Below are 45,101 nucleotides of genomic sequence, written 5' to 3' on the forward strand. Positions count from 1 at the left end.
GCTGGAACAGGCACAGAAGGCGGTTTCTCTGGTTGCCATCGTTTCTGACCGCCGAAGTTTAACTTAAGGCTGGCGGGATACTTTTTACTATCAACGATAAGGTCAGGCTGAATTGGCGGGTTTTAACATCAAACATTGGTTTGCAGATGGCGCGTTTCGCACCATTATTCGCAATAGCGCCTGGTTAGGTTCCAGTAATGTCGTGAGCGCTTTGCTGGGTCTGTTGGCGCTCTCGTGTGCCGGTAAAGGGATGACGCCCGCCATGTTTGGCGTACTGGTGATTGTGCAATCGTACGCCAAGTCGATCAGCGATTTTATTAAGTTTCAGACATGGCAGTTGGTGGTGCAGTACGGAACGCCAGCCTTGACCAACAATAATCCGCAGCAATTTCGCAATGTCGTCTCATTTTCCTTCTCGCTGGATATCGTCAGCGGCGCGGTGGCGATTGTCGGCGGCATTGCCTTACTCCCTTTTCTTTCCCATTCATTAGGTCTGGATGACCAAAGCTTTTGGCTGGCCGCGCTGTATTGCACGCTCATTCCTTCAATGGCTTCCTCCACGCCGACCGGCATTCTGCGTGCGGTAGATCGCTTCGATCTAATTGCTGTACAGCAAGCGACGAAACCTTTTCTGCGCGCAGCGGGGAGCGTCGTAGCCTGGTATTTTGACTTTGGTTTTGCGGGTTTTGTTATTGCCTGGTACGTGTCGAATCTGGTTGGCGGCACCATGTACTGGTGGTTTGCCGCGCGCGAATTACGCCGCAGAAATATCCATAACGCCTTCAAATTGAATCTGTTTGAGTCTGCCCGACACATTAAAGGCGCGTGGAGTTTTGTCTGGTCAACCAACATTGCCCACTCCATCTGGTCGGCACGTAACTCGTGCAGCACAGTGTTGGTGGGGATCGTGTTAGGACCCGCTGCCGCCGGGTTATTTAAAATCGCCATGACATTCTTCGACGCCGCCGGAACGCCAGCGGGTTTACTGGGTAAAAGTTTTTACCCAGAGGTGATGCGTTTAGATCCGCGCACCACCAGACCGTGGTTGTTAGGCGTGAAGTCCGGTTTACTGGCGGGCGGAATCGGTATTCTGGTGGCGCTCGCGGTGTTGATCGTCGGCAAGCCGCTCATTTCGCTGGTGTTTGGCGTTAAGTATCTCGAAGCGTATGACCTGATTCAGGTGATGCTGGGCGCAATTGTGATTTCGATGCTGGGCTTCCCACAGGAGTCATTGCTATTGATGGCGGGAAAACAGCGTGCTTTTCTCGTGGCGCAAACCATCGCCTCAATCGGCTACATCGTATTGCTGTTCATGTTCTGTCATCTGTTTGGCGTGCTGGGGGCTGCATTTGCTTACTTCGCTGGGCAATGTCTGGATGTGGTGCTCTCGCTAATTCCAACCTTAAAGGCGTTTTTTCAGCGCCATTCCTTGCTTTATAACGCAGCCGGAGAGAAATCCTGATGATGAGAAAATATTTCCCGCTTGAGGCGAGCGAGCGTCTATTTGTTGCGATTGAAGAAGATGATGTCGTTGATGCACAGGTCAGTTTGCCGCCGACTATCGCACTAAGTTGTACCACCGAAATCATCCATGATAATTACGCGTTATGCCTGCAATTCTGGCTCAATGGCGTCAATCGCCAGGAGTTACTGCGTTTAATATGCAAACAGGCCAAAGGCGATGAGCTGACTGCTGATGAGCGCAAACAATTTAAATACATGCGAGCGCGCTACAAGCACCTGCGTTTTGCGCAACGGCCGTATTTAAAAAAGCATCAGGCCGGATTTTTATTCGGCAAAACGACCGTTTTTCTTGGGCATTTTCAGGATGGCTTTCGTAACGGTAAGAAAAATATTGTGTCGTTTTACGGTAACCTGTTACGTGTTTATTTGAGCTCCCCTGTCTGGTGGCTGGTGAACTATTCATTGCGCCATAGCCAGTTAGAAACCGTGAACGATTTTATCGCCTACCGCCAGAAGCAAATGTACATCCTGAAAGAGATTATTGCCAAACCGCAACTAACTGGCAGGGAATTTCATGATGTGCGAAAAATCATCAGCCAGCAGGTTTCTTATTACGACACCTTAAGATCGCTTGATCCTGAAAATAAAGAGGCGTTACTGATTTCCCGTTTTCTCGCCGCCATTAATGGTCTGATGGGGGATAAGCACGACGACATGGTGGCGGATGATATGGAGAACCGCCGGTCATATGATGCACCGGTGGCGCTGGATAGCGATATTCGCCTGCGTTTAGAACTGCTGATTTCGCGTTTCCCACTCTATCCGGAGCAATAATGCCATCTCGTTGGATTTTCGCTCTGATCATCGCACTCTTAGCGCCAGGCGCGGTGGCACACAATTTCGTCACTGGTAAAACGGTTACCCCTGTTTATATCCAGGAAGGCGGCGAGCTGCTTCTGAACAGCGACGACGAAATTCACTACCAAAAGTGGAACAGCACACAGCTGGCGGGAAAAGTCCGCATTATTCAGTATATCGCCGGGCGTAAGTCGGCGAAGAAAAAGAACTCACTGTTAATTAAAGCGGTTGAAGCGGCAAACTTTCCGCAGGATCGTTTTCAGCCCACCACCATTGTGAACACCGATGATGCCATCTTTGGTACTGGCTATTTTGTCGTTGGCAAAATCGAAAAAAATAAACGCCGCTATCCGTGGGCGCAATTCGTTATTGACGGCAATGGACTGGGACGCGTTGCCTGGCGGTTGCCGGAGCAGAGTTCAACCATTCTGGTGCTGAATAAAACCGGGCAAATTCAGTGGGCAAAGGACGGCAGCCTGACGCCGGAAGAGGTAGATCATGTCATTGCGCTGGCGCAGAAGCTGATCAATGAATAAAAAACTCAAAGGATTGAGGGCGTTAGTGAGATGAAGCTGGTTGAACACTACATCATGCGTGGTACGCGCCGTCTGGTGCTGATTATCGTCGGTTTTCTGATCTTTATTTTCGCCAGCTACTCCGCACAGCGTTATCTGACCGAAGCGGCAAATGGGACATTAGCTCTTGATGTTGTGCTGGATATCGTTTTCTACAAAGTGCTGATTGCACTGGAGATGTTGTTACCTGTTGGACTGTATGTGTCAGTTGGCGTGACGCTAGGGCAGATGTATACCGATTCGGAAATCACAGCTATCTCTGCGGCGGGGGGCAGTCCGGGACGCTTGTACAAAGCCGTTCTTTATCTGGCGATACCGCTAAGTATTTTTGTCACCCTTCTGTCGATGTATGGTCGTCCGTGGGCTTATGCGCAGATTTATCAACTGGAGCAACAGTCGCAGTCGGAGCTGGATGTTCGCCAGTTGCGGGCAAAGAAATTTAACACTAACGATAACGGACGAATGATCCTTTCGCAGACGGTTGATCAGGATAATAATCGCCTGACTGACGCGCTGATTTATACTTCTACTGCCAATCGAACCCGTATTTTCCGCGCCCGTTCGGTTGATGTGGTTGACCCATCACCCGAGAAACCGACCGTTATGTTGCACAACGGCACTGCCTATCTTCTCGATCATCAGGGGCGTGACGACAACGAACAGATCTACCGTAATCTGCAATTACATCTGAATCCGCTGGATCAAAGCCCGAACGTCAAACGCAAAGCGAAATCGGTCACGGAGCTGGCGCGCTCCGCCTTTCCTGCCGATCATGCCGAACTGCAATGGCGACAAAGCCGTGGCCTGACCGCATTGTTGATGGCGCTGCTGGCCATTTCATTAAGTCGGGTAAAACCGCGGCAAGGGCGATTTTCAACGTTATTGCCACTGACGTTGCTGTTTATTGCCATTTTTTATGGCGGCGACGTCTGCCGTACGCTGGTGGCTAACGGCGCGATTCCCCTCATTCCTGGTTTGTGGTTAGTGCCCGGACTCATGCTAATGGGCCTGCTGATACTGGTCGCACGTGACTTCTCTTTGCTGCAGAAATTTTCCCGATGAATGTTTTCAGTCGCTATTTAATCCATCATCTCTTTCTCGGTTTTGCCGCCGCTGCAGGGCTATTGCTGCCGCTTTTTACCACCTTCAACCTGATTAACGAACTGGATGGTGTCAGCCCGGGCGGTTATCGCTGGACTCAGGCGGTGCTGGTGGTGCTAATGACCTTACCGCGCACACTGGTCGAACTTTCGCCGTTTATCGCGTTATTGGGTGGTATTGTTGGACTGGGGCAGTTATCGAAAAACAGTGAGCTTACCGCCATTCGCAGCACGGGGTTTTCTATCTTCCGTATTGCACTGGTGGCGCTGGTTGCCGGGATATTGTGGACTGTTTCGTTAGGCGCGATAGATGAGTGGGTGGCGTCGCCATTGCAGCAACAGGCGTTGCAAATCAAATCGACCGCCACCGCGTTGGGGGAGGACGATGACATTACCGGCAATATGCTGTGGGCCAGGCGTGGTAATGAATTTGTGACGGTGAAATCGCTGAACGAGCAGGGCCAGCCGGTGGGCGTGGAGATATTTCATTACCGCGACGATCTCTCGCTCGAATCCTACATTTATGCACGCAGTGCCACCATTGAAGACGACAAAACGTGGGTCCTGCATGGTGTGAATCATAAAAAATGGCTGAATGGCAAAGAAACGCTGGAAACATTAGATAATCTTGCCTGGCAATCGGCCTTCACCAGTATGGATCTTGAAGAGCTATCGATGCCGGGGAATACTTTTTCTGTCCGTCAGCTTAATCATTACATCCATTATTTGCAGGAAACCGGGCAACCCAGCAGCGAATACCGCCTTGCACTGTGGGAAAAACTGGGGCAACCCATCCTGACCCTGGCGATGATTTTGCTGGCTGTGCCGTTTACCTTTAGTGCCCCGCGTTCGCCTGGGATGGGTAGCCGTCTCGCTGTAGGCGTCATCGTGGGCTTACTCACCTGGATCAGCTATCAAATCATGGTCAATCTGGGGTTGCTATTTGCGTTGAGCGCACCTGTTACCGCGCTCGGTTTACCGGTAGCGTTTGTGCTGATGGCGTTGAGCCTGGTGTATTGGTATGACAGACAACATTAAACCCGCCGTGGCGCAGCGCCACAGCGGGCTCACATTACTGCTTCAGAGTAGCGAACGCTTGAATGATGGCATCAATTTGCTCACGACTGTGGGCAGCGTTTACGCTACAGCGCAGCAGCGTGATGCCTGCAGGCGCGGCAGGTGGCAGGATAAGATTCACATAAACGCCCAGCGAAATAAGCTCGCGCCAGATGCGTAAACCTTCCTCTTTCGAACCGATTATTACTGGCACTACCGGGCTAATATGTGAACTTAACTCGTAACCCAGTTTTTGCAGACCGTCATACAGATGGTTGGCGTTATCCATCAGCTTTTGCCGCAACTCTGGTTGTGTAGCAATGGTTCTTAACGACGAGCGCACGGTCGCAATGCAGGACGGAGAAGGAGAGGCGGTAAAAATATACGGGCGGCTGCCGTAGCGCAGCACTTCCATCGCTTCCGAACCGACAGCAAAACCGCCAATCGAGGCCAGACTTTTACTGAAAGTACCAACGATAATATCCACATCATCTTCAACGCCAACGGCTTCAGCCAGTCCGCGCCCCGTTGCGCCTAACACGCCAAACGAATGCGCTTCATCGACAATCAAATAACCATCGAGACGACGTTTGATATCAACAATTTCCGCCAGCGGCGCAACGTCACCGAGCATACTGTAGATGCCTTCAACGATGATAATCGCCTCTTTTGCCCGTTCACCGAGGCGAACCATGCGCCGTTCCAGATCGTTGGCATCGTTATGGCGGAAACGAATAATTTCCGCGCCACCGAGAGAACAGGCGTCATAAATACTGGCGTGGCTGTCGGCATCCAGTAACACCACGGCGTTATGGTCGGCAAGTGCGCTGATGACGCCTAAATTAGCGGTATAACCGGTTGAAAAAACGATAGCGGTAGGGCGATTAAAAAACTCGGCGATCTCTTTCTCTAACGCCAGATGCGGCGCATAACTGCCGTTTGCCATACGAGAACCGGTGGTGCCGGTGCCTTGGGCCGCTAACGCTGCCTGACCTTCGGCGATGGCATCATGATTAAAGGTTAAACCGAGATAATTATTGGTCCCGGCCAGAATCACTTTTTTATTGCCGATCCGACCTTCGGTGGCGGAATACACTTCATCAATACAGGTGCCAAACGGTGTTAACCCGTTGTCACTAAATTGCAGTCGCTCGCCAGCAAGGCGCGCATATTTATCGTATAGCCCCATTATTTATTCTCCAGCCATGGAAGTAGTGTTTCCATTAATTGCGCAGGGGTTTTGACATCCAGCAGAATATTAATAGGAATGGAAATATCGAATCTGTCTTCCAGCATCATTAAGAGATCCATCACTTTGATCGACTCCAGGCCAAGATCGTTGACGAGATCGCTGTCGGGCTTAATTTCCACACCGTTTTCGACCAAATCCTGTAAACAGGAAAGGATGTAATCCATTACTATTTCACGATTTACCATAGAAACGTTAACACACCTTTAAACAAGACAATCAAAATAGCCCGTTGCGTAATGCGTGTTCCAGGCTAATCCCGGGAAACCAATTAATATCTTCAGAAATACGGTTATTACTTGCTGACCAGTCGGCGTGGGTTAATTCACGGATTTTCGAGCGGGTCAGCATAGGTTCTTTACCTGCCAGGCGACTCAACGCGGTACTGATATCCGCAAGGCAGGTGAGTACCGACAGAGGAATACCAACCATTCGAACGGAACCGCAACGGGCGTCGGCGGCAAGTTGCTGTACGCGTTGCCAGTCATAGCCGCCGGCGACGCCATCGCATAATTCATAGGTTTGCGTCTGTACAGTTTCGGCGCTTAACCACTGCCCCACGGCTTGCGCGAAATCGGTGACGTGCAGGAAAGACAGCTGTGTATCTGGCGCACCAAGTCGTGGCAGCAGGCCGCGCAGCATCCAGTCAAACAGCGGTTTTAACTCTTTATCGCCGGGACCATACACGGCTGTCGGGCGAAAAATGCCCAGCGTAATTTCGTCAGCCATTGCGGTCAGTCGTTGTTCGGCGACGTGTTTGGAATTTGCGTACCAGGAGAGTTCGGGATGACGCGCCGCCAGCGAAGAGATAAACAGAAAACGTTGGCAAAAGCCGCTCTCTTTTGCCGCTTGCATCAGGCGCAGGCTGCCGTCAACGTTACAGCGGGTAAAAATCTCTTCTTTGTGTCCGCGCACTTGTCCGGCGCAATGGACCACCGCGCTGGCTCCGGCAACCAGTTCGCTAAGCGAATGTGTATCTTCCAGCGAACCGCTCACCCAGATGAGATTATCATTGACGTGAGCGCGGGCAGTACGCGTCAATGCGCGAACGTGAAAGCCGCGGGCGAGCAGGTTATCGATAATATATTTACCGATAAACCCGGTAGCGCCCGTCACCGCGACAGTTTGATTCATGCCAGGGATTCCTGCACATGAAGGCTTGCAGCATAAGCCTTCTGATAACGTTTTTTCGCTTCCGCACGGGCAGGCTTGCCGGAGGACGTTCGGGGAATACTGTGGGGCGGCAACAGATCGATAGCCGCTGTTACGCCAAATTCGCTTTGGATCCGTGCTGCCAGTGCGTGGATAAGCTGCCCACGACGTTCTTCGTCGCTGATCCTACACTGGATCTGCAGAATGATTTTTTCCTGGGCGGTAACAAAAGCAATCGCATCGCCAGAATGAATTTCCGGTTCCTGTTCCGCAATATATTCAATATCCTGCGGCCAGATATTACGGCCACGAATAATAATCAGATCTTTAATGCGTCCGGTGACATACAGATAACCGTCCAGCAGATAACCGAGGTCGCCGGTATCTAACCAGCCCGTCGCGGCAATCTCGTCTTGCGAAACCTGGTCGCCAAAGTAACCGCTCATCAGGCTGGGGCCGGAGATGCAAATATGGCCTACCACACGTTCCGCGACCGGCATACCTGCTTCATTGCGGATTTCAATGCCATGTTCCGGCAACGCTTTACCGCAGTTGACGAAAGTCGATACGGCGCGTGTTTCAGCACCCGGCGCGACGGCTTTGCCCTGATATTCAAGGATGTCGCGATCCACTTCGTTAACCACAACCCCGGAAGCTTCATCAGAGAAGCTGACAGCCAGCGCATTTTCTGCCAGTCCGTAGCACGGCATGAAAGTTTTATCGTCAAAGTTGACCTGACGGAAACATTCAGCGAATTGATGGAGTTGTTCTGCGGAGATGGGTTCTGCACCAATACCAGCGACGCGCCAGCAGGAAAGATCCAGTTCAGCGAGATCTTTTTCATTCACGCGGCGCTGGCACAATTCATAGCCAAACGGCGGCGCAACGGAAACGGTGCCGCGATTTTTACTGATCAATTTAAGCCATTGCAGAGGACGCATGGCAAAATCCTGAGTGCGCAAATAATCTACTGAAAGCTGCGTGGCGACGGGGGTCAGGAGAAAGCCGACCAGTCCCATATCATGGTAGAAAGGCAGCCAGGAGACGCAGCGGTCGCCAGGGCGTAATTTAATGCCATCGTGGCTTATAGCACGTAGATTAGCCATCACTTCGCGATGGGTGATAATGACGCCACGGGGAAAACGGGTGCTGCCGGAGGTGTACTGGAGGTAGGCGATATCGTTCGGAACTGGATGCTGGAGTGCAACATCGGCTTCCGGTAATGCCTTAAACCAGGCGTGGCTTAAAACATGTAATTCGGGGTTGTTATGCGTAGCAGCATTGACCAGTGGCAACCACTCATCACCAGTGATAATGGCTGCGGGCTGGCAACTTGCCAGTAAACCCTGCAGTTTGGCGCTCCAGGAATCCCGCTGACCGACGCCCATTGGAATTGCCAACGGGACGGCGACTAAGCCGGCATACTGGCAGGAAAAAAAAGCCTCTACGAACCCGCTACTGGTTTCGGCAATCAGCGCCACGCGATCGCCTTTTTTCAGGTTCAGCGATAACAACCGCTTCGCACCAGCTTCGGCACGCGCTTTTAACGTCTGATATTCCAGTTGATCTTCAAGTTGGCAACGTCTGTCATAAAAATTCATTCCGGCGCTACTCAGAGCGGCATAGTCCAAAGCATCAACCAGCGTTGGAAAATCGGCATAGCGCATAGGTAGGGAATGCGTAAAGATTTTATTAGACATATACACCACGAAAAAATTGGATATCAAAAATAAAATGACAATAATGCGGTGGATTATATAGGCATAAAAGATAAATGAGATAGTATTTTCATCAGTGTGAAAATGAACATTGATTTAAATAATGAGTTTGAGTTTTTTTGTTTTTATTGTGAATGATATTTAATTTATGAATATATTAAGAAGAAGCCTTGTCCGGTCGCCTTAAATTGATAAAAGGCATTGTGGCGCTTCTGTGTAGTCTCTAACCTTATCGTAATCATTAATAAATACTATTTATTCGTCGTTTGTATTCATTGGGTTGATTATTAAGGTGCCGTTCGTTGCTGTTGCAACCTGTTTGTCACCGTTAATTATTTGTTACCCACAGAACTATGGAATGCGATCTGCTGATGATTAAAATTGAAAAAGTAATTAATAAAAATGACCTTAAGGCATTTATCGCTTTTCCGTCATCACTTTATCCCGACGATCCAAACTGGATACCCCCTTTATTCATTGAACGCAACGAGCATTTGTCTGCGAAAAATCCGGGGACGGACCATATCATCTGGCAGGCGTGGGTGGCAAAAAAAGCCGGGCAGATAGTTGGGCGTATTACCGCGCAAATAGATACCTTGCACCGCGAGCGTTACGGCAAAGATACCGGTCATTTCGGCATGATTGACGCCATTGATGATCCGCAGGTTTTTGCCGCGTTGTTTGGCGCAGCGGAAGCGTGGTTGAAGTCACAAGGTGCAAGTAAGATCAGCGGTCCTTTCAGCCTGAATATCAATCAGGAAAGCGGATTACTGATTGAAGGTTTCGATACACCACCCTGTGCGATGATGCCGCACGGTAAACCGTGGTATGCCGCGCATATTGAACAATTGGGTTATCACAAAGGCATTGATTTACTGGCGTGGTGGATGCAGCGAACCGATCTTACTTTCTCTCCGGCGCTAAAAAAACTGATGGATCAGGTGCGCAAAAAGGTGACCATTCGCTGCATCAATCGCCAGCGGTTTGCCGAAGAGATGCTGATCCTGCGTGAGATTTTCAACTCTGGCTGGCAGCATAACTGGGGATTTGTGCCGTTTACCGAACATGAGTTCGCGACCATGGGCGATCAACTTAAATATCTGGTGCCGGACGATATGATCTACATCGCTGAGATTGATTCTGCACCCTGCGCGTTTATTGTCGGCTTGCCGAACATCAACGAGGCGATTGCCGATCTGAACGGATCGCTCTTTCCCTTCGGCTGGGCAAAATTGCTGTGGCGTTTGAAAGTCAGCGGTGTGCGAACTGCGCGAGTACCGCTGATGGGCGTGCGGGGCGAGTATCAGTTCAGCCGCATCGGCCCGGTGATTGCGCTGTTATTGATTGAAGCCTTACGCGATCCGTTTGCCCGCTGGAAGATCGATGCGCTGGAGATGTCATGGATCCTCGAAACCAATACAGGCATGAATAACATGCTGGAACGCATTGGGGCGGAGCCGTACAAGCGTTACCGATTGTATGAAAAGCAGATTTAATACCAGCTAACTCTGGTTCATCTCCAGCGGCACCGCCGAGCGAATCAAATGGTGACCTTCCAGCTCGATATCGTGGAGATTCTTTTTCACGGTCCGCACATGATCACGTGCTGCGCGCTGGGCGACGTGCGGCAGACGCTGCAACACCGCGTTGTAGATCCGTGCATGCTGGCGATCGATCTGCTTTTTTTGCTGTGGTCGATGGTAGAGATTATTTACGCTGGCAAACACTGAATTAAACATCAGATCGGTCAATGATTGCAGTGTAAACACCAGCACCTGATTGTGAGAAGCCTGACAAATGGCGAGATGGAAAGCGTGATCCAACTGCGCATGTTCGATCAGCGAAATCTCTTTGTTGTTCTCACTGGCGGCGAGCATTTTTTCATAACAGCGGGTTATCACAACAAAATCAGCCTGGGTTCCCAGCGTTGCCGCCAGCCTTGCCGATTCGCCCTCCAGCAATGCGCGAACGTCGAGCAGATCGTACAGCGTTCGCGGCTGCGTACTGAACAGATGGATCAGCGGGCTGGTGTCCTGCACCCGATTAAGCCGTGCGACACGAGAATCGCGACCCTGCGCTGTTTCAATAATCCCGCGCCCGCGCAGCACGGTCAGCCCTTCACGCAGTGCGGAGCGTGAGAAGCCGAGCTTTTCACACAGTCGACGTTCCGAGGGAAGCGGCTGACCGACCTTCAGTACGCCGTCGATAATTAACCGTTCGATACTCTCTGCAACCACTTCGCAAATAGGGCGACGTTCATCTTTCATTCCCGGACCTCGTGCACAGGTAGGACCAATTTTTCTGTTCTTAACTCGCAAAACACGCACATCACGTAAGTGATTATGTTACATCAATTTAACATTAAGTTAACCAAGACAAGGTCACAGAGCTGGAAAAAAAATGGTCTGACCGGTAGCTAAAGAGATAGACGAAAACGAAAAGCCCGCTTAATAACTGTTCACAGAAGCAGCGCGCAAAAATCAGCTGCCACACAACACAACAAAGCGAAGCCTACTCATGAGCATCTTGTACGAAGAGCGTCTTGATGGCGCTTTACCCGATGTCGACCGCACATCGGTACTGATGGCACTGCGTGAGCATGTCCCTGGACTTGAGATCCTGCATACCGATGAGGAGATCATTCCTTATGAGTGTGACGGGTTGAGCGCGTATCGCACGCGTCCATTACTGGTTGTTCTGCCTAAGCAAATGGAACAGGTGACAGCGATTCTGGCTGTTTGTCACCGCCTGCGTGTATCGGTGGTGACCCGTGGTGCAGGCACTGGGCTTTCTGGTGGCGCGCTGCCGCTGGAAAAAGGTGTGTTGTTGGTGATGGCGCGCTTTAAAGAGATCCTCGACATTAACCCCGTTGGTCGCCGCGCGCGCGTGCAGCCGGGCGTGCGTAACCTGGCGATCTCCCAGGCCGTTGCGCCGCATAATCTCTATTACGCGCCGGATCCTTCCTCACAAATCGCCTGTTCAATTGGCGGCAATGTGGCGGAAAATGCCGGTGGCGTCCACTGCCTGAAATATGGTCTGACCGTACATAACTTGCTGAAAATTGAAGTGCAAACGCTGGACGGCGAGGCGCTGACGCTGGGATCGGACGCGCTGGATTCGCCTGGTTTTGACCTGCTGGCGCTGTTCACCGGATCGGAAGGTATGCTCGGCGTGACCACCGAAGTAACGGTGAAGCTGTTGCCGAAGCCGCCCGTGGCGCGGGTTCTGTTAGCCAGCTTTGACTCGGTAGAAAAAGCCGGACTTGCAGTTGGTGACATCATCGCCAATGGCATTATCCCCGGCGGGCTGGAGATGATGGATAACCTGTCGATCCGCGCAGCGGAAGATTTTATTCATGCCGGTTATCCCGTCGACGCCGAAGCGATTTTGTTATGCGAGCTGGACGGCGTGGAGTCTGACGTACAGGAAGACTGTGAGCGGGTTAACGACATCTTGTTGAAAGCGGGCGCGACTGACGTCCGTCTGGCACAGGACGAAGCAGAGCGCGTACGTTTCTGGGCCGGTCGTAAAAATGCGTTCCCTGCGGTAGGACGAATCTCCCCGGATTACTACTGCATGGATGGCACCATCCCGCGCCGCGCTCTGCCTGGCGTACTGGAAGGCATTGCCCGTTTATCGCAGCAATATGATTTACGTGTTGCTAACGTCTTTCATGCCGGAGATGGCAACATGCACCCGTTAATCCTTTTCGATGCCAACGAACCCGGTGAATTTGCCCGCGCGGAAGAGCTGGGCGGGAAGATCCTCGAACTCTGCGTTGAAGTTGGCGGCAGCATCAGTGGGGAACATGGCATCGGGCGAGAAAAAATCAATCAAATGTGCGCCCAGTTCAACAGCGATGAAATCACGACCTTCCATGCGGTCAAGGCGGCGTTTGACCCCGATGGTTTGCTGAACCCTGGGAAAAACATTCCCACGCTACACCGCTGTGCTGAATTTGGTGCCATGCATGTGCATCACGGTCATTTACCTTTCCCTGAACTGGAGCGTTTCTGATGCTACGCGAGTGTGATTACAGCCAGGCGCTGCTGGAGCAGGTGAATCAGGCGATTAGCGATAAAACGCCGCTGGTGATTCAGGGCAGCAATAGCAAAGCCTTTTTAGGTCGTCCTGTCACCGGGCAAACGCTGGATGTGCGTTGTCATCGCGGAATTGTTAATTACGACCCGACCGAGCTGGTGATAACCGCTCGTGCCGGAACGCCGCTGGTGGCGATTGAAGCGGCGCTGGAGAGCGCCGGGCAAATGCTCCCCTGCGAGCCGCCACATTATGGTGAAGAAGCCACCTGGGGCGGGATGGTCGCCTGCGGGCTGGCGGGGCCGCGTCGCCCGTGGAGCGGTTCGGTCCGCGATTTTGTCCTCGGCACGCGCATCATTACCGGCACTGGAAAACATCTGCGTTTTGGTGGCGAAGTGATGAAAAACGTTGCCGGATACGATCTCTCACGGTTAATGGCCGGAAGCTACGGTTGTCTTGGCGTACTTACCGAAATCTCGATGAAAGTGTTACCGCGACCGCGCGCCTCTCTGAGCCTGCGTCGGGAAATCAGCCTGCAAGAAGCCATGAATGAAATCGCCCAGTGGCAACTCCAGCCATTACCCATTAGTGGCTTATGTTACTTCGACAATGCGTTGTGGATCCGCCTTGAGGGCGGCGAAGGATCGGTAAAAGCAGCGCGTGAACTGCTGGGGGGCGAAGAGGTTGCGGGTCAGTTCTGGCAGCAATTGCGTGAACAACAACTGCCGTTCTTCTCGTTACCAGGTACCTTATGGCGCATTTCCTTACCCAGCGATGCGCCGATGATAGATTTACCCGGCGAGCAACTGATCGACTGGGGCGGGGCGCTACGCTGGCTGAAATCGACAGCCGAGGACAATCAAATCCATCGCATCGCCCGCAACGCTGGCGGTCATGCGACCCGCTTTAGTGCCGGAGATGGTGGTTTTGCCCCGCTACCGGCTCCTTTATTCCGCTATCACCAGCAGCTTAAACAGCAGCTCGACCCTTGCGGCGTGTTTAACCCCGGTCGCATGTACGCGGAACTTTGAGGAGCAGGCTATGCAAACCCGATTAACCGAAGAGATGCGGCAGAACGCGCGGGCGCTGGAAGCCGACAGCATCCTGCGTGCCTGTGTTCACTGCGGATTTTGTACCGCAACCTGCCCAACCTATCAGCTCCTGGGCGATGAACTGGACGGGCCGCGCGGGCGCATCTATCTGATTAAACAGGTGCTGGAAGGTAACGAAGTCACGCTTAAAACACAGGAGCATCTCGATCGCTGTCTCACTTGCCGCAATTGTGAAACCACCTGTCCTTCTGGTGTGCGCTATCACAATTTGCTGGATATCGGGCGTGATATTGTCGAGCAGAAAGTGAAACGCCCACTGCCGGAGCGAATGCTGCGCGAAGGATTGCGCCAGGTAGTGCCGCGTCCGGCGGTCTTCCGTGCGCTGACGCAGGTAGGGCTGGTGCTGCGACCGTTTTTACCGGAACAGGTCAGAGCAAAACTGCCTGCTGAAACCGTGAAAGCTAAACCGCGTCCACCGCTGCGCCATAAGCGTCGGGTTTTAATGCTGGAAGGCTGCGCCCAGCCTACGCTTTCGCCCAACACCAACGCGGCAACTGCGCGAGTGCTGGATCGTCTGGGGATCAGCGTCATGCCAGCTAACGAAGCAGGCTGTTGTGGCGCGGTGGACTATCATCTTAATGCGCAAGAGAAAGGGTTAGCGCGGGCGCGCAATAATATTGATGCCTGGTGGCCCGCGATTGAAGCAGGTGCCGAGGCAATTTTGCAAACCGCCAGCGGTTGCGGCGCGTTCGTTAAAGAGTATGGGCAGATGCTGAAAAACGATGCGTTGTATGCCGATAAAGCGCGTCAGGTCAGTGAACTGGCGGTCGATTTAGTCGAACTTCTGCGCAAGGAACCGCTGGAAAAACTGGCAATTCGCGGCGATAAAAAACTGGCCTTCCACTGCCCGTGTACCCTGCAACATGCGCAAAAGCTGAACGGCGAAGTGGAAAAAGTGTTACTTCGTCTTGGATTTACCTTAACGGACGTTCCCGACAGCCATCTGTGCTGCGGTTCAGCGGGAACATATGCGTTAACGCATCCCGATCTGGCACGCCAGCTGCGGGATAACAAAATGAATGCGCTGGAAAGCGGCAAACCGGAAATGATCGTCACCGCCAACATTGGTTGCCAGACGCATCTGGCGAGCGCCGGTCGTACCTCTGTGCGTCACTGGATTGAAATTGTAGAACAAGCCCTTGAAAAGGAATAACAAAATGAAAACTAAAGTCATTCTTAGCCAGCAAATGGCGAGTGCAATTATTGCCGCAGGTCAGGAAGAGGCGCAGAAAAATAACTGGTCTGTTTCCATTGCTGTTGCCGATGACGGCGGTCATCTGCTGGCGTTAAGTCGCATGGACGATTGCGCGCCGATTGCGGCTTACATCGCCCAGGAGAAAGCGCGTACCGCCGCGCTGGGGCGTCGTGAAACTAAGGGCTATGAAGAGATGGTGAACAACGGACGTACCGCGTTCGTGACTGCGCCGTTATTAACGTCGCTGGAAGGCGGCGTACCGGTTGTTGTTGATGGGCAAATTATTGGTGCCGTGGGCGTTTCTGGTTTAACCGGAGCACAGGATGCCCAGGTCGCGAAAGCGGCAGCAGCGGTGTTGGCGAAATAAGCGAAAACGAGGAGAGAAACAATGAGTCAAACCATAACCCAGGGCCGTTTACGCATTGACGCCAATTTTAAACGTTTTGTGGATGAAGAAGTTTTGCCGGGCGTGGAACTGGATGCTGCCGCGTTCTGGCGCAATGTTGATGAGATTGTTCACGATCTGGCACCAGAAAATCGTCAGTTGCTGGCAGAGCGCGATCGCATTCAGGCGGCGCTTGATGAGTGGCATCGCAGCAATCCGGGGTCGGTAAAAGATAAAGCGGCCTATAAATCTTTCCTGCGTGAACTGGGCTACCTGGTGCCGCAACCGGATCGCGTGACGGTGGAAACCACGGGCATTGACAGCGAAATCACCAGCCAGGCGGGGCCACAGCTGGTGGTTCCGGCAATGAACGCCCGCTACGCGCTGAACGCGGCGAACGCTCGCTGGGGCTCACTGTACGATGCGTTATACGGCAGCGACATCATCCCGCAGGAAGGAGCGATGGTCAGCGGCTACGATCCGCAGCGCGGTGAGCAGGTTATCGCCTGGGTTCGGCGTTTCCTCGATGAATCACTACCGCTGGAAAACGGCAGCTATCAGGATGTGGTGGCGTTTAAGGTGGTTGATAAACAATTACACATCCAGTTGAAAAATGGTAAAGAAACCACGTTACGCACCCCGGCGCAGTTTGTCGGTTACCGTGGCAATGCCGCTGCGCCGACCTGCATTTTGCTGAAAAATAACGGTCTGCATATTGAACTGCAAATTGATGCCAACGGGCGGATTGGCAAAGACGATCCGGCGCACATCAACGATGTTATCGTCGAAGCGGCCATCAGTACCATTCTCGACTGCGAAGATTCGGTCGCGGCGGTTGATGCGGAAGATAAAATCCTGCTGTACCGCAACCTGCTGGGCCTGATGCAGGGGACTCTGCAAGAGAAAATGGAAAAAAACGGTCGGAAAATCGTGCGTAAACTGAATGACGATCGTCATTACACCGCCGCCGATGGCTCTGAAATTTCTCTGCACGGACGCTCGCTGCTGTTTATCCGCAACGTGGGTCATTTGATGACCATTCCTGTGATTTGGGACAGCGAAGGCAATGAAATCCCGGAAGGCATTCTTGATGGCGTCATGACAGGCGCGATTGCCCTCTATGATTTAAAAGTGCAGAAAAACTCGCGCACTGGCAGCGTCTATATTGTGAAACCGAAAATGCACGGTCCGCAGGAAGTGGCGTTCGCCAACAAACTGTTTACCCGCGTTGAGACAATGCTCGGTATGGCACCGAATACCCTGAAAATGGGCATTATGGATGAAGAACGCCGAACCTCGCTGAACTTGCGTAGCTGTATCGCTCAGGCGCGCAACCGCGTGGCGTTCATCAATACCGGTTTCCTCGACCGTACCGGCGATGAAATGCATTCGGTGATGGAAGCTGGCCCGATGCTGCGTAAAAACCAGATGAAATCGACGCCGTGGATCAAAGCCTACGAGCGTAATAATGTGCTTTCCGGCCTGTTCTGTGGGCTGCGCGGTAAAGCGCAAATTGGTAAAGGCATGTGGGCAATGCCGGATCTGATGGCAGACATGTACAGCCAGAAGGGCGACCAACTGCGTGCCGGGGCAAACACGGCCTGGGTTCCGTCGCCAACTGCCGCTACGCTCCATGCGCTGCACTACCACCAAACCAACGTACAGAGCGTGCAAGCCAATATTGCCCAGACCGAGTTCAATGCTGAATTTGAACCGCTGCTGGATGATCTGCTGACTATTCCGGTTGCTGAAAACGCTAACTGGTCGGTGGAAGAGATCCAACAAGAGCTGGATAACAACGTGCAGGGGATTCTGGGGTATGTGGTGCGCTGGGTGGAGCAGGGGATTGGTTGTTCAAAAGTGCCGGATATTCACAACGTGGCGTTGATGGAAGACCGCGCAACGCTGCGCATCTCCAGCCAGCATATCGCCAACTGGTTACGTCACGGTATTCTGACCAAAGAACAGGTGCAGGCGTCGCTGGAGAATATGGCGAAAGTGGTGGATCAGCAAAATGCTGGCGATCCGGCGTATCGTCCGATGGCGGGGAATTTCGCTAACTCGTGTGCTTTTAAAGCTGCCAGCGATTTAATCTTCCTCGGCGTGAAACAGCCAAACGGTTATACCGAACCGTTATTACACGCCTGGCGTTTACGCGAAAAAGAAAGTCATTTATAGCGTCAAAAAAGCCCCGGCAAGTTTTATTGTCGGGGCTATGATAGTAACTGCGGTAGTACATTTATCCCGGAAATAACCGGAGCGATTATCAGGGTTTAACAATATTAAATACCCGTAGCGCATTACTAGCGGGATTAAAACAACAATATGGACATCTTAACGATACTCTGCGCCTGCGTGTGCGGAACAGAAACCCTTACCCGATATACTTGTTATGCCAGAGGTAGCAATTGCGTTAGCGGCGTACTGTTGCTGTAAAGTATAACGCCTATATTTTACAGTTCAGTCCTCTTTTGCTTATTACAACCTTAAGTATATCAAGCATATAAAGATAATAAGAGACTGAACAATATGGTTACCTGGACCCAAATGTATATGCCGATGGGAGGACTGGGGCTATCCGCTCTGGTCGCCCTGATCCCGATAATATTCTTCTTCGTTGCACTCGCGGTATTACGTCTGAAAGGACATGTTGCCGGAGCAATAACCCTTATATTATCTATCCTGATTGCGATATTCGCCTTTAAAATGCCGATTGATATGGCATTTGCTGCTGCGGGCTATGGCTTTATTTATGGTTTATGGCCTATTGCGTGGATTATTGTCGCGGCGGTATTCCTGTATAAATTAACCGTTGCCAGCGGCCAGTTCGATATTATCCGCAGCTCGGTTATCTCCATCACCGACGATCAGCGTTTGCAGGTGTTACTGATTGGTTTCTCCTTTGGCGCGTTGCTGGAAGGGGCGGCTGGCTTTGGTGCGCCGGTGGCGATTACCGGTGCGCTGCTGGTGGGCCTGGGCTTCAAACCGTTATACGCGGCGGGGCTGTGTCTGATTGCCAACACTGCGCCGGTGGCGTTTGGTGCGTTGGGCGTGCCGATTCTGGTCGCCGGTCAGGTAACGGGAATCGATCCGTTCCACATTGGCGCAATGGCGGGACGTCAGTTACCGTTCCTGTCGGTTCTTGTGCCGTTCTGGCTGGTAGCAATGATGGACGGCTGGAAAGGGGTGAAAGAGACGTGGCCAGCGGCGCTGGTTGCTGGGGGAAGCTTCGCTGTCACTCAGTTCTTTACCTCTAACTATATTGGTCCGGAACTGCCGGATATTACTTCGGCGCTGGTGAGTATCGTCTCACTCGCTTTATTCCTTAAAGTCTGGCGGCCGAAAAATACCGAAACGGCAATCAGCATGGGACAATCCGCAGGTGCGATGGTGGTGAATAAGCCATCTTCTGGCGGTCCCGTGCCTTCAGAATATAGTCTGGGGCAAATCATTCGTGCGTGGTCACCGTTTTTAATCTTAACGGTGCTGGTCACCATCTGGACGATGAAGCCATTTAAAGCGTTATTTGCTCCGGGCGGCGCGTTTTATTCGCTGGTGATTAATTTCCAGATCCCTCATTTGCATCAACAAGTGTTGAAAGCGGCACCCATTGTCGCCCAACCAACGCCAATGGATGCGGTGTTTAAATTCGACCCTCTCTCGGCTGGCGGCACCGCTATTTTTATTGCGGCGATTATCTCTATCTTCATCCTCGGCGTGGGCATCAAGAAAGGGATTGGCGTCTTTGCCGAAACGCTAATTAGTCTGAAGTGGCCGATATTGTCGATTGGCATGGTGCTGGCGTTCGCCTTCGTCACCAACTATTCCGGTATGTCCACCACGCTGGCGCTGGTACTGGCAGGTACAGGCGTGATGTTCCCGTTTTTCTCACCGTTTCTCGGCTGGCTGGGCGTATTCCTTACCGGCTCGGACACCTCCTCTAACGCCCTGTTTGGTTCACTGCAATCGACCACGGCGCAGCAAATCAACGTCTCTGACACTCTGCTGGTGGCAGCAAATACCAGCGGCGGCGTAACTGGCAAGATGATCTCCCCGCAATCTATCGCCGTGGCCTGCGCCGCGACGGGCATGGTGGGCCGAGAATCTGAACTGTTCCGCTACACCGTGAAGCACAGTCTGATTTTTGCCAGCGTTATCGGCATTATCACGCTGTTGCAGGCGTATGTGTTTACCGGGATGTTAGTTTCGTAAGTCAATAATGCCGGATGATCGTTAATATCATCCGGCTACATTTACATTATTCTGTCTTATTAATTGAAAATTATTTCCCTCTTTATTATCCATGCAGCAATAATGTTTTGCGTTCAGATAACCTGCTAAATAATTAAGAACGTGAGAATATCTATTTTTTTATCACGCAAAACAAGTTTGTACTAATTATGTTCGCTTGATGAGCAAACACCGTGCTATCTGTTGCTTTTGCAATCGCAATCGTTAAAACTATCAACAACTTGGGATAGTTACATTGTGAATAATTGTTACTTTTTTGTTTGTTGAATCTTTTTATAAATACCCCGTCTGACATCGAATAGGGGATATTCTTATAAATTTCACCTGTTTCGTTATCAATAATGCAGTTTTTTAAGAATGGAGGAAATTATTAGAGAAGATAAAGCATAAAACTATTTCTCCCAGTTACGAATTTTTTAACATTGTTTTGTCACTTGCGTTATTAATGAATAAGAAATTTAAATATAAGAAATCGCTTTTAGCGGCTATTTTGAGTGCAACCCTGTTAGCCGGTTGTGATGGCGGTGGCTCCGGATCTTCCTCCGATACGCCGCCTGTAGATTCTGGAACAGGGTCTTTGCCGGAAGTGAAACCTGATCCAACACCAAACCCGGAGCCGACGCCTGAGCCAACGCCGGACCCAGAACCTACGCCGGAACCGACACCTGATCCAGAGCCAGAACCGGAGCCAGAACCTGTTCCTACGAAAACGGGTTATCTGACCCTGGGCGGAAGCCAGCGGGTAACTGGTGCTACCTGTAATGGTGAATCCAGCGATGGCTTTACATTTACGCCAGGCGACAAAGTCACCTGTGTGGCAGGGAACAACACGACAATTGCTACCTTCGACACCCAGTCAGAAGCTGCGCGTAGCCTGCGTGCGGTTGAAAAAGTGTCGTTTAGTCTTGAGGACGCGCAAGAACTGGCGGCTTCCGATGACAAGAAAAGCAATGCGGTTTCGCTGGTAACGTCCAGTAACAGCTGTCCGGCGAATACAGAACAGGTTTGCCTGACGTTCTCCTCAGTGATCGAGAGTAAACGTTTCGACTCGCTGTATAAGCAAATCGATCTGGCACCGGAAGAGTTCAAAAAGCTGGTCAATGAAGAGGTGGAAAACAATGCCGCGACCGATAAAGCGCCATCCACTCATACTTCACCGGTCGTGCCTGTCACCACGCCGGGAACAAAACCGGATCTGAACGCTTCCTTCGTGTCGGCTAACGCGGAACAGTTTTATCAGTATCAACCTTCGGAAATCATTCTCTCCGAAGGTCGACTGGTAGATAGTCAGGGGGATGGTGTAGTTGGCGTCAACTATTACACCAATTCCGGCCGTGGTGTAACCGGAGAAAACGGGGAATTTTCCTTTAGTTGGGGGGAAACCATCTCCTTTGGCATCGACACTTTTGAGCTTGGTTCTGTGCGTGGTAACAAGTCGACTATTGCGCTGACGGAGCTGGGCGATGAAGTTCGCGGGGCAAATATCGATCAGCTTATTCATCGCTATTCGACGACCGGGCAAAATAATACCCGTGTTGTGCCGGACGATGTACGCAAGGTCTTTGCCGAATATCCCAACGTGATCAACGAGATTATCAATCTCTCGTTATCCAACGGTGCGACGCTGGATGAAGGTGAGCAAGTTGTTAATCTGCCAAACGAATTTATTGAGCAGTTTAAGACGGGTCAAGCCAAAGAGATCGATACCGCGATTTGTGCGAAAACCGACGGTTGTAACGAAGCTCGCTGGTTCTCGCTGACGACGCGCAATGTTAATGACGGCCAGATTCAGGGCGTTATCAACAAGCTGTGGGGTGTGGATACAAGTTACAAATCTGTCAGCAAGTTCCATGTATTCCATGACTCCACCAACTTCTATGGCAGCACCGGTAATGCGCGCGGTCAGGCGGTGGTGAATATCTCTAACGCGGCCTTCCCGATTCTGATGGCGCGTAATGATAAAAACTACTGGCTGGCCTTCGGCGAGAAACGCGCCTGGGATAAAAACGAGCTGGCGTACATTACGGAAGCGCCTTCTCTTGTTGAGCCGGAAAACGTTACGCGCGATACCGCCACCTTTAACCTGCCGTTTATTTCGCTGGGGCAAGTCGGTGAGGGCAAACTGATGGTTATCGGTAACCCGCACTACAACAGCATTTTGCGTTGTCCGAACGGTTACAGCTGGAACGGGGGCGTTAATAAAGACGGGCAGTGTACGCTCAGCGGTGATTCAGATGACATGAAGCACTTCATGCAGAACGTACTGCGCTATCTGTCCGACGATAAATGGACTCCGGACGCGAAAGCCAGCATGACCGTAGGCACCAACCTGGATACTGTCTATTTCAAACGTCATGGTCAGGTTACAGGAAACAGTGCTGCGTTCGACTTCCATCCGGATTTTGCGGGTATCTCGGTTGAGCATTTAAGTAGCTATGGCGATCTCGATCCGCAGGAAATGCCGCTGCTGATCCTTAACGGCTTTGAGTATGTGACTCAGGTGGGGGGCGATCCCTATGCAGTGCCTCTGCGTGCAGATACCAGCAAACCGAAGCTGAGCCAGCAGGATGTGACCGATCTGATCGCCTATCTGAACAAAGGCGGTTCGGTGCTGATCATGGAAAACGTGATGAGCAATCTTAAGGAAGAGAGCGCGTCTGGTTTTGTGCGTCTGTTGGATGCTGCAGGTCTGTCAATGGCACTGAACAAGTCGGTGGTGAATAACGATCCTCAAGGGTATCCGAACCGCGTTCGTCAGCAGCGCGCAACGGGCATTTGGGTCTATGAACGTTATCCTGCCGTAGACGGTGCGCTGCCGTACACCATCGATAGTAAGACAGGGGAAGTTAAGTGGAAATATCAGGTAGAAAACAAACCTGATGACAAACCGAAGCTGGAAGTTGCCAGCTGGCTGGAAGATGTAGATGGCAAACAGGAAACGCGTTATGCCTTTATTGATGAGGCCGATCATAAAACAGAGGATTCTCTGAAGGCTGCGAAGGAGAAAATTTTCGCCGCGTTCCCGGGGCTGAAAGAGTGTACTAATCAGGCATATCACTACGAGGTCAACTGTCTGGAATACCGTCCTGGCACGGGGGTTCCGGTTACTGGTGGCATGTATGTTCCACAGTATACGCAACTAAGCCTTAACGCCGACACGGCAAAAGCGATGGTGCAGGCTGCGGATTTAGGCACCAATATTCAGCGTCTTTATCAGCATGAGCTCTACTTCCGGACCAATGGTCGCAAAGGTGAGCGTCTGAGCAGCGTCGATCTGGAACGTCTGTACCAGAACATGTCGGTCTGGCTGTGGAATGAAATTGAATATAGCTATGACAGCAGCAAGGATGACGAGCTGGGCTTTAAAACGTTCACCGAGTTCCTGAACTGCTACGCCAACGATGCTTACACCAAAGGTACGCTGTGCTCCGCAGAGCTGAAACAATCGCTGATCGATAACAAGATGATCTACGGTGAAGGCAGCAAAGCGGGCATGATGAACCCGAGCTATCCGCTCAACTATATGGAAAAACCGCTGACGCGCCTGATGCTGGGTCGTTCCTGGTGGGATCTGAACATCAAAGTTGATGTCGAGAAGTATCCGGGAGCAGTATCGGAAGAGGGGCAGGAGGTTACTGAAAGCATCAGCCTGTACTCGAATCCGACCAAATGGTTTGCGGGTAACATGCAGTCTACTGGTCTGTGGGCTCCGGCTCAAAAAGAGGTCACCATTGAGTCTACTGCATCAGTTCCTGTGACTGTCACCGTGGCGCTGGCCGACGATCTGACCGGACGCGAGAAGCATGAAGTCGCGCTGAACCGTCCGCCAAAAGTGACGAAAACCTATGAGCTGAAAGCCAATGGTAAGGTGAAGTTTACGGTTCCTTACGGTGGCCTGATTTATATCAAAGGCAATAGCTCTACCAATGAATCTGCCAGCTTCACCTTTACTGGCGTGGTAAAAGCACCGTTCTATAAAGACGGCGCATGGAAAAACGATCTGAACTCTCCTGCCCCGCTGGGCGAACTGGAGTCTGCGTCGTTCGTCTATACCACACCGAAGAAGAACCTGAATGCCAGCAATTACACGGGCGGACTGGAGCAATTCGCTAAAGATCTGGATACCTTTGCCAGCTCTATGAATGATTTCTACGGTCGTAATGATGAAAACGGTAAGCACCGGATGTTTACCTATAAAAACTTGACGGGCCACAAGCATCGTTTCACTAACGATGTGCAGATCTCCATCGGTGATGCGCACTCGGGTTATCCGGTAATGAACAGCAGCTTCTCGACGAACAGCACCACGCTGCCGACGACGCCGCTGAACGACTGGCTGATTTGGCACGAAGTCGGTCATAACGCTGCAGAAACACCGCTGAACGTACCGGGTGCAACTGAAGTGGCGAACAACGTGCTGGCGCTGTACATGCAGGATCGCTATCTCGGTAAGATGAACCGTGTCGCTGACGATATTACCGTCGCACCGGAATATCTGGACGAGAGCAACGGTCAGGCATGGGCGCGCGGCGGTGCGGGTGACCGTCTGCTGATGTACGCGCAGCTGAAGGAATGGGCAGAGAAAAACTTTGATATCAAACAGTGGTATCCAGAAGGCTCTCTGCCAGAGTTCTACAGCGAGCGTGAAGGGATGAAAGGCTGGAACCTGTTCCAGTTGATGCACCGTAAAGCGCGCGGCGATGAGGTTGGCAATAACAAGTTCGGCAGTAAGAACTACTGTGCTGAATCTAACGGTAACGCTGCCGACACGCTGATGCTGTGTGCCTCCTGGGTCGCCCAGACTGATCTTTCGGAGTTCTTTAAGAAATGGAATCCGGGCGCGAATGCTTACCAGTTGCCGGGAGCGACGGAGATGAGCTTCGAAGGCGGTGTGAGCCAGTCGGCTTACAACACGCTCGCGTCACTCGATCTGCCGAAACCGAAGCAAGGGCCGGAAACCATTAATAAGGTTACCGAATATTCGATGCCTGCTGAATAACCCGGATAAGGCGCTCGCGCCGCATCCGGCATGAAATAAGGCGCATCGGGTCAACACATATGCCCGATGCGCCAGCTTATCGGGCCTGGAGGAAAGCCGTATGGCATACACCTGCAGGCCCGCATCCGGCAAGTTACAACAAATAACCTTTAACCATGTTTTTTGATGTTTTTCAGCAATACCCCGCGGCGATGCCCATACTGGCAACCGTCGGAGGATTGATTATCGGCAGTTTTTTGAATGTGGTGATTTGGCGTTACCCCATCATGCTGCGCCAACAAATGGCGGAGTTTCACGGTGAAATGCCGAGTACGCAGTCAAAAATAAGCCTGGCGCTGCCACGCTCGCACTGTCCGCATTGCCAGCAGACCATCCGGATACGTGACAATATACCGCTGCTCTCCTGGCTGATGCTCAAAGGGCGCTGCCGCGACTGTCAGGCGAAAATCAGCAAGCGTTATCCGCTGGTGGAGTTATTGACGGCACTCGCTTTTTTGCTGGCGAGTCTGGTGTGGCCAGAAAGTGGATGGGGGCTGGCGGTGATGATATTATCCGCCTGGCTGATTGCCGCGAGCATCATTGACCTCGATAACCAATGGCTGCCCGATGTTTTTACTCAGGGCGTATTGTGGACCGGGCTGATTGCGGCATGGGTCCAGCAGAGTCCGCTCACGCTACAAGACGCAGTTACCGGCGTACTGGTGGGATTTATCACTTTTTACTCCCTGCGCTGGATAGCCGGAATAGTTCTGCGTAAAGAAGCATTAGGCATGGGCGATGTATTATTGTTCGCTGCGTTAGGTAGTTGGGTGGGGGCGTTGTCGCTGCCCAATGTTGCTTTAATCGCCTCATGCTGCGGCCTGATATATGCCGTTATTACAAAAAGAGGATCAACCACACTGCCTTTTGGACCGTGTTTAAGTCTGGGCGGTATAGCAACACTTTATCTACAGGCATTGTTTTAATGATAACCACGTCATTATCGAAGTGACATTTTTACTCTTATTAATAACCTTAGAGATTATTTACCATGTCGATAAAACAAATGCCAGGGAGGGTATTAATATCGCTATTGTTGAGCGTTACAGGATTATTAAGTGGCTGTGCCAGCCATAATGAAAATGCCAGTTTACTGGCGAAAAAACAGGCGCAAAATATCAGCCAAAACCTGCCGATTAAATCTGCGGGATATACCTTAGTGCTGGCGCAAAGTAGCGGCACGACGGTAAAAATGACCATTATCAGCGAAGCGGGTGCTCAGACCACGCAGACGCCTGATGCCTTTTTAACCAGCTATCAACGACAAATGTGCGCTGACCCGACGGTGAAATTAATGATTACCGAGGGAATTAATTACAGCATAACGATTAATGATACACGTACAGGTAACCAGTATCAGCGGAAACTGGATCGTACCACCTGTGGAATAGTCAAAGCATAACGTCGGGTAGATATAAATTGGCGCGGGTTGTTTTTCGTGACGCACGAATTTATCTCATTCAATGGCTGACAAAAATTCGTCACACTCTTAACCAGAGACAATCTCTTAATACAGACAAAGAGCATCTGCGAAAAATTGTACGCGCGATGTTCTGGCTGATGCTGCTTATTATTTCTGCAAAAGTGGCGCATTCACTCTGGCGCTATTTCTCCTTTTCTGCGGAATATACGGCGGTTTCCCCATCGGCGAATAAACCGCCCCGTGCAGATGCAAAAACGTTCGATAAAAATGACGTGCAATTAATCAGCCAGCAAAACTGGTTTGGCAAATATCAGCCTGTCGCCGTGCCGGTAAAACAACCTGAACCTGCGCCTGTGGCAGAAACACGTCTTAATGTGGTGCTGCGCGGGATCGCCTTTGGTGCCAGACCCGGCGCGGTTATTGAAGAAGGCGGTAAACAGCAGGTCTATTTGCAGGGTGAAACGCTTGGCTCGCACAACGCAGTGATTGAGGAAATCAATCGCGACCATGTGATGCTGCGCTATCAGGGAAAAATAGAGCGCCTGAGCCTGGCAGAAGAGGAGCGTTCCACCGTAGCCGTGACCAACAAAAAAGCCATCAGTGACGAAGCAAAGCAAGCTGTTGCTGAGCCTGCTGCCAGTGCGCCAGTTGAGATCCCGACTGCTGTGCGTCAGGCACTGGCGAAAGATCCGCAGAAAATTTTTAACTATATCCAGCTTACGCCTGTGCGTAAGGAGGGGATTGTCGGTTATGCAGTGAAGCCGGGGGCAGATCGTTCTCTGTTCGATGCCAGCGGTTTTAAGGAAGGCGATATCGCCATTGCGCTAAATCAGCAGGATTTCACTGATCCACGAGCAATGATTGCTCTGATGCGGCAGTTACCTTCAATGGATTCCATTCAACTTACGGTTTTACGCAAGGGTGCGCGCTACGACATTTCCATCGCGCTGCGCTAACCGCATTTAATCCAGGAGAATCATTCATCGTGTTTTGGCGTGATATTACGTTGTCGGTCTGGCGTAAGAAGACAACTGGCCTCAAAACAAAAAAGCGTTTACTGCCGCTGGTGTTGGCAGCGGCATTATGCAGTTCACCGGTCTGGGCGGAAGAAGCCACTTTCACCGCTAATTTTAAAGATACCGACCTGAAATCGTTCATCGAAACCGTCGGCGCTAACCTTAATAAAACCATCATTATGGGGCCGGGCGTACAGGGGAAAGTGAGTATTCGTACCATGACTCCGCTCAATGAACGCCAGTATTACCAGCTATTCCTTAACCTGCTGGAAGCACAGGGGTATGCCGTCGTACCGATGGAAAACGACGTGCTGAAGGTGGTGAAATCCAGCGCCGCGAAAGTCGAGCCACTGCCGTTGGTCGGTGAAGGCAGCGACAACTACGCGGGCGATGAAATGGTCACCAAAGTAGTGCCGGTACGTAATGTGTCGGTCCGCGAACTGGCACCGATTTTGCGCCAGATGATCGACAGCGCAGGCTCAGGCAACGTTGTTAATTACGATCCCTCCAACGTAATTATGCTCACCGGACGCGCCTCCGTCGTGGAGCGGTTGACAGAAGTGATCCAGCGCGTGGATCACGCGGGTAATCGCACTGAAGAGGTGATCCCGCTGGATAACGCCTCGGCTTCGGAAATCGCCCGCGTGCTGGAAAGCCTGACCAAAAACAGCGGCGAGAACCAGCCAGCAACGCTGAAATCTCAAATTGTCGCCGATGAACGCACCAACAGTGTGATTGTCAGTGGTGACCCCGCCACGCGGGACAAAATGCGCCGTCTGATCCGTCGCCTGGACTCAGAAATGGAGCGCAGCGGCAACAGCCAGGTTTTCTATCTCAAATACAGCAAAGCCGAAGATCTGGTCGATGTACTGAAGCAGGTCAGCGGCACGCTCACGGCGGCTAAAGAAGAGGCGGAAGGCACGGTCGGTAGCGGGCGTGAGGTTGTCTCCATCGCCGCCAGCAAACACAGTAATGCCCTGATTGTTACCGCGCCGCAGGACATCATGCAGTCGCTGCAAAGCGTGATTGAACAACTGGATATTCGCCGTGCTCAGGTGCATGTCGAGGCGTTGATCGTGGAAGTTGCTGAAGGCAGCAATATCAACTTCGGCGTGCAGTGGGCGTCGAAAGATGCCGGATTAATGCAGTTTGCTAACGGTACGCAGATCCCTATCGGTACGCTGGGCGCAGCGATTTCTCAGGCAAAACCGCAGAAAGGCTCGACGGTGATCAGTGAAAACGGCGCTACCACCATAAATCCGGATACTAACGGCGATCTCTCCACGCTTGCTCAGCTTCTTTCTGGCTTTAGCGGTACGGCGGTTGGCGTGGTGAAAGGCGACTGGATGGCACTGGTACAGGCGGTCAAAAACGACTCCAGCTCGAACGTGCTCTCCACGCCGAGCATCACCACGCTGGACAACCAGGAAGCCTTCTTCATGGTGGGCCAGGACGTTCCGGTATTAACCGGCTCTACCGTTGGCTCCAATAACAGCAATCCTTTCAACACGGTAGAAAGGAAAAAAGTCGGCATCATGTTGAAAGTTACGCCGCAGATTAACGAAGGTAACGCGGTACAGATGGTGATTGAGCAGGAAGTGTCGAAGGTGGAAGGACAGACCAGCCTCGACGTGGTGTTTGGTGAGCGCAAACTGAAGACCACCGTGCTGGCTAACGATGGTGAACTGATCGTGCTTGGCGGTCTGATGGACGACCAGGCAGGAGAAAGCGTGGCGAAAGTGCCGCTGCTGGGCGATATCCCGTTGATTGGTAACCTGTTTAAATCGACGGCGGATAAAAAAGAAAAACGTAACCTGATGGTGTTTATCCGCCCGACCATTCTGCGTGACGGTATGGCGGCAGACGGCGTTTCGCAGCGCAAATATAACTATATGCGCGCCGAGCAGATCTATCGCGATGAGCAAGGCTTAAGCCTGATGCCGAACACTGCGCAGCCGGTACTACCAGCGCAAAACCAGGCCTTACCGCCGGAAGTTCGCGCGTTCCTCAATGCCGGGAGAACGCGTTAATGGTGCCTGTAGCACAGGAAACCTCCGCTAACACCGTGCGTCTGCCCTACAGTTTCAGCCGCCGGTTTAGCCTGGTGGCATGGTGCGAAGCGTCGCTGGAGATCCTCCATGTTCATCCGTTGTCGCTCTCTGTTTTGCAGGAGCTGCAACGGGGGCTGAACGCGCCCTTTACGCTGCGGCAAATCGACGAGGCCGAATTTGAACAGCGGCTGAATGCGGTCTGGCAGCGGGACTCTTCCGAAGCTCGCCAGTTGATGGAAGATCTCGGTTCCGCCGAGGACTTCTTTACCCTCGCAGAAGAGCTGCCAGAAACGGAAGATTTGCTGGAAAGTGACGACGATGCGCCGATCATCAAACTGATCAACGCCATGCTGGCAGAGGCAATTAAAGAAGGCGCTTCGGATATCCACATTGAGACGTTTGAAAAGAGTCTGGTGATCCGTTTTCGTGTAGACGGAACGCTACATGAAATGCTGCGTCCCGGGCGCAAACTAGCCTCGCTGCTGGTGTCGCGTATCAAGGTGATGGCGCGGCTGGACATTGCCGAAAAGCGCGTGCCGCAGGATGGACGTATTGCGCTGCTGCTGGGCGGTCGGGCGATTGACGTGCGTGTCTCCACCATGCCTTCTGCCTGGGGCGAGCGCGTGGTGCTGCGACTGCTGGACAAAAACCAGGCCCGCCTGACGCTGGAACGTCTGGGGTTGAGTCAGCAACTGACCGTGCAGTTGCGCCAGCTGTTACACAAACCGCACGGCATCTTTCTGGTGACGGGGCCGACGGGTTCAGGCAAAAGCACCACGCTGTACGCCGGATTGCAGGAGCTGAACAACCATTCGCGTAACATTCTCACGGTTGAAGACCCCATCGAATACATGATTGAAGGGATCGGTCAGACGCAGGTCAACACCCGCGTCGGCATGACCTTCGCCCGTGGCCTGCGCGCGATTTTGCGTCAGGACCCGGATGTGGTGATGGTCGGTGAAATCCGCGATACCGAAACCGCAGAAATCGCCGTCCAGGCTTCACTTACCGGACACCTGGTGCTTTCGACGCTGCATACCAACACGGCGGTGGGGGCGATCACGCGTTTGCAGGATATGGGCGTCGAGCCTTTCCTGCTCTCTTCCAGCCTGACGGGCGTGATGGCGCAGCGGCTGGTCCGCACGCTGTGCACCGACTGCCGCCAGCCCGCGCCTGCCACTGATGAAGAAAAACGCCTGCTGGGGATTACCGACGCGCGCACCGTCACGCTGTACCATCCGCAGGGCTGCCCCGCCTGTAATCACAAAGGTTTTCGCGGACGTACTGCCATCCATGAGCTGATCGTGGTGGATGCCACATTGCGTGATTTGATCCACCGTCAGGCCGGGGAGCTGGAGCTGGAACGTTATGTCCGGCAACACTCTGCGGGTATCCGCAGCAACGGCATTGAGAAAGTGCTCGCCGGAGAAACCTCTCTCGATGAAGTGCTGCGGGTCACGATGGAGGCGTAATGGCACTGTTTTACTATCAGGCGCTGGAGCGTAATGGTCGCAAAACCAAAGGCATGATTGAGGCGGATTCCGCGCGTCATGCCCGCCAGTTGTTGCGCGGTAAAGAGCTTATCCCCGTGCACATTGAAGCACGGATGAATGCTTCGGCAGGGGGAATGTTGCAGCGTCGGCGACACGCACATCGTCGCGTGGCGGCGGCAGATTTGGCGCTGTTCACGCGCCAACTGGCAACGCTGGTGCAGGCAGCAATGCCGCTGGAAACCTGCTTACAGGCGGTCAGTGAGCAAAGTGAAAAACTGCATGTAAAAAGTCTCGGAATGGCGCTGCGCAGCCGGATTCAGGAAGGTTATACCCTGTCGGACAGCCTGCGCGAACATCCCCGCATCTTTGATTCCCTGTTTTGTTCGATGGTAGCCGCCGGAGAAAAATCCGGGCATCTCGACGTGGTGCTCAATCGCCTGGCGGATTACACCGAACAGCGGCAGCGCCTGAAATCACGCCTGTTGCAGGCCATGCTCTACCCGCTGGTATTGCTGGTGGTGGCAACGGGCGTGGTCACTATTTTGCTGACGGCAGTAGTGCCGAAAATTATCGAACAGTTTGATCATCTCGGACACGCGCTACCCGCCTCCACCCGCGCGCTTATCGCCATGAGCGACGCGTTACAGGCCAGCGGCGTGTACTGGCTGGCGGGTTTTCTGGGGCTTCTGGTGCTGGGGCAACGGCTACTCAAAAATCCTGCGATGCGCCTGCGCTGGGATAAAACCTTGCTGCGTTTGCCCGTGACGGGGCGTGTTGCGCGCGGGCTGAATACGGCGCGTTTTTCCCGCACATTAAGCATCCTCACCGCCAGCAGTGTTCCGCTGCTGGAAGGCATTCAGACCGCCGCCGCCGTGTCGGCAAATCGTTATGTCGAGCAACAACTGCTGCTGGCGGCAGATCGCGTCCGCGAAGGAAGCAGCTTGCGCGCCGCGCTGGCGGAGTTGCGCCTGTTCCCGCCGATGATGCTGTACATGATCGCCTCCGGCGAACAGAGCGGTGAACTGGAAACCATGCTTGAACAGGCCGCAGTCAACCAGGAACGGGAATTTGATACCCGGGTGGGGCTGGCGTTAGGGCTGTTTGAGCCTGCTCTGGTGGTGATGATGGCGGGCGTGGTGCTGTTTATCGTCATCGCCATCCTCGAGCCGATGCTACAACTGAACAATATGGTTGGAATGTAATTTACGGAGTTATCACATGAATTCGTTATCCCGCACACAAAAACCACGGGCAGGTTTTACCCTGCTGGAAGTGATGGTGGTGATTGTTATTCTTGGCGTCCTGGCAAGTCTGGTGGTGCCTAACCTGTTGGGCAATAAAGAGAAAGCGGATCGGCAAAAAGCCATCAGCGATATCGTGGCGCTGGAGAATGCGCTGGATATGTACCGACTGGATAACGGGCGTTATCCGACCACAGAACAGGGGCTTGAGGCGCTGATCCAGCAACCGGCCAATATGGCGGATTCCCGTAACTACCGTACCGGTGGGTACATTAAACGACTGCCAAAAGATCCGTGGGGCAATGATTATCAGTATCTCAGCCCGGGTGAAAAAGGACTGTTTGATGTTTACACCCTGGGGGCGGATGGTCAGGAAAATGGGGAAGGCGCTGGCGCAGATATCGGTAACTGGAATTTGCAGGAGTTTCAGTAATCAGTGCCTGAACGCGGATTCACTCTTCTGGAAATCATGCTGGTGATTTTCCTTATCGGCCTTGCCAGTGCGGGCGTGGTGCAGACTTTTGCGACCGATTCTGAACCGCCTGCGAAAAAAGCAGCGCAGGATTTTCTGACTCGCTTTGCGCAGTTTAAGGACAGGGCAGTGATCGAAGGGCAGACACTCGGTGTGTTAATCGACCCGCCAGGCTATCAGTTTATGCAGCGTCGTCACGGGCAGTGGTTGCCTGTTTCTGCGACCCGGTTATCGGCACAGGTTACGGTGCCGAAACAGGTGCAGATGCTGTTACAACCCGGCAGTGATATCTGGCAGAAGGAGTATGCGCTGGAGCTGCAACGTCGTCGCCTGACGCTGCACGATATTGAACTGGAGTTGCAAAAAGAGGCGAAAAAGAAGACGCCACAGATCCGTTTTTCGCCTTTTGAACCCGCCACGCCGTTTACGCTGCGCTTCTACTCGGCGGCGCAAAACGCATGTTGGGCGGTAAAGCTGGCGCACAATGGCGTGTTATCCCTCAATCAATGTGATGAGAGGATGCCATGAAGCGCGGATTTACCTTGCTGGAAGTGATGCTCGCGCTGGCGATTTTTGCGTTGGCCGCCATGGCGGTGTTACAGATTGCCAGCGGTGCGCTGAGTAATCAGCAGATTCTTGAGGAGAAAACGGTAGCGGGCTGGGTAGCTGAAAACCAGACCGCGCTGCTTTACCTGATGACCCGTGAACAACGAGCGGTCAGGCACCAGGGCGAGAGTGATATGGCAGGAAGCCGCTGGTACTGGCGAACCACACCGCTGAGTACAGGCAACGCGCTGCTCCAGGCAGTGGATATTGAAGTCAGCCGTCACGAAGACTTTTCGTCGGTGATTCAGTCACGACGCGCCTGGTTTAGCGCCGTGGGAGGCCAACAGTGAGAAGGACTTGCGCTGGTTTCACGTTACTGGAAATGCTGGTGGCAATTGCCATTTTTGCCTCGCTGGCACTGATGGCGCAGCAGGTGACTAACGGCGTCACACGCGTGAATAGCGCCGTCGCCGGACACGATCAAAAACTAAACCTCATGCAGCAAACAATGAGTTTTCTGACCCACGATCTGACACAAATGATGCCGCGTCCGGTAAGAGGCGATCAGGGCCAGCGTGAACCAGCGTTACTGGCGGGCGCTGGCGTTCTGGCGTCTGAGAGTGGAGGAATGCGTTTTGTGCGCGGCGGTGTGGTTAACCCGTTGATGCGTCTGCCACGCAGCAATCTGCTCACCGTCGGTTACCGCATTCATGACGGTTATCTCGAACGGTTAGCCTGGCCGCTGACCGATGCCGCAGGCAGCGTGAAGCCGACAATGCAAAAGTTGATTCCGGCGGATTCGCTCCGCTTGCAGTTCTACGACGGCACGCGCTGGCAGGAGAGCTGGTCGTCAGTACAGGCGATCCCTGTGGCAGTGCGCATAACCCTGCATTCGCCGCAATGGGGCGAAATTGAACGCATCTGGTTGTTACGCGGGCCGCAATTATCATGATCACCTTACCACCAAAACGCGGAATGGCACTGGTCGTGGTGCTGGTATTGCTGGCGGTTATGATGCTGGTGACCATCACGCTTTCCGGGCGGATGCAGCAACAACTTGGGCGAACGCGCAGCCAGCAGGAATACCAGCAGGCGCTGTGGTACAGCGCCAGTGCAGAAAGCCTGGCGTTGAGCGCACTCAGTCTGAGCCTGAAAAATGAAAAGCGCGTGCATCTGGCGCAGCCGTGGGCTTCCGGCCCTCGTTTTTTCCCACTGCCGCAGGGGCAAATCGCCGTCACTCTGCGTGACGCACAGGCCTGCTTTAACCTGAATGCCCTCGCTCAGCCGACGACGGCGTCGCGTCCGCTCGCGGTACAACAACTGATTGCCCTGATCTCGCGCCTTGATGTACCTGCTTATCGGGCCGAACTGATAGCCGAAAGCCTGTGGGAGTTTATTGACGAAGACCGCAGCGTGCAGACGCGTCTGGGTCGTGAAGACAGCGAGTATCTCGCCCGCTCGGTGCCGTTCTACGCCGCTAATCAACCGCTGGCGGATATCAGCGAGATGCGCGTGGTGCAGGGAATGGACGCCGGGCTTTATCAAAAACTGAAACCGTTGGTCTGTGCGCTGCCGATGGCCCGCCAGCAAATCAACATCAATACCCTGGACGTCGCGCAAAGTGTGATTCTTGAGGCGCTGTTTGACCCGTGGTTAAGCCCTGTACAGGCGCGGGCGTTATTACAACAACGTCCGGCGAAGGGCTGGGAAGATGTCGATCAGTTTCTTGCTCAGCCGCTACTTGCAGACGTCGATGAGCGTACTAAAAAACAGCTAAAAACCGTCCTGAGCGTGGACAGCAATTACTTCTGGCTGCGTTCAGATATCACCGTGAATGAGATTGAACTGACGATGAATTCGTTAATTGTCCGCATGGGCCCACAACACTTTTCTGTTCTCTGGCATCAGACAGGAGAAAGTGAGTGAGTTCCATGCTTGAGATTTTTTTCCCGCTTTGCGCCGCTGATCCCATCCGCTGGCAGCGCCGTACACCCGACGTGGAGTGCGGCATCTGGCCTGACGTTGCTGATGAATGTCTCCAGCAATGGCTGCAAACTGATGCGATTCGACTCTATATTCCCGGCGAATGGATCAGCGTCTGGCAGGTTGAACTGCCTGATGTGCCCCGTAAGCAGATACCGACGATTCTGCCCGCCTTGCTGGAAGAAGAGCTGAACCAGGATATCGATGAACTGCATTTCGCCCCGTTGAAAATCGACCAGCAACTGGCAACCGTAGCTGTGATTCACCAGCAGCATATGCGCAACATTGCGCAATGGTTGCAGGCAAACGGCATCACCCGCGCTACCGTCGCGCCAGACTGGATGTCCATTCCTTGTGGGTTTATGGCTGGCGATGCGCAACGGGTTATCTGCCGCATCGATGAATGCCGGGGATGGAGCGCCGGGCGGGCGCTGGCTCCGGTCATGTTCCGTGCACAGCTCAATGAGCAGAATTTACCGCTTTCGCTAACCGTGGTCGGCATTGCACCGGAAGAACTATCTGCATGGGCTGGTGCGGACGCCGAACGCCTGACCGTTACGGCTCTGCCAGCCATTACCACTTATGGCGAACCGGAAGGGAACCTGCTAACAGGGCCGTGGCAGCCTCGTGTCAGCTACCGAAAACAGTGGGCGCGCTGGCGGGTGATGATTCTGCCGATATTGCTGATTCTGGTTGCGCTGGTAGTGGAACGGGGCGTGACGTTATGGAGCGTCAGCGAACAGGTGGCGCAAAGCCGCACCCAGGCGGAAAAAAAGTTCTTAACACTGTTCCCGGAGCAGAAGCGGATTGTGAATTTGCGTTCCCAGGTGACGATGGCGCTGAAAAAATATCGCCCGCAGGCCGACGATACCCGGCTGCTCGCAGAATTGTCAGCGATCGCCAGTACCCTGAAATCAGCGTCACTTACCGACATCGAAATGCGTGGTTTCACCTTTGATCAAAAACGCCAGACGCTTCACCTTCAGCTACGGGCTGCAAACTTTGCCAGCTTCGACAAACTGCGTAGCGCACTGGCGGCAGATTATGTTGTGCAACAGGACGCGTTACAGAAAGAGGGTGATGCGGTTTCCGGCGGCGTAACGTTGCGGAGGAAATAACATGTTACGCGATAAATTTATTCACTATTTTCAGCAATGGCGTGAACGCCAGTTAAGCCGTGGCGAACACTGGCTGACACAACACCTGGCGGGGCGTTCTCCGCGTGAAAAAGGCATGTTACTGGCAGCGGCGGTGTTCCTGTTTAGCGCCGGATATTACGTCCTCATCTGGCAGCCGTTGAGCGAACGGATAGAACAACAGGAGACGATGTTGCAGCAGCTGGTGGCAATGAACACCCGACTGAAGAGCGCCGCGCCGGATATTATTGCAGCGCGAAAATCTGCCACAACAACGCCTGCGCAGGTATCGCGGGTCATCAGTGACAGTGCTTCCGCGCACTCGGTGGTCATCAAGCGGATAGCCGAGCGTGGGGAGAATATTCAGGTCTGGATAGAACCTGTGGTGTTTAATGACCTTCTGATATGGTTAAACGCACTGGATGAAAAATATGCGCTGCGGGTGACACAAATTGATGTCAGTGCTGCTGAGAAGCCTGGGATGGTGAATGTGCAGCGGCTGGAGTTGATAAGAGGATAAGTGTTCCAGTAAATTCCTTACCTGTGAAATTCAGTCCGAAAGGTGAGTGTATAATCTTCTTATCCACTCACCGAGTTAAATATTTTTGCAATAAGAAATATCCCACTTCCGCCATCACTGAATGTTCTGCAAAACGACAGATACGAGTTCTCTCCTGAAACAGCCCTGCGTCCTATAAATATGCTTACGTGTGGCAATACATCATGATTATTAATAGATGCAATGAATCATTAGGTAGCAATTGATAGGTCAAAACATATAGGATAATTCTTGTGTGATCTGTATTTTGTGTAGCCTGGAAATTAGTAAAATTCCTGGAGATAATCAGAGAGGGAATTTCAAATAGTATAATAATTTCCCAAGAAACTATTCGTCGATTTTAGGAAAAGTCTGCTCAGGTATATCTACCGAGGGATAATGCTGGCTGTAACGCTGGTTAAAATAGATACACAAAATAATCAAGATGTATATTTTAATCGACGAAAATAATTACTTCCGGGATTATTGATGCGACTTAAATAACACCATTTAAATGTGATATAAATCACAAATATGGCTGTGAAGAGGGTGCTGTAGATATAAATAAGAAGTACATGAGTGAATTTTAAATAGGGGAATAGTTTCTCGCTAAACAATTTGTTGGTGATCAATCACATGCGTTCTGGTTTGAGGCAGATTGCAGGTGTTGTTACGCATAAAATTCATAGGTGGTATTATAATCAAGTAGTTAACAGTAATAGTAAAAAATAATTTCTTGCGAAATTAGCAGCCCATTTTGAATAAGTGTGTTCCGGAGTAATCCAGAGCGCATGCTGCTTTACGTCTTTTTCAAGCCATGTTGGTTAAGCAAAAAGAGGTAGAAATAATTTCCTGAGAAATTAACTCAACATTCTGAAATGGCCAGTTTTCTGAAATTACCAGAAGACCGAATACATTCATGCCTGAAGAATGGATTAGAAGAAACGAGACGGAAATAGATCTATTTATCCCTGCGGAAATAATTTCTGATGAAATTGTTTTCGGCTATTAAAAAGGTCAAACCGGCTGAGTGAATTTTATCCAGTTACAAACAAGTATTACCTCCAGTGTATTGGTAGCTGTTAAGCCAGGGGCGGTAGCATACCTGAAGAGAATAGGATCACATCACCAAATGGCAAGAAGTGGATTTGAAGTCCAGAAAGTCACCGTAGAGGCATTATTTCTACGAGAAATACGAACACGCTTTGGTAAGTTCCGTCTGGGATATCTGTGGGCGATTCTCGAACCCTCTGCGCATTTGCTGATACTGTTGGGCATTTTTGGTTACATTATGCACCGCACGATGCCAGACATCTCATTCCCGGTGTTTTTACTTAATGGCCTGATTCCCTTTTTTATCTTTAGCAGTATCAGCAATCGTTCTGTAGGTGCTATTGAAGCGAATCAGGGGCTGTTTAATTATCGACCAGTAAAACCCATCGATACGATCATTGCACGCGCACTGCTTGAGACACTGATTTACGTTGCTGTTTATATTCTGCTTATGCTCATTGTCTGGATGGCAGGCGAATATTTCGAGATAACAAATTTTTTACAACTTGTGGCTACCTGGAGCCTGCTGATCATTCTTTCATGTGGCGTCGGCTTAATATTCATGGTCGTTGGTAAAACTTTCCCCGAAATGCAAAAGGTTCTGCCGATACTGCTTAAGCCGCTGTATTTCATCTCCTGCATCATGTTCCCTCTACACTCGATTCCAAAGCAATACTGGTCATATCTACTCTGGAACCCATTAGTGCATGTCGTGGAGTTAAGCCGCGAGGCAGTTATGCCTGGCTATATCAGCGAAGGCGTGAGTCTGAACTACCTGGCAATGTTCACTCTGGTCACCCTGTTCATCGGTCTGGCGTTATACCGAACGCGTGAAGAGGCAATGCTGACATCATGATTAAGATTGAGAATTTGACGAAGTCATATCGCACGCCAACGGGGCGACACTATGTGTTTAAGGATTTAAACCTCGAAATTCCTTCAGGAAAAAGTGTTGCCTTTATTGGTCGTAATGGTGCGGGTAAATCAACGTTACTGAGAATGATTGGCGGCATTGACCGCCCCGACAGTGGAAAGATCATCACCAATAAAACGATATCATGGCCAGTCGGCCTTGCAGGTGGATTTCAGGGAAGTTTAACCGGACGCGAAAACGTAAAATTTGTTGCGCGGTTATACGCGAAGCAAGAAGAGCTGAAAGAGAAAATTGAGTTTGTCGAAGAATTTGCCGAACTCGGTAAGTACTTCGATATGCCGATTAAAACTTACTCATCTGGTATGCGATCGCGTTTAGGCTTTGGTTTAAGCATGGCATTTAAGTTTGATTATTATATCGTCGATGAAGTAACCGCAGTCGGTGATGCCAGGTTTAAAGAAAAATGCGCTCAATTGTTTAAAGAAAGGCATAAAGAATCTAGTTTTTTAATGGTTTCACATAGTTTGAACTCATTGAAAGAGTTTTGTGATGTGGCGATTGTGTTTAAAGACGATAATGCGGTTGGTTTTTATGAGGATGTTCAGGAGGGAATAGAAGAGTATTATAGGATATATGCCTGAATAGCCTGTTTGAATAATAATCCAGCCTGTGAATGTTAACACTAAATGATTCATGTTACATGATTAAAAATCATAGCGATAATATTTTTTAAATTTCTTGGTTTGTGTGCTGAATATTAGATTTCATTACACTATCAACCGTATGAAAAAATTACTTTTCAAGAAAGTATTTATCAAGAAAGATATAAAATCTAACTTTCCAATTTATCTCAATAGGAAAATATAAATGAATTTTTTATTCTTTCTAGAGCCTTCTATAGAGTTGAATAATCCTCTCTTCAGATATGCTACTTTAAGAAACTCTCTTCTTCCTCAAATTAAAACATTAAGAAGAATGGGGCATGATGTAGTTACATTATTGAGTGACTCGGTTGCACAAAAATGTATTGTAGATAATAAAGTAGAACAAATTGGAACAATTGCCGTAATTGATTCTATCGAATGGATGAATGGAGAAGGGTATTTTCCTCGATCGCTGCGCCATCAATCTAGGAATTATTTCGATGGGGAACTATTGAATATAAAAAAATATTGTTGAATTCTATTGGGGACCTTTCTTATAAACCAGATGTAATTATAGTTTGGGAAACTCCAGCCTATTACTTAGAAGAGTTATTTCCAGAGGCAAAATGTATCTATCAAATGCCTGGGGTATTCTCAAGACCTCCATTTGCAAATTTGGTATCATTTGATGATAGATTGCTGGAAAGAAAAACAAAACCGGTAGATTATATTATTGATGATGGTGAGTTATCAGATTTTGAAAAATTAAGAGAAAAAGAGAATTCTTTTTTTTCCTCCATAAGCCCAACTAAAAAGAAGATAGAGGATATAAGGAAAAAATATTCTAAAATAGTATTATTTTCATTGCAAATTGATAATTATTTCATGGTTTCATCGGTTCTGGGCGATGGGAAAACTCAGTTTGATGCATTGATATGTTGTTTGAAACTTTTACCTGGTGATATAGCATTAATTGTAACCAACTATATTTCTAGGGATATAAAAAGTGCCGTTTTGAGCCATGAGAATATTAAGTATTTACGTAATAGATTTCCTAACTTTAAGTATATTGAGGAGTTTGACCTGATTCCTTGTGTTTCTCAATATTTAGTTCGTGAAGTAGATGGTGTAATTTCTATATCATCTTCCTTGGGATATCAGGCCAGATATTGGGGCAAACCGCTATTAACTTTAGGCACTAGCCATATTCAAAACTTCGCCACCACAGATAATTTTGATGAGTTTATAGAGCAAATCTACACATCGATTGCTTACTTTAATGATAGTAATTTAATTGGTGAAATGAAATATAAGAATGTACCTCAGGACTTTTTATCTAGTGACGAATATCCACAATGGCTAATAAATGCAATCACAAGTAAATATACGCATTCATGGTGCGATAATATTTCTAATGAGCTTGCCAAAAGAAAGCGAGAAAAAGCATGCCTTGACTCTCTTGTCCCATACATAAAAAATATCATCCCCAAGATGATTATTTTTGTAAAGAGCTTTCAGCACAAATACAGCGTTACTCAATAATATCTTTTGATATTTTTGATACCCTGCTTATGAGGCCCTTTAGGCATCCTACTGATTTATATGATTTTATAGAACCTCAAGTTAGGTTACTTACAAAAATTCCTCATTTAAATTTCAAAAAAGAGCGAAAAAATGCTGAGAAAATTGCATTTGAAAATGCAATTAAGGCAGGGGTTGGTGAAATAACGATTGAGGAAATTTATAAGGTTTTAGGAGGTGCTTTAAATATAAGTGCTCAAGTTCAGGAAAATATAATGCAACTTGAAATGCAAACTGAATATGATCTACTTTATCCAAGAAAAAGTGGATATAGAGCATATCTTGAGGCTAAACAAGCAGGAAAGAAGATAATTTTTATTTCTGATATATATCTTGGGAAAAGTTTCTTATCCAAAATTCTGCATAAAAATGGCTATGAAGAATATGATAATTTATATGTATCCTCTGAACATCGAGTAAAAAAACATAGTGGTGAACTTTTTGACTATGTAATTAATGATTTAGGCATAGAGCCGCAAACTATATTACATATTGGCGATAATGTCGAAGCTGATGTGAAAAAAGCAAAATCAAGGAATATTAAACCGTTTCATTTAAAGAAAGCATATGAAGAGTTTACAACATGTTCAGACTATCAAATGCTCTGGAGCAGAGATGAGAATAAACACTCCTTGGATTGGAAAATACTATTGTCAATAGCAGGCAATAATCTGCATGACAACCCTTATCTCCCATTCCGAAAAGGAACTATCTTTGGTGGATCTCCATTAAAGCTGGGCTATTATGGCCTGGGACCACTTTTATTAGGTTATGCAAAATGGTTGGTAGAATCAGCAATAAAGGATAAAGTCGAAAGGCTATATTTCCTATCAAGAGATGGAAAGATAATGAAACAAGCTTATGATATTGTAGCTAAGCTTTATCATAATGCTCCAGAATCTTATTATCTCCTATGTTCAAGAAGAGCTATAAATCTTGCAAAGGTAAAAACTTATAACGATATAATTGATTTGGCAAATGTTGATTATGCGAATAATGTTAGTCTCTCACATTTACTTTTCAACAGGTTCGGTTTACAAATTGATACTATCGCAGATGAAGTATTAGAAAAACATGGGTTTGATAAACAGTCAAAATTAACGTCGAATGATGTTGATAAACTACAAGAACTGTTATTAGATGTGAAGGATGAGGTGTTATCTATTGCAGAGAAAGAAAGGTGTTGTTATTTAGAATATCTTAATGAAATGAAGGTGTTCGATAAGGGAGAAATTTCTATCGTTGATATTGGCTATGCGGGAACAATGCAACAATCATTATATCAATTATCTTCCAATAGCAAAAAAATCGGTGGTTACTACTTAATAACTTTCAGGCCTGCGATTGATCGAGTTGTGAATAATTTATTAGCTATAAAATCATATCTCGCTGAATTTATTGACAGGCATGATACATATCATCCTTTCTGCCGATATGTACCCCTTTATGAAACATTATTTAGTTGTTCTGATACAACATTTATCCGTATGACAAAGGACTTAAGTGGTACGCTCGTTCCTGTGTTTATGGAGAGTACTCCGGTAGAAAATACACGAAAAACAATTGTTGAACATATACAAAAAGGTGCGGTAAATTATATTTCAGAAGTGGTAACCATATTAGGTGAGCATTTTAAACACCTTGATATAGAACCAAATAAAACACTTCGTGCATTAAATATATTTTTTTCCAATCCTCACCCAAGAGATGCAAAGATATTTTCAGGGATGGTTTTTGAAGATGCTTATGGTGGAACTCAGCATAAAACAATTTTACCTGACATCAAAAACATCAATTCTACTTGCGTCTGGGAAACAGGTAGAAAAGTCTTAAGAAATAATCTAGTTAATGAACAGGAAAATCAAAAAAATGGCCAAAAGGCTGATAAATATGAAAGTAATACTAAAACAACAAAGCAAAAAATAATATATTCTTTATTAGTAAAAACATTAGCCAAAAGGAAAAGAGAAAAATTCATCAAAAATCCTGAGCTTTTTTTTATGATTCCAAAAAGACGATAGTCAAGAGTATTGGTAAATTATATTTATCATGAATATTAAGGGGGCGCATATGTATCCGAATTATATATATCATGATTATTTTTTTTAGTTGTTAGAAATAAATTCTTGGCATGGATGCTGTTATTCTTTTTTATATAATAAACTTTAGATAATATGAATTGTTTATTGTCAAAAATAAGTATATTTTATTGGGTTAATATATATTTGTATGGTGCATCGGAATGATTGAGTTTATTTGCTCTGAATTAAATAAAAACCCATATTTAGAAATAATTCCCAATCACAAGTCAAAAATGGTTTATATTGCTTTTTCATCGGTAGATATACCGAGAGGGGCATTTATGTTTTGGAAAATAATCAATAGAATGGATGCCTCCAAGATTTTTATTAATGATGAACATAATGGGTGGTATGTTCATGGAATTCCTGGTGTAGGTGATGTTAACAAAAGCATTGATTTTTTATTCAATATTTTAAATATGCTTAAAGCAGAAGAGGTAATATTGATAGGCCCCTCAATGGGGGGGGTATGGTGCCATGTTATATGGTGCTATTCTTAAAATGAAGATGCCATGGATACAATTTCGATGCCTTTCTTTTGGTGGTGAGTTTCATCTGTATATAAAGGAAGCAAGAAGTGGCAAGCTATCTAAAAAACCACGTAATCCATATTATGCTGATATAAGATGTTTAGTATCCTCATCTGAATTGGATATAGTTCAGGTTTATGGTGACGATGATATCAATGATATTTATCAAGCCCATCTTGTTCATGGAATTAAAAATATTGATCTAATTTCTGTAAGAAATTCCCCGCATGCGGTTTCGACGTATTTAGGAAAGAAAATTGATTTAACAAAAGCAATTAAAAATTATGAATCCTATGGAAAGTTTGAGGTTGAATCTGCATCTAATGTCAGTCAATTTAAAGAGCATGGCGCTCTATTATATTTTGGTCATTTAATGATGCTTGATAATAATGCTAAAGAGGCAATTAAAAAATTAGAAAAAGCAATAACTATCATACCAGACCATGCTCTGACGCAGCATAAACTTGGACTTGCATTACTCATGCTGAAAAAAGAAAAAGAAGCACTTTTACACCAAGAATTAGCTATAAATCTAAATCCTGATCTGGCTCGTGCACATTTTCATATTGCCATGCTATCAGAGATGAATGGCGATATTAAAAAGGCTGAGTATCATTACAAAGAGTGTATTAGGTCTGATGAACGTCATATTCGAGCATTGATTTCATTATCATTGTTATATGAAAAAGTAAAGGAGTATGAACTGGCTTTGGATTGTTCATATAAGGTTTTAGCGTATTCTGAAGGTAATAAAATGGCCTTGGATATAGTACGAAGAATTACAAAGTAAAATAATCTGTGTCTCAGTGTAGGTATGTGGCGGTAATGATTTAACTAATAGTTATTGAATGTTTCGGTAATGACTCCAACTTACTGATAGTGTTTTATGTTCAGATAATGCCCGATGACCTTGTCATGCAGCTCCACCGATTTTGAGAACGACAGTGACTTCCGTCCCAGCCTTGCCAGATGTTGTCTCAGATTCAGGTTATGCCGCTCAATTCGCTGAGTGTAACGCTTGCTGATTACGTGCAGCTTTCCCTTCAGGCGGGATTCATACAGCGGCCAGCCATCCGTCATCCATACCACGACCTCAAAGGCCGACAGCAGGCTTAGAAGACGCTCCAGTGTGGCCAGAGTGCGTTCACCGAATACGTGCGCAACAACCGTCTTCCGGAGCCTGTCATACGCGTAAAACAGCCAGCGCTGGCGCGATTTAGCCCCGACGTATCCCCACTGTTCGTCCAT

Annotated in this window: 40 protein-coding genes (1 of these 40 running past the window's edge); 34 read left to right on the top strand and 6 right to left on the bottom strand. The window is 49.7% G+C overall.

All coding sequences use genetic code 11. The annotated features are described in order from the left end of the window. The 6 genes in view from ACJHX3_RS03725 to lptG are tightly spaced (at most 45 nt apart) and all read left to right on the top strand, a layout consistent with a single transcriptional unit that may run on beyond the window. Window positions 1-67, top strand: partial view of a hypothetical protein gene (locus ACJHX3_RS03725; protein ID WP_000339522.1) — the 3' end only. Its footprint begins 692 nt before the window's first position; only the last 67 of its 759 coding nucleotides appear in the window; its start codon lies beyond the left edge, outside the window; the stop codon is at window positions 65-67. Window positions 68-112: 45 nt separating this feature from the next. After that, window positions 113-1,462: a lipopolysaccharide biosynthesis protein gene (locus ACJHX3_RS03730; RefSeq protein ID WP_000896884.1), complete on the top strand. Its 1,350-nt coding sequence runs from the start codon at window positions 113-115 to the stop codon at window positions 1,460-1,462. Further along, the gene (locus ACJHX3_RS03735) at window positions 1,462-2,298 is read left to right on the top strand and encodes a hypothetical protein (protein WP_094321857.1); all 837 of its coding nucleotides are present in this window, start codon (window positions 1,462-1,464) and stop codon (window positions 2,296-2,298) included. Before ACJHX3_RS03730 ends, ACJHX3_RS03735 begins: the two co-directional genes overlap by 1 nt. Continuing rightward, window positions 2,298-2,858, top strand: a complete 561-nt coding sequence (locus ACJHX3_RS03740; protein ID WP_001141147.1) for a YtfJ family protein — start codon at window positions 2,298-2,300, stop codon at window positions 2,856-2,858. The genes ACJHX3_RS03735 and ACJHX3_RS03740 overlap by 1 nt, the downstream gene beginning before the upstream one ends. A gap of 30 nt (window positions 2,859-2,888) precedes the next feature. Further along, window positions 2,889-3,959 carry an LPS export ABC transporter permease LptF gene (gene lptF / locus ACJHX3_RS03745; protein ID WP_000779641.1) on the top strand — a complete coding sequence of 357 codons (1,071 nt, stop codon included), beginning with the start codon at window positions 2,889-2,891 and terminating at the stop codon, window positions 3,957-3,959. Continuing rightward, the gene (gene lptG / locus ACJHX3_RS03750) at window positions 3,956-5,035 is read left to right on the top strand and encodes an LPS export ABC transporter permease LptG (protein ID WP_094321858.1); all 1,080 of its coding nucleotides are present in this window, start codon (window positions 3,956-3,958) and stop codon (window positions 5,033-5,035) included. The genes lptF and lptG overlap by 4 nt, the downstream gene beginning before the upstream one ends. Window positions 5,036-5,069: 34 nt before the next feature. On the opposite strand, the gene spt is transcribed toward lptG, so the two are convergent. From spt to ACJHX3_RS03770, 4 genes are read right to left on the bottom strand one after another with little or no spacing between them, the layout of a single operon-like run. Then, window positions 5,070-6,242, bottom strand: a complete 1,173-nt coding sequence (gene spt / locus ACJHX3_RS03755; protein WP_094308154.1) for a serine palmitoyltransferase — start codon at window positions 6,240-6,242, stop codon at window positions 5,070-5,072. After that, a complete protein-coding gene (locus ACJHX3_RS03760; RefSeq protein ID WP_000248097.1) occupies window positions 6,242-6,490 on the bottom strand; it encodes an acyl carrier protein in 249 nt (82 codons plus the stop codon). Before ACJHX3_RS03760 ends, spt begins: the two co-directional genes overlap by 1 nt. Window positions 6,491-6,521: 31 nt before the next feature. Beyond that, window positions 6,522-7,436, bottom strand: coding sequence for an NAD-dependent epimerase/dehydratase family protein (locus ACJHX3_RS03765; protein ID WP_001077130.1), 915 nt, complete (start codon window positions 7,434-7,436; stop codon window positions 6,522-6,524). After that, window positions 7,433-9,121, bottom strand: a complete 1,689-nt coding sequence (locus ACJHX3_RS03770; protein WP_001377059.1) for a fatty acyl-AMP ligase — start codon at window positions 9,119-9,121, stop codon at window positions 7,433-7,435. Before ACJHX3_RS03770 ends, ACJHX3_RS03765 begins: the two co-directional genes overlap by 4 nt. Before the next feature lie 404 nt (window positions 9,122-9,525). On the opposite strand from ACJHX3_RS03770, the gene yghO reads away from it, so the two are divergent. After that, complete coding sequence (gene yghO, locus ACJHX3_RS03775) at window positions 9,526-10,668, top strand: protein YghO (RefSeq protein ID WP_001377058.1); 1,143 nt, start codon at window positions 9,526-9,528, stop codon at window positions 10,666-10,668. A gap of 6 nt (window positions 10,669-10,674) precedes the next feature. On the opposite strand, the gene glcC is transcribed toward yghO, so the two are convergent. Beyond that, window positions 10,675-11,439: a transcriptional regulator GlcC gene (gene glcC, locus ACJHX3_RS03780; protein WP_001308066.1), complete on the bottom strand. Its 765-nt coding sequence runs from the start codon at window positions 11,437-11,439 to the stop codon at window positions 10,675-10,677. A 250-nt stretch (window positions 11,440-11,689) separates the two neighbouring features. On the opposite strand from glcC, the gene glcD reads away from it, so the two are divergent. The 27 genes from glcD (at window position 11,690) to ACJHX3_RS03915 (ending at window position 44,643) form a co-directional block, all read left to right on the top strand. Further along, window positions 11,690-13,189: a glycolate oxidase subunit GlcD gene (glcD, locus tag ACJHX3_RS03785; RefSeq protein ID WP_000026140.1), complete on the top strand. Its 1,500-nt coding sequence runs from the start codon at window positions 11,690-11,692 to the stop codon at window positions 13,187-13,189. Beyond that, window positions 13,189-14,241 (top strand): glycolate oxidase subunit GlcE, encoded by a 1,053-nt coding sequence (gene glcE / locus ACJHX3_RS03790; RefSeq protein ID WP_000943072.1) that lies wholly within the window; start codon window positions 13,189-13,191, stop codon window positions 14,239-14,241. The genes glcD and glcE overlap by 1 nt, the downstream gene beginning before the upstream one ends. 10 nt (window positions 14,242-14,251) lie before the next feature. Further along, window positions 14,252-15,475 (top strand): glycolate oxidase subunit GlcF, encoded by a 1,224-nt coding sequence (gene glcF / locus ACJHX3_RS03795; protein ID WP_021521040.1) that lies wholly within the window; start codon window positions 14,252-14,254, stop codon window positions 15,473-15,475. A 4-nt stretch (window positions 15,476-15,479) separates the two neighbouring features. Further along, window positions 15,480-15,884 carry a heme-binding protein gene (locus tag ACJHX3_RS03800; RefSeq protein WP_001296404.1) on the top strand — a complete coding sequence of 135 codons (405 nt, stop codon included), beginning with the start codon at window positions 15,480-15,482 and terminating at the stop codon, window positions 15,882-15,884. Between the two features lie 21 nt (window positions 15,885-15,905). Beyond that, entirely contained in the window at window positions 15,906-18,080 is a 2,175-nt protein-coding gene (glcB, locus tag ACJHX3_RS03805) for a malate synthase G (RefSeq protein WP_000084117.1), read from the top strand. Between the two features lie 351 nt (window positions 18,081-18,431). Continuing rightward, on the top strand, window positions 18,432-20,114 hold the full coding sequence (gene glcA / locus ACJHX3_RS03810; protein WP_000259302.1) for a glycolate permease GlcA: 1,683 nt from the start codon (window positions 18,432-18,434) through the stop codon (window positions 20,112-20,114). A gap of 484 nt (window positions 20,115-20,598) precedes the next feature. Beyond that, entirely contained in the window at window positions 20,599-25,152 is a 4,554-nt protein-coding gene (sslE, locus tag ACJHX3_RS03815; RefSeq protein ID WP_001034476.1) for a lipoprotein metalloprotease SslE, read from the top strand. 155 nt (window positions 25,153-25,307) lie between these two features. Next, window positions 25,308-26,117 (top strand): prepilin peptidase PppA, encoded by an 810-nt coding sequence (pppA, locus tag ACJHX3_RS03820; protein ID WP_001377056.1) that lies wholly within the window; start codon window positions 25,308-25,310, stop codon window positions 26,115-26,117. 65 nt (window positions 26,118-26,182) lie between these two features. Next, window positions 26,183-26,593: a type II secretion system pilot lipoprotein GspS-beta gene (gene gspS2 / locus ACJHX3_RS03825; protein WP_001309757.1), complete on the top strand. Its 411-nt coding sequence runs from the start codon at window positions 26,183-26,185 to the stop codon at window positions 26,591-26,593. 17 nt (window positions 26,594-26,610) lie between these two features. Further along, the gene (gene gspC, locus ACJHX3_RS03830; RefSeq protein WP_000135091.1) at window positions 26,611-27,570 is read left to right on the top strand and encodes a type II secretion system protein GspC; all 960 of its coding nucleotides are present in this window, start codon (window positions 26,611-26,613) and stop codon (window positions 27,568-27,570) included. Between the two features lie 29 nt (window positions 27,571-27,599). After that, on the top strand, window positions 27,600-29,660 hold the full coding sequence (gene gspD / locus ACJHX3_RS03835) for a type II secretion system secretin GspD (protein ID WP_000498830.1): 2,061 nt from the start codon (window positions 27,600-27,602) through the stop codon (window positions 29,658-29,660). Further along, window positions 29,660-31,153 (top strand): type II secretion system ATPase GspE, encoded by a 1,494-nt coding sequence (gene gspE / locus ACJHX3_RS03840; RefSeq protein WP_000249317.1) that lies wholly within the window; start codon window positions 29,660-29,662, stop codon window positions 31,151-31,153. Before gspD ends, gspE begins: the two co-directional genes overlap by 1 nt. Next, entirely contained in the window at window positions 31,153-32,376 is a 1,224-nt protein-coding gene (gspF, locus tag ACJHX3_RS03845; protein ID WP_001173433.1) for a type II secretion system inner membrane protein GspF, read from the top strand. The genes gspE and gspF overlap by 1 nt, the downstream gene beginning before the upstream one ends. A gap of 16 nt (window positions 32,377-32,392) precedes the next feature. Further along, window positions 32,393-32,848 carry a type II secretion system major pseudopilin GspG gene (gene gspG / locus ACJHX3_RS03850; protein WP_001087296.1) on the top strand — a complete coding sequence of 152 codons (456 nt, stop codon included), beginning with the start codon at window positions 32,393-32,395 and terminating at the stop codon, window positions 32,846-32,848. 3 nt (window positions 32,849-32,851) lie between these two features. Beyond that, a complete protein-coding gene (gene gspH / locus ACJHX3_RS03855; RefSeq protein WP_062875859.1) occupies window positions 32,852-33,415 on the top strand; it encodes a type II secretion system minor pseudopilin GspH in 564 nt (187 codons plus the stop codon). After that, window positions 33,412-33,783 (top strand): type II secretion system minor pseudopilin GspI, encoded by a 372-nt coding sequence (gene gspI, locus ACJHX3_RS03860; RefSeq protein WP_000820092.1) that lies wholly within the window; start codon window positions 33,412-33,414, stop codon window positions 33,781-33,783. The genes gspH and gspI overlap by 4 nt, the downstream gene beginning before the upstream one ends. After that, on the top strand, window positions 33,780-34,385 hold the full coding sequence (gene gspJ, locus ACJHX3_RS03865) for a type II secretion system minor pseudopilin GspJ (RefSeq protein WP_062875858.1): 606 nt from the start codon (window positions 33,780-33,782) through the stop codon (window positions 34,383-34,385). The genes gspI and gspJ overlap by 4 nt, the downstream gene beginning before the upstream one ends. Next, window positions 34,382-35,359, top strand: a complete 978-nt coding sequence (gene gspK / locus ACJHX3_RS03870) for a type II secretion system minor pseudopilin GspK (protein ID WP_062875857.1) — start codon at window positions 34,382-34,384, stop codon at window positions 35,357-35,359. The genes gspJ and gspK overlap by 4 nt, the downstream gene beginning before the upstream one ends. Beyond that, window positions 35,356-36,534 carry a type II secretion system protein GspL gene (gene gspL / locus ACJHX3_RS03875; RefSeq protein WP_062875856.1) on the top strand — a complete coding sequence of 393 codons (1,179 nt, stop codon included), beginning with the start codon at window positions 35,356-35,358 and terminating at the stop codon, window positions 36,532-36,534. Before gspK ends, gspL begins: the two co-directional genes overlap by 4 nt. 1 nt (window position 36,535) lies before the next feature. Next, window positions 36,536-37,072 carry a GspM family type II secretion system protein YghD gene (gene yghD, locus ACJHX3_RS03880; protein WP_085004933.1) on the top strand — a complete coding sequence of 179 codons (537 nt, stop codon included), beginning with the start codon at window positions 36,536-36,538 and terminating at the stop codon, window positions 37,070-37,072. Window positions 37,073-38,222: 1,150 nt separating this feature from the next. Then, entirely contained in the window at window positions 38,223-38,999 is a 777-nt protein-coding gene (locus ACJHX3_RS03885; protein ID WP_000124290.1) for an ABC transporter permease, read from the top strand. After that, the gene (locus ACJHX3_RS03890; RefSeq protein WP_021564637.1) at window positions 38,996-39,658 is read left to right on the top strand and encodes an ABC transporter ATP-binding protein; all 663 of its coding nucleotides are present in this window, start codon (window positions 38,996-38,998) and stop codon (window positions 39,656-39,658) included. Before ACJHX3_RS03885 ends, ACJHX3_RS03890 begins: the two co-directional genes overlap by 4 nt. Before the next feature lie 226 nt (window positions 39,659-39,884). Continuing rightward, window positions 39,885-40,196 carry a hypothetical protein gene (locus ACJHX3_RS03895; protein ID WP_024008760.1) on the top strand — a complete coding sequence of 104 codons (312 nt, stop codon included), beginning with the start codon at window positions 39,885-39,887 and terminating at the stop codon, window positions 40,194-40,196. Then, the gene (locus ACJHX3_RS03900) at window positions 40,193-41,203 is read left to right on the top strand and encodes a hypothetical protein (protein ID WP_094322971.1); all 1,011 of its coding nucleotides are present in this window, start codon (window positions 40,193-40,195) and stop codon (window positions 41,201-41,203) included. Before ACJHX3_RS03895 ends, ACJHX3_RS03900 begins: the two co-directional genes overlap by 4 nt. A 29-nt stretch (window positions 41,204-41,232) precedes the next feature. Further along, on the top strand, window positions 41,233-43,263 hold the full coding sequence (locus ACJHX3_RS03905; protein ID WP_094321860.1) for an HAD family hydrolase: 2,031 nt from the start codon (window positions 41,233-41,235) through the stop codon (window positions 43,261-43,263). Between the two features lie 221 nt (window positions 43,264-43,484). Continuing rightward, the gene (locus ACJHX3_RS03910; protein ID WP_094321861.1) at window positions 43,485-43,823 is read left to right on the top strand and encodes a hypothetical protein; all 339 of its coding nucleotides are present in this window, start codon (window positions 43,485-43,487) and stop codon (window positions 43,821-43,823) included. 1 nt (window position 43,824) lies between these two features. Beyond that, window positions 43,825-44,643 carry a tetratricopeptide repeat protein gene (locus ACJHX3_RS03915; RefSeq protein WP_094308610.1) on the top strand — a complete coding sequence of 273 codons (819 nt, stop codon included), beginning with the start codon at window positions 43,825-43,827 and terminating at the stop codon, window positions 44,641-44,643. Between the two features lie 80 nt (window positions 44,644-44,723). On the opposite strand, the gene ACJHX3_RS03920 is transcribed toward ACJHX3_RS03915, so the two are convergent. Continuing rightward, a partial coding sequence (locus ACJHX3_RS03920; RefSeq protein WP_001513096.1) for an IS1 family transposase occupies window positions 44,724-45,101 on the bottom strand: 378 nt, incomplete at its 5' end.

Source organism: Escherichia sp. WS1265, assembly GCF_046487585.1.
Classification (GTDB): Bacteria; Pseudomonadota; Gammaproteobacteria; order Enterobacterales; family Enterobacteriaceae; genus Escherichia; species Escherichia coli.

Coding starts and splice junctions, on each gene's coding strand:
- ACJHX3_RS03735 (WP_094321857.1), top strand. CDS start 1,462: ATGATGAGAAAATATTTCCCGCTTGAGGCGAGCGAGCGTCTATTTGTT.
- ACJHX3_RS03740 (WP_001141147.1), top strand. CDS start 2,298: ATGCCATCTCGTTGGATTTTCGCTCTGATCATCGCACTCTTAGCGCCA.
- lptF (WP_000779641.1), top strand. CDS start 2,889: ATGAAGCTGGTTGAACACTACATCATGCGTGGTACGCGCCGTCTGGTG.
- lptG (WP_094321858.1), top strand. CDS start 3,956: ATGAATGTTTTCAGTCGCTATTTAATCCATCATCTCTTTCTCGGTTTT.
- spt (WP_094308154.1), bottom strand. CDS start 6,242: ATGGGGCTATACGATAAATATGCGCGCCTTGCTGGCGAGCGACTGCAA.
- ACJHX3_RS03760 (WP_000248097.1), bottom strand. CDS start 6,490: ATGGTAAATCGTGAAATAGTAATGGATTACATCCTTTCCTGTTTACAG.
- ACJHX3_RS03765 (WP_001077130.1), bottom strand. CDS start 7,436: ATGAATCAAACTGTCGCGGTGACGGGCGCTACCGGGTTTATCGGTAAA.
- ACJHX3_RS03770 (WP_001377059.1), bottom strand. CDS start 9,121: ATGCGCTATGCCGATTTTCCAACGCTGGTTGATGCTTTGGACTATGCC.
- yghO (WP_001377058.1), top strand. CDS start 9,526: ATGGAATGCGATCTGCTGATGATTAAAATTGAAAAAGTAATTAATAAA.
- glcC (WP_001308066.1), bottom strand. CDS start 11,439: ATGAAAGATGAACGTCGCCCTATTTGCGAAGTGGTTGCAGAGAGTATC.
- glcD (WP_000026140.1), top strand. CDS start 11,690: ATGAGCATCTTGTACGAAGAGCGTCTTGATGGCGCTTTACCCGATGTC.
- glcE (WP_000943072.1), top strand. CDS start 13,189: ATGCTACGCGAGTGTGATTACAGCCAGGCGCTGCTGGAGCAGGTGAAT.
- glcF (WP_021521040.1), top strand. CDS start 14,252: ATGCAAACCCGATTAACCGAAGAGATGCGGCAGAACGCGCGGGCGCTG.
- ACJHX3_RS03800 (WP_001296404.1), top strand. CDS start 15,480: ATGAAAACTAAAGTCATTCTTAGCCAGCAAATGGCGAGTGCAATTATT.
- glcB (WP_000084117.1), top strand. CDS start 15,906: ATGAGTCAAACCATAACCCAGGGCCGTTTACGCATTGACGCCAATTTT.
- glcA (WP_000259302.1), top strand. CDS start 18,432: ATGGTTACCTGGACCCAAATGTATATGCCGATGGGAGGACTGGGGCTA.
- sslE (WP_001034476.1), top strand. CDS start 20,599: ATGAATAAGAAATTTAAATATAAGAAATCGCTTTTAGCGGCTATTTTG.
- pppA (WP_001377056.1), top strand. CDS start 25,308: ATGTTTTTTGATGTTTTTCAGCAATACCCCGCGGCGATGCCCATACTG.
- gspS2 (WP_001309757.1), top strand. CDS start 26,183: ATGTCGATAAAACAAATGCCAGGGAGGGTATTAATATCGCTATTGTTG.
- gspE (WP_000249317.1), top strand. CDS start 29,660: ATGGTGCCTGTAGCACAGGAAACCTCCGCTAACACCGTGCGTCTGCCC.
- gspF (WP_001173433.1), top strand. CDS start 31,153: ATGGCACTGTTTTACTATCAGGCGCTGGAGCGTAATGGTCGCAAAACC.
- gspG (WP_001087296.1), top strand. CDS start 32,393: ATGAATTCGTTATCCCGCACACAAAAACCACGGGCAGGTTTTACCCTG.
- gspI (WP_000820092.1), top strand. CDS start 33,412: ATGAAGCGCGGATTTACCTTGCTGGAAGTGATGCTCGCGCTGGCGATT.
- gspK (WP_062875857.1), top strand. CDS start 34,382: ATGATCACCTTACCACCAAAACGCGGAATGGCACTGGTCGTGGTGCTG.
- yghD (WP_085004933.1), top strand. CDS start 36,536: ATGTTACGCGATAAATTTATTCACTATTTTCAGCAATGGCGTGAACGC.
- ACJHX3_RS03885 (WP_000124290.1), top strand. CDS start 38,223: ATGGCAAGAAGTGGATTTGAAGTCCAGAAAGTCACCGTAGAGGCATTA.
- ACJHX3_RS03890 (WP_021564637.1), top strand. CDS start 38,996: ATGATTAAGATTGAGAATTTGACGAAGTCATATCGCACGCCAACGGGG.
- ACJHX3_RS03895 (WP_024008760.1), top strand. CDS start 39,885: ATGAATTTTTTATTCTTTCTAGAGCCTTCTATAGAGTTGAATAATCCT.
- ACJHX3_RS03905 (WP_094321860.1), top strand. CDS start 41,233: ATGAGGCCCTTTAGGCATCCTACTGATTTATATGATTTTATAGAACCT.
- ACJHX3_RS03910 (WP_094321861.1), top strand. CDS start 43,485: ATGATTGAGTTTATTTGCTCTGAATTAAATAAAAACCCATATTTAGAA.
- ACJHX3_RS03915 (WP_094308610.1), top strand. CDS start 43,825: ATGAAGATGCCATGGATACAATTTCGATGCCTTTCTTTTGGTGGTGAG.